Here is a 51,744-nt window from a genome sequence, read left to right as displayed (position 1 = left end):
CTCGCGGGTGTTCTCGCCGGGTGAGGGACGAAGGAGGCGAGAACGCCCGTGAGCATCGAGATCGCCAATGAGTCCGGCGTCGGGGTCGACGAGGCGTCGATCGTGTCGGCCGCCCGGTTCGCGCTGGACCGGATGGAGGTCAGCCCGCTCGCGGAGCTGTCCGTGCTGCTGGTGACCCTCGACGTGATGGAGGACCTGCACGAGCGCTGGATGGACCTTCCCGGCCCCACCGACGTCATGGCGTTTCCCATGGACGAACTGGAGTCCACGCGGCGGCCCGACGCGCCAGAGGCCTCGCCCGCGCTGCTGGGTGACATCGTGCTGTGCCCCGCGTTCGCCAAGGACCAGGCACGCACGGCCGGGCACTCGCTCATCGAGGAGCTGCACCTGCTGACCGTCCACGGCGTGCTCCACCTGCTCGGCTACGACCACGCCGAGCCGGCCGAGGAGCGCGAGATGTTCGCGCTGCAGAGGCGGATCCTGGCTGACTTCCGCGCCGCGGCACTCGCCGCGCAGCGGCAGGACGTCCAGCGCAGCAACGACGACCGTCTGCTCGGGGCGGCCGGGCTCGACCGGGGGCACGACCAGGAGGCGCCGTGACCGGCTCGGCCGTCCTGCTGGTCATCGCCACGCTGCTGGTGCTGCTCGGCGGTGTCTTCGCCGCCGCCGACGCCGCCGTGAGCACCGTCTCGCAGGCCCGCGTCGAGGGGCTCGTCCGCCTCGGCCGCGTCGGTGCCCGCCAGTTGCTCGCCGTGGTCGGTGAGCGCAGCAGACACATCAACCTGCTGTTGCTGCTGCGCATGAGCTGCGAGCTGACCGCGACCGTGCTGGTCACCATCGTCAGTGTGCGCTGGTTCCAGCCGGTGCCGCTCGCCGTGCTCGCCGCCGGGCTGATCATGGTGCTCGTCAGCTACGTCCTCGTCGGAGTCGGCCCGCGCACCATCGGCAGGCAGCACCCGTACCGCGTCGGCACGATGGTCGCCGGGCCCGTGCGCGTGCTCGGCACCATCCTCGGCCCGCTCAGCAAACTGCTCATCGTGCTGGGCAACGCGATCACGCCCGGCAAGGGCTTCCGCGAGGGCCCGTTCACCACCGAGACCGAGCTGCGCGAGCTGGTCGACCTCGCAGGCGAGCGCGGCGTCGTGGGCACCGACGAGCGCGAGATGATCCACTCGGTGTTCGAGCTGGGGGACACCGTCGCGCGCGAGGTGATGGTGCCGCGCACCGAGATCGTGTGGATCGAGCAGGGCAAGACCGTGCGCCAGGCGCTCGCGCTGTCCATGCGCACCGGGTTCACGCGGCTGCCGGTGATCGGCGAGTCCGTGGACGACATCCTCGGCGTCGTGAACCTCAAGGACCTGGTGCGGGCGTCGATGGCGGAGAGCGGCACGGCCCGTCAGGTGAGCGAGCTGATGAACCCCGCCAGCTTCGTGCCCGACTCCAAACGGCTCGACAGCCTGCTCAAGGAGATGCAGATGTCGCGCCACCACATGGCGATCGCCGTCGACGAGTACGGCGGCACGGCCGGCCTGCTCACGATCGAGGACATCCTGGAGGAGATCGTCGGCGAGATCACCGACGAGTCCGACACCGGCGAGCGCCCGCCCGTCGAGCACCTCGACGAGCGCGTGGTGCGCGTGTCGGCGCGCCTCGGCATCGACGACCTCGGCGAGCTGTTCCACGTCGACCTCACCGACCACGACGTGGAGACGGTCGGCGGCCTGCTCGCGCAGCGACTCGGCCGGGTCCCGTTGCCCGGCGCGGAGGCCGAGGTCGAGGGTCTGCGGCTGCGGGCAGAGGGCGGCAAGGACCGGCGCGGCAGGATGCGCATCACGACGGTGGTGGTGCGTCCCGCCGACGAGGAGTGGGCGCCGCCCCGGCAGAACGGAACCGACGAGCGCGATAGGAGCGTCGAACATGCCTGACCTTGACCCGGAGGACGAGAAGATCATCGTCCTCGCGCGCTCCACCCGAGCCCGCATCCAGGCGGAGGAGGGGGCCGCCGTGCGCGACACCGACGGCCGCACCTACGCCGCCGCCACGGTCGACCTGCCCTCGTTCAAGCTGACCGCGTTGCAGGCCGCCGTGGCCGCCGCCGTGTCCAGCGGTGCGGAGGGACTCGAGGCCGCCGCCGTGGTCACGAACCAGGTCATGGTCAAGGGCGCGTCCGTGCAGGCCGTGCACGACCTCACGCCGAGCGCGCCGATCCTGCGGGCCGATCCGTCCGGGGCCGTGCAGGAGATCCTTCGGTGACCGACGAGCACCGGTCCGGGTTCGCCTGCTTCGTCGGGCGGCCCAACGCGGGGAAGTCGACGCTCACCAACGCACTCGTCGGCACCAAGATCGCCATCACGTCGAGCAAGCCGCAGACCACGCGGCACGCGATCCGCGGCATCGTGCATCGCGACGACGCGCAGCTGATCATCGTCGACACCCCCGGCCTGCACCGCCCGCGCACGCTGCTCGGCCAGCGGCTCAACGACGTCGTGCGCTCGACGTGGTCCGAAGTGGACGTCGTGGGGTTCTGCGTGCCCGCCAACGAGAAGGTGGGCCCCGGCGACAAGTTCATCGCGGGTGAGCTCGCCAAGATCGCCCGGCACACACCGGTGATCGGCATCGTCACCAAGACCGATCTAGCTTCGCCGGACCAGGTCGCGCAGCAACTGCTGGCGCTGCAGGACGTCATGGAGTTCGCCGACCTCGTCCCGGTGTCCGCTGTGGATGGTTACCAGGTGGGCACCCTCGCCGACGTGCTCGTGCGGCGGCTGCCGGAAGGACCCCAGCTCTACCCCGGCGGCGACCTCACCGACGAGCCCGAGCAGACGCTGGTCGCCGAGCTGATCAGGGAGGCCGCGCTGGAGGGGGTGCGCGACGAGCTGCCGCACTCGATCGCGGTGGTCGTGGAGGAGATGCAGCCCCGCGAGGGCCGCGACGACCTCATCGACGTCTACGCGCACGTGTTCGTGGAGCGGCCGAGCCAGAAGGGGATCGTGCTGGGCCACCGGGGCAGCAGGCTCAAGCAGGTCGGCGCGGACGCGCGCAAGCACATCGAGGCCCTGCTGGGCACGAAGGTGTACCTCGACCTGCACGTCAAGGTGGCGAAGGACTGGCAGCGCGACCCGAAACAGCTGGGCCGCCTCGGCTTCTGAACCCGTTGTTCGTGGCCACCCAACCGCAGTGAAGGCCACCTTCACTGCGTTCAACGCAGTGAAGGTGGCCTTCACTGCGGTCGACGCAGGCAAGTGGCCTTCACTGCTGACGTGGGACCATGGGCACGTGAGTCTGTATCGGGACACCGGTGTGGTGCTGCGGTTGCACAAGCTCGGAGAGGCCGACCGCATCGTCACCATGCTCACCCGGCGGCACGGCAAGGTCCGCGCGGTCGCCAAGGGCGTACGGCGCACCACGTCCCGCTTCGGGGCCCGGCTGGAGCCGTTCAACCACGTCGACACGCAGTTCTACACGGGCCGCACGCTCGATGTGATCACGCAGGTCGAGACGGTCGACGCGTTCGCGCTGCCGATCGTCGGCGACTACCCGCGCTACACCTCGGCCGTCGCGATCACCGAGACCGCCGACCGGCTCAGCGCGGAGGAGGGCGAGCCTGCGCTGAAGCTGTACCTGCTGGTCACGGGCGCGCTGCGGGCGCTGGCCGACGGGCAGCGCGACGCGTCACTGGTGCTCGACGCGTTCTTCCTGCGCGCGATGGCGTTCGCGGGCTGGGAGCCCGCCATCACCGAGTGCGCCCGCTGCGGGGAGCCCGGCCCGCACACCGCGTTCAACGTCCAGGCGGGCGGCTCCCTGTGCGGTCGCTGCCGCACGCCGGGTTCGGTGCACCCCGCGCCCGAGGTGCTGGTGCTGCTCGCGGCGCTGCTGCACGGCAACTGGCCCGTCGCCGAGGAGACCACGGCCGGCGTGCGGCGCGACGCGAGTGGACTGGTCGCGGCGCACCTGCAGTGGCATCTGGAGCGGCAGCTGCGCTCCCTGCCCTTCGTCGAACGCCGTGCCCGCGAGGCCCCGATCACCGGCGCGTTAGGGTCGGACGCGATGTCCGGCGACACGGAGGTGACAGGTGCGGCGCAGGGGACGCGAGGAGGCGGCGTCACTGAGGGCGTCGCAGGGGGCGGTGCGGGCGCCTGACCCGCACCCTTCCGGCGAGCGTCCGCCGCGGATCCCGGCCGAGCTGGTGCCGAACCACGTCGCGCTGGTGATGGACGGCAACGGCCGGTGGGCCAACCAGCGCGGGCTGCCCCGCATCGAGGGGCACAAGCGCGGCGAGGCCGTCATGATCGACGTGGCGAGCGGTGCCGTCGAGCTCGGCGTCAAATGGCTGTCGGTGTACGCCTTCTCCACCGAGAACTGGAAGCGCAGCCCCGACGAGGTGCGTTTCCTCATGGGCTTCAACCGCGACACCATCCGCCGCCAGGTCGACTACCTCGGCTCGATCGGAGTGCGGATCCGCTGGGCGGGCCGTACGCCCAGGTTGTGGCGCAGCGTGATCAAGGAGCTGCAGGCGGCCGAGGAGAAGACCAGGCACAACACGCTGCTCAACATGACCATGTGCGTCAACTACGGCGGCAGGGCCGAGATCGGCGACGCCGCGCGGCGGATCGCGCAGCTCGCCGTGGAGGGCAAGATCAACCCCGACAAGGTGGACGAGCGCACGCTCGCGAAGTACCTGTACCAGCCGGAGATGCCCGACGTGGACCTGTTCCTGCGGCCCTCCGGGGAGCTGCGGACGTCGAACTTCATGCTGTGGCAGTCGGCCTACGCCGAGTTCGTCTTCCAGGACACCCTCTTCCCCGACTTCGACCGCCGCAAGCTCTGGGAGGCGTGCCTCGAGTACGCCAAGCGCGACCGCCGCTTCGGCGGGGCGGTCGACGCCGCGGCGAAGGAGGCTCACTCATGACATCGGAGGCCGCCGACACGGCGGAGCTGCTCACCGCCGCCAAGCGGGCGCTGGAGCGCTACCTCGAGGTCAAGGTCGACGACGACGGCACACTGACGTTCTCGCACTCCGACGTGCCGTGCGTGGTGCAGGCGATGCGGCTGGCCGACGGGCTCGCCGTACTCAGCATGACGTGCGTGGTGGGCTGGGACCTGCCCGACGACCCCGGCCTCGCCGTCGCGGTCGCCGAACGCGCGGGCCAGGGGCTTTTCGGCACGCTGGGGCTGGTGCACTCGGAACGCGGCATGGACCTCACGCTGCGTTACGCCTTCCCCGCGCAGGGGCTCGACGTCGCACCGCTCGGGACGTTGCTGATGCTCGTGGTGTCCACCGCGTCGCAGGTGCGCTCCGAGCTCCTCGGCACGGGAGCGTGAGTGGGTAGCCGCACGCAGGCGCGGAACGGCTTCGGGCGCCTGCGGATCACCTCCGTCGAGGTGCTCTGCGTGGTGCTGGTCGTGGCGATCCTCGGCCAGTCGTGGCTGCGGTCGGTGCTCGACGTGCCCGCGCTGCGGACCGGCGCGACGGTGTTCGTCGCGGTGTGTGTGCAGGCGCTGCCGTTCCTGGTGCTCGGCGTGCTCATCAGCGGCGCGATCGCGGCATTCGTCCCGGCTCGTGTGCTGCGGAGGGTGCTGCCACGCAGGGACAGCGCCGCGGTGGGCGTGGCCGGGCTCTCCGGTGTCGCGCTCGCCGGCTGCGAGTGCGCGTCCGTGCCGGTGGCGCGCAGGCTCATCGGACAGGGCGTCGCCCCGGCGGCGGCGCTGACGTTCCTGCTCGCCGCGCCCGCCGTGAACCCGGTGGTGGTCGTCTCCACGGCGGTGGCGTTCCCCGGCGAGCCCGGCATGGTGCTCGCGCGGTTCGTCGGCTCGCTGTTCACCGCGATGATCATGGGCTGGCTGTGGATCCGCTGGGGCAAGCTCGAGTGGATCGCCGAGCGCGCGCTGCGCAGGCTCCCTGAGGTCGAGGGCAGGGACCGGTGGAAGGTCTTCGCCGAGACGGCCCGGGCCGACCTGGTGGAGGCGGGCGGGTTCCTCGTGCTCGGTGCGCTGGTGTCGGCCGCGCTCGGCGTGCTGGTGCCGGGGGAGTGGTTCGGGGTGCTCGGCGACCAGCTGGTGCTGGGGATCCTGGTGATGGCGGTGCTGGCCGTGGTGCTGTCGCTGTGCAGTGAGGCGGACGCGTTCGTGGCGGCGTCGCTCTCGGCACTGCCGCTGCTGCCGAGACTGGTGTTCCTGGTGGTGGGGCCCGCCATCGACCTGAAGCTGTTCGCTCTGCAGGCAGGGACGTTCGGCAGGCCCTTCGCGCTGCGGTTCGCGCCGGTGACGTTCGTCGTGGCGATCCTGTGCGCGGTCGGGGCGGGGCTGCTCTTCCTCGGGGGTGCGCGATGAGGCGGGAGACGCAGAACATCCTTTTGCTGCTGCTCGGCGGGGCGCTGCTCAAGATCGCCATCACGGGCGACTACCTGCGCTACGTCAAGCCCGCGCACCAGCCGTGGCTGCTCGCCGGCGGCGCGGTGACCGTGGCGCTCGGGGCGGTCGCGATCGTGCGCGACGTGCTCGCCGCGCGCAGGCGGGCCGTCGAGGAGCCGGGACACGAGCACCACCACCCGGCGCGCTCGGCGTGGCTTCTGATGGTGCCGGTGCTCGCGGTGTTCCTGGTGGCGCCGCCGGCGCTCGGCTCGGACTCGGTGACGCGCACGCGTGGCGGCACGGCCGAGGGCTTCGCACCCGCCGGGCCTGGCGCGAGCTTCCCCCCGCTGCCGCAGGGAGACCCGCTGCCCCTGACCGTCACCGACTTCGTCAGCAGGGCCGGCTGGGACGAGGCGCGGTCGGTCGACGGGCGCACGGTGTCGCTCACGGGCTTCGTGGTGCACGACGAGCGAGAGACGTTGCTGGCGCGGCTGGTGATCGGCTGCTGCGCCGCGGACGCCTACCCGGTGCGGGTGCGCCTCGACGGCGGCCACGCGGCCGCCCTGCCTGCCGACACGTGGGTGCGGGTGACGGGGAAGGTGGTGCCGGGGCTGAACACGGCCGACAGCGGCTACATCCCCGCGCTGACGGTCGGAACCCTCCAGGAGGTCCCCGCCCCGAAGGACCCGTACGAGTACTGATCCAGGGGGCCGCCTACCGGCCCCCAAGGCCACCTTTGTTGCGTTCAACGCAACAAAGGTGGCCTTGGGGGCCAGTTAGGGTCACTCGAACGTGACTGGCCCCAAGGTCGGGTCAGGCGCCGTTGCGCTGGGCGCAGGTGGAGCAGGTGCCGACGATCTCGATGGTGTGGCTGATGTCGGAGAAGCCGTTGCCCGCGGCGATCTTCTCGGCCCACCGCTCGACCGCGGGGCCCTCGACCTCGACGGTGAACCCGCAGCGGCGGCACACGAGGTGATGGTGGTGGTGCTCGGAGCAGCGGCGGTAGAGCGCCTCGCCGGAGTCGGTGCGCAGCACGTCGATCTCGTCGGCCTCCGACAGCGACTGCAGCGTGCGGTACACCGTGGTCAGCCCGATGCCCTCGCCGCGCCTGCGCAGCTCGTCGTAGAGTTCCTGCGCCGAGCGGAAGTCGTCGATCTCGGCCAGCAGCTCGACCACCGCGGCACGCTGCTTCGTCGCCCTGCGCCCCGGCATCGGCGCGCGGCCGCGAGTCGCCGATGAGCTCATGCCTGACCCTCCTCCTGCACGTGGGCGACGGCGTCGACCACGATATGCGCCAGGTGATCGTCCACCAGCCGGTAGACGACCTCCCGGCCACGTCGTTCACCATTTACCACACCCGCGGCCTTGAGCACCCGTAGGTGCTGGCTGATCAGCGGCTGGGCGACGTGCAGAGCGTCGACGAGCTCGTGCACGCACCGGTCGGCGGCGCGCAGCTGCAGCACGATCGCGATCCGGACCGGTGCGGCGAGCGCGCGCAGCAGCTCACCGGCGTCGGCGAGCGTCGCCGCGGGCAGTGGCGGCGGGGCGGGCTGGTTCTCCCTCGACGGCGAGTGTTCGTGCGACTCGGCGCCGCCGGGAAGGCCCGAGGGAGCCGCGTTCGAACTCACCGTCGACATGTGCTCTCCAGCCTTGGTCGTCACGGGTGGCCAGCGGATGCATACCATCCTAGGCCGTGTCTTCCGGTCCTCTGCCGGGCGAGCGGGGACAGAGTGGTGCCTCGCGGGGCGGCGGAAGGCCCGCACTGGACCGTACTTGCGTCTCCGACACGTGACCTGATGCGCTGGCGCAGGTGACCCGGGCCTCATGATCGACTACTCCGATCGAGTGACTTGGGTGCCGGTCCGCCCGATTCGACCGGGTTCGTGGGCAAAGGTGAATCGCCGTCGCGTTGACCTGGCTGAGGGGAAGCATGAGTCGTTTCGTCACCAAGCTGGCTGTCCGTGGTGCCGTGGTGGCCGCGTTCGCGGCAGTGCCCGGTCTGGCACAGGCGCAGGACAGGGCCGTCGACGAGAACACGGGACCGGTCGCGTTCGCCAACGTCGCCGCCGTGCGGATCGGCGAGGACGGCGGGTCCGTGATCAGCGAGACACAGCGCTCGCCGCTGTTGCCCGGCACGTCCCGGCTCGCGCAGAGCCGCTCCGCGCTACCCGGATCCGACGGAGAGCGCGAGGCCGTGGGCCCGCACTACCTGCTGCATCTCGGCACGTTCGCCGACGGCGAGAGCCCCTTCCCCGACGGCGTCGCCAGCCGGGAGCACGACGTCACGGCGACGCTGAAGGACACCACCGTGCCCACCGCCACCGCCGAGGCCAACTACGCGTTGCGCGACCTCGCCTCCGGCACCACCGTCGTGGCGTTCGAGGACGCCAGGAGCACCGTCGAGTGCGCCGCGCCGGACGCGCTCACCGCCGAGACCACCACCGGCCGCCTGTGGGTGCTCGGCGAGGAGCGGGCGGCGCCCACGGGAGACGAGCCGCTGCGGATCGAGAACCTGCCCTTCGGCCCGCCGGTCGAGGTCGAGGGAGCCGACCCGGAGCAGGCGGTCTCCGACATCACGATCGACAAGGTGACGTCGTTCGACCAGCTCGTCCGCCAGGACCAGTGGCGCTCCGGCCCGGTCACCACCGCCGCGGGCTGGCGGCTGGAGATCGTCACGCACGTGCGCGACGCCGACGGCGCCGACCTTCGCGACGTGACCACCCGCTTTGTGCTGGGCGGCGTCAGCTGCTCGCTGCCGGAGGCCTTCACGCCGGTGACGTCGGACCCCGGTGAGGACCGCGCGGACCCCGTGGTGCCGGTGAAGATCCCCGCCGGGGCACAGGTGAACACGGGTGCGGGCGAGCCGTTCGGCTGGGCGCTCGTGGGCGGCGGGGTCGTGCTCGGCGCCGCCGCGCTGCTGCTGGCCAGAGGCCGCAGGCCCGCCACCGCCCGCGCGGAGGAGTAGCCGTGCCGCGAAGAGGCCTCGCCGCGGCGCTCGGGCTGCTCGCCGTCGCGGCCGTCGTGGCGGGCACGCTCGTGCTGACCAACGGTGGCGGGCCCGCCGCCGCACCGCCGCCGCCGGTGGTCACCACCACGCACAGCCCGCCGCCGTCGAGCACGACGACGCCCTCGAGCACCGAGCTGCGGCCCGAGGCGGTGCCCCTGCGCCATACCCCGGCGGCGCAGCGGCCCGGCACGGTGCGGCTGCCCGAGGGCGGCACGGCGACGCTCGTGCGCCGCGAGGTGACCCCTGACGGCACGCTGCCGATCCCGGACGGGCTTCAGGAGGCGACCTGGTGGGGTGCCGAGCTCGGTGCCGGGCGCGGCGTCGCCCTGCTGTCCGGGCACGTCAACTGGGCGGGCCGGACGGGGCCGTTCGAGCAGCTGTGGCGCTCGCACGCGGGCCAGGACGTGACGGTCGTGGACGCGGGCGGCGGCAAGTGGGTCTACCGCGTCACCGACGTGCTGACGCTGCACAAGGACGACCTGCCCGCGCACGCGCCCCGGCTCTTCGCGCAGGACGGCCCGCACCGGCTCGTGCTGGTCACGTGCGGTGGCGACTACGTGGGCGGCACCGACGGTTACGAGGACAACCGGATCGTCGTCGCGGAGCTCGTCACCCGTCCGTGAACGGTCCATCCCCGGGGACGTGCGGTGCGACACGCGGGCTACGCTGGTAGCTCACTGTCATAGCCGATTCCGCATGCCCCGGAGCGTTGAGTGCCCGCCAACACCATCGAGACCGTCGTCAATCTGTGCAAGCGTCGTGGCTTCGTCTTCCCCTCCGGGGAGATCTACGGCGGTACCCGGTCGGCGTGGGACTACGGACCGCTCGGTGTGGAGCTCAAGGAGAACATCAAGCGCCAGTGGTGGAAGACCATGGTGCAGAACCGGGACGACGTCGTCGGCCTGGACTCCTCGGTGATCCTGCCGCGCCAGGTCTGGGTGGCCTCTGGCCACGTGAACGCGTTCCACGACCCGCTCGTCGAGTGCCTGTCGTGCCACCGCCGGTTCCGGTCGGACCAGCTGGCCGAGGAGTACGCCGAGCGCACGGGCACGCCGGTGAACGAGGACGACCTCTCCGAGGTGCCGTGCCCCAACTGCGGCAACCGCGGCCAGTACACCGAGCCGCGTGAGTTCAACATGATGCTCAAGACCTTCCTCGGTCCGGTGGAGTCCGAGGAGGGCCTGCACTACCTGCGCCCGGAGACCGCGCAGGGCATCTTCGTGAACTTCCTGAACGTGCAGACCACCTCGCGCAAGAAGCCGCCGTTCGGCATCGGCCAGATCGGCAAGTCCTTCCGCAACGAGATCACGCCGGGCAACTTCATCTTCCGCACGCGCGAGTTCGAGCAGATGGAGATGGAGTTCTTCGTCGAGCCGGGCGAGGACGAGAAGTGGCACCAGTACTGGATCGACCTGCGCATGGACTGGTACGCCGACCTCGGCATCGCGCGGGAGAACCTGCGGACCTACGAGCACCCCAAGGAAAAGCTCTCCCACTACGCCAAGCGCACGGTGGACATCGAGTACCGGTTCCAGTTCTCGGCAGGCCAGGAGTGGGGTGAGCTTGAGGGCATCGCCAACCGCACCGACTTCGACCTCACCACGCACTCCAACCACTCCGGTGTGGATCTGTCCTATTTCGACCAGGCGTCCGGCCAGCGGTACCGCCCGTTCGTCATCGAGCCGGCGGCGGGTGTGGGCAGGCCGATGATGGCGTTCCTGCTCGACGCCTACACCGAGGACGAGGTGCCCAACGCCAAGGGCGGCGTGGACAAGCGGACCGTGCTCAAGCTCGACCCGCGCCTCGCGCCGTTCAAGGTCGCGGTGCTGCCGCTGTCGCGCAACGCCGACCTCACCCCGAAGGCCCGCGACATCGCCGCGATGCTGCGCAAGCACTGGAACGTCGACTTCGACGACGCTCAGTCGATCGGCAAGCGTTACCGCCGCCAGGAGGAGATCGGCACGCCGTTCTGCGTGACGGTCGACTTCGACTCGCTGGACGACCAGGCCGTCACCGTCCGCGAGCGGGACTCGATGGCGCAGGAGCGGATCGCGATCGACAAGCTGGAGTCCTACCTGGCCGCGCGTCTCATCGGCTGCTGAGGCGCCCATGACCTCCCATGTGCCGGCGGCGAGCTGGATCCGGAGGGCGGTCCTCGGTGTCGTGCTCGTGGCGCTGCTCGTGCTCGGCGGGACCGCGTTCCGGGTCTGGTACGTGGCGCGTGCCGACGACCGGCCCCAGGTCGACGCGATCGTCGTGCTCGGTGCGGCGCAGTACAACGGCGTGCCCTCGAAGATCTTCGAGGCCAGGCTGTCCCACGCCAAGGACCTGTACGACGAGGGCGTCGCCGGGCACATCGTCACCTCCGGCGGCAACCGCGAGGGCGACGCCTACACCGAGGCGGAGGCCGGGGCGAACTGGCTCGTGGAGAACGGTGTGCCGAGCGCGAGCACGATCGCGGTGGGGGAGGGCAGCGACACGCTGCGTTCCCTGCAGGCCGTGGCCGACGCGATCCACGCCAGGGGCTGGAGCACGGCGGTGATCGTGAGCGACCCGTGGCACTCGCTGCGCGCGGGCACGATGGCCGAGGACGTGGGGCTGGAGGCGTTCACGTCGCCGACCCACACGGGCCCCATCGTGCAGACCCGCGAGACGCAGGCCCGCTACATCTTCCGCGAGACCGGGGCGCTGCTGTACTACCGGTTGTCGAAGAACCCTGCGGACAACATCGGCGGCACCGGCCTGCGGTAACGCATAAAGTGGCGTTCGATGAACGCCGTCTACAGCGAGCACGACCGCGAGCGCAGGCACGCCGAGCCGCCGAAACGGGCCGCGCTGCCCGGCGCCCGCGGTGACGGGCGCAGCCCGTTCGCGCGCGACCGGGCCAGGGTGCTGCACTCGGCCGCCCTGCGCAGGCTCGCCGGGAAGACGCAGGTCGTCGGGCCGGGGGAGGGCGCCGAGGTCAGCGGTGTCCCGCGCACGCGGCTGACCCACTCGCTCGAGGTCGCCCAGATCGGCAGGGGCATCGCCGCCGAGCTGGGCGCCGATCCCGACCTGGTCGACACCGCGGGCCTCGCCCACGACATCGGGCACCCGCCGTTCGGGCACAACGGCGAGCAGGCGCTCGACGAGGCGGCCCTGGCGTGCGGCGGCTTCGAGGGCAACGCGCAGACCTTGCGCATCCTCACCCGGCTCGAGCCGAAGGTGCTCGGCGACGGTGACGAGGCCGCGGGGCTCAACCTCACGCGCGCGTGCCTCGACGCGGCCACGAAGTACCCCTGGCCGCGCGAGGAGGGCACGGCGAAGTTCGGCGTGTACGCCGACGACCTCGACGTCTTCCGCTGGATGCGCGAGGGCGTACCCGGCCGGAGCACGTGCCTCGAGGCGCAGATCATGGACTGGGCCGACGACGTGGCGTACTCGGTGCACGACGTGGAGGACGGCGTACTCGCGGGCCGCATCTCACTGAGCGTGCTCGCGGACGCCGAGGAGCGGACCGCCGTGGCCGAGCTCGCGGCCAGGCACTTCACGAGCAGTTCGGTGTCCATTGTGGAGCGTGCGGCGAAGGAGCTGCTGAACCTGCCGGTGGTGGCGGCGCTCGCGGCGAACGGCTACGACTCGTCGCTGTCCGCGCAGGTCGCGCTCAAGCGGCTCACCAGCGAACTGGTGGGCCGCTTCGCCTCCGCCGCCGTCACCGGGACCCGCGATGCCCACGGTGACGGGCCGCTGCGGCGCTACGAGGCGCGGCTGGCAGTGCCGGAACAGGTCGGCGCCGAGGTGGCGCTGCTCAAGGCGCTCGCGTTGCGCTACGTGATGAGCGACCGGCGCAGGCTGGCCATGCAGGAGGGCCAGCGGCAGCTGCTCGTGGAGCTGGTCGACGTGGTGGCCCGGCGCGCTCCCGAGTCGCTCGACCCGATCTTCCTGCCCGCGTGGGAGGCGGCCGGGGACGACGCGGCGAAGCTGCGCGTGGTGATCGACCAGCTCGCCTCGCTTACCGACGCGCAGGCCCACGCGTGGCACGCGTGGCACACGGGGCGGCACAGTTAGCTCACAGTAAGGGCGGTAACTTCGAAGGATGTCCGTCACCGGCCAGGAACGCGCACACCTCCGCTTCGCACTCGCGGTGCACCGTGCCGCCGCCGGAGCCGGGAACGCCTGCTACTCGCCGTACTCCGCCGCGAGCGCACTCGGGCTGGTGACCAGCGCGGCGCGCGGCGTCACCGCCGAGGAGGCCGCCGCGCTGCTCGCCGGGTCGGTCGAGGGCGCCGCGGAACAGGCCGGGATGCTGCGCGAGGCCGCGGAGCTGACGCCGAGGGCGGGGCAGGAGGAGCCCGTGCTCGAGGTGTCCAACACGCTGTGGGCGTGGGACGGGCTGGCGCTCAAGCGCGACTTCCTCACCGAGCTGGCGAGCTGGCCGTCGGGCGGGGTCGCGGGCGCGCCGTTCGTCGAGGACCCCGAGGCCGCCCGCGCCGCGATCAACGCCGACGTCGCGAAGGCGACCCGCGAGCTGATCCCCGAGCTGCTGCCGCAGGGCACGGTGGGAGAGGACACCGTCGCGACCCTCGTCAACGCTCTGTATCTGCGCGTGGCCTGGACCTACCCGTTCCGGGAGGCGGAGACCGCCGACTCGGACTTCCACGCGCCGTCGGGCACCCGCCGCGTGCCCATGATGCGCCAGTCCGAGCGGCTCTCCTACGCCGAGCGCCACGGCTGGCGACTCGTGTCGCTGCCCGCGGTCGGTGACGTGGAGGCCGTGGTGCTGCTGCCGGACGGCGAGCTCGCCGAGCAGGAGTCCACGATGGACGAGGACCTGCTCGCGGATCTGCTGTCCGCCAAGCGCGGGGCCATGGTGAACCTGTCGCTGCCGCGGCTGTCGCTGGACGTGCGCACCGGGCTCAAGCCCGTGCTGCGCTCGCTCGGCGTGCACACCATGTTCACGCCGGAGGCCGACTTCGGCGGGCTCACCGACGATCCGCGGCTGCTCGTGTCGGACGTGCTGCATCAGGCCGTGCTGAGGCTCGACGAGGCCGGACTCGAGGGAGCCGCCGCCACCGCGGTGGCGATGCGGCTGGTCTCGATGCCGGTCGGCGAGCCGGTGACGGTCACGGTGGACCGCCCGTTCCTTCTCCTCGTCCGGCGCAGCGGCACCGGGGCCGTCTACTTCCTGGCCCGGGTCGTCGAGCCGTGACGGCGGCCGCCGACATGCGGTCGCCGGCCGCCGAGGTCCCACGCGTCCGGTGGCCGTACCGGGGGCGGATCGCCGACATCGCGGTGCTGTCGGCGTACGTGCTGGCCGCGTTCCTCGTCTACCGTCCACTGTGGATGAACCTGGGCAGCGGGTACCTCAGCAGCAGCGTGCAGGACCAGAACATGTGGGAGTGGTTCTTCGCGGTCACGGCCCGCTCCGTGCTGCACCTGGAGAATCCGCTCTTCTCGGACTTCCAGAACTACCCGCTCGGCGTGAACCTCATGGCCAACACGGCCATGCTCGGCGTCGGCATCCCGCTCACACCCGTGACCGTACTGTTCGGGCCCACCACCACATGGGCGCTGACCCTGACCGGCGGCCTCGCCGCGACGGCCGGGGCCTGGTACTGGGTGCTCTCCCGGCACGTCGTCGACACCCGCGCCGGCGCGGCGATCGGAGCCGCGTTCTGCGCGTTCGCCCCGTCGATCATCTCCCACGCCAACGCGCACCCGAACTTCGTCGTGCTGTTCCTGCTGCCCTTCATCGTGCTGCGGCTGCTCAAGCTCGCCCGCGGGGAACGGCCCGTGCGCAACGGCGTGCTGCTCGGACTGCTCGTGACCTACCAGGTGTTCCTCGGCGAGGAGCCGCTGCTGATCGGGGCCACCACGATGGCGGTGTTCGCGATCGTCTACGCGCTGTCGCGGCCCGAGGAGGCCCTCGCCATGGCGAGGCCGCTTGGCGCCGGGATCCTCGTCGGCGCGGGAGTGACGTTCGCGCTCGTGGCGTTCCCGCTGTGGTGGCAGTTCGCGGGCCCGCAGAGCTACGGCAGCATCGAGCACGGCCTGCTGGGCAACGACGCGGCGGCCTTCACGTCGTTCGCCACCGAGTCGCTGGCCGGTGACGCGGAGACAGCCGAGAAGCTCTCGCTCAACCGCACCGAGGAGAACGCCTTCTTCGGCTGGCCGCTGGTGCTGCTGCTCACCGCGGTGACCATCGCGCTGTGGCGCGTGGCGGCCGCGAGGGCGCTCGCGGTGGCGATGTTCGCGCTCGCGTGGATCTCGATGGGTGTGCTGCTCGTCGTGGACGGCGAACCCACGTCGATCCCCGGCCCCTGGATGCTGCTGTTCGACCTGCCGCTGTACGAGTCGGTGCTGGAGTCGCGGTTCGCGCTGGGCGCCGTGGTCCCGGCGGGGATCCTGCTCGCCATGGCCACCGAGCGGGTGCTGCGGCTGAACCTCGCGCCCGACTGGGGCCATGCCGCGCGCATCGGCTGGTTCGGCGCGCTCGCGTTCGCGCTCGTGCCGATCGCCCCCACCGAGCTGCGCGTGCACGAGCGCGACCCGGTGCCGCAGTTCTTCGCCGACGGCACCTGGCGCCAGTACGTGGAGCCCGGCGGTTCGGTGGTCGTGGTGCCGCTGCCCGACACCGGTGACGCCGAGGCCCTGCACTGGCAGGTGAAGGCCGGTTTCGGCTTCCCGCTGGCCGAGGGCTACTTCGTCGGCCCCTCGGCCGACGGCCGCGGCACCTACGGCGCCGTGCGTCGCCCGGTGTCGGAGCTGCTCGAACAGGTCGCCGACACCGGCGTGGCGCCGGCCATCTCGCCGGCGGGCAAGCGGCAGGCGGCGGCGGACCTGCGGTACTGGGAAGCCGATGTCGTGGTGCTGCCCATGGCGGCCGACCAGGCCGACGCCCTGCGCACCACGGTCGACCGGTTGCTGGACCAGGACGCCCGCCCGGTCGGCGGCATGTGGGTGTGGGACGTCCGCGCTGTCACACCCGGCTGAGCTGTCTCGTCCAGCTGGTGACCCCGTCAGTCACCACAGGAGGAGACCGATGCCCCGCATTTCCGGAGTGCCTACCAAGGACGCCGGCCTGCTCGTCCGGTTGAGCTACCGCTTCGCCCGCAAACGTTTCGGCGCCGTGCCCGAGCCGATCACCGTCAGCGCCCACCACCGTCCGCTGCTGTGGACGTACGCGGTGCACGAGCTGATGGCGGAGAAGGCGTCGCGCTCGCTGCCGGTCACCGTGCGTGAGCTGGCCGTCTACCGCACGGCCGTGCGGCTCGGCTGCTCGTGGTGCGTCGACTTCGGCACGATGCTGCAGAAGCACAAGGGTCTCGACATCGACCGCCTCAAGGAGATCGACGACTACGCGACGTCACCCAAGTTCACCCACCAGGAGCGGCTCGCGCTCGCCTACGCCGACGCGATGACCGACAGCCCGGTGAGCGTCACCGACGAGCAGGTGGCGGAGCTGGAGCGGGAGTTCGGCCACAAGGGCGTCGTCGAGCTCACCTACCAGATCGGCCTCGAGAACATGCGGGCCAGGATCAACAGCGCCCTGGACATCACCGACCAGGGCTTCACCTCGGGCGACGCCTGCCGGGTCCCGGTGCCCGCCGATCAGCCCTCCTGACCGGCGACGCGTCCCGCCCGCTCCAGCTTGTCAGGGTTGGCCTGGTCGTAGATCGTGACGACCTTGCCGTCGCGGACCGAGAACGTCTGCACGTGCGCGTCGAGGTCGCGGTAGCCCTCGCCGGGCGCGGGCGGGACGTACACGCCGAGGTCGCCGTTGACCAGCACCGGCCGCGCGCTGTTGAACGCGCCGGGCTTGTAGACCTGCAGGAGGCCCTGGAGGAAGCGCATGATCTTCTCGGCGCCGACCATGATCCGGCGGGTGGTTCTGGCCTTGCCGTTGGAGTCGCCGATGAGCACCACGTCGGGGTGCAGCACCTCGGCCACGGCGTGCACGTCGCCGCTCATGACGGCCGTCAGGAAGCGCTCCAGGATCTCGCGCTGCTCGTCCAGGCTCTCGCGGGACGGCGGGTCGGCGTCGGCCAGCGCCCGCCGTCCGCGCGAGGCGTACTGACGAGCGGTGTCGGGCGAGACGCCGAGGATGTCCGCGATCTCGGAGAACGGCACCGAGAAGGCGTCGTGGAGCACGAACGCGACGCGCTGCTCGGGCCTGAGCTTGTCCAGCACCACCATCGCGGCCATGCGCACGCCGTCGTCGCGCACGACGGTCTCCAGCGGATCCTCGCTGGCCGGGGCGCCCAGCGGGGTGACGATCGGCTCGGGCAGCCACTCGCCGACGTACTGCTCCCTGCGCGCGGTGGCCGAGCGCAGCCGGTCGAGGCAGATGCGCCCCACGACCGTCGTGAGCCACGCCCGCAACTCGTGGATCTCGTCCTGTTTCTCCCGCGGTAGCGCGCTGAGCCGCAGCCACGCCTCCTGCACGGCGTCCTCGGAGTCGGCGAGCGAGCCGGTGAGCCGGTAGGCCACCGCGATCAGGTGGGAGCGGTGCGCGGAGAACTTCTCGGCGAGTGCGTTCCCGGTGACGGTCATAGGCCGAGTATGGCCGAAGACCTCCGTGTCGCGGAGGACACTAGAGTGGGTCCCGTGGCGGGAAGGATCCGGGAGAGCGACATCGCGCAGGTGCGCGAGCGCAGTCGGATCGACGACGTCGTCGGCGAGTACGTCGCGCTGCGCCGCGCGGGCGGCGGCGCGCTGAAGGGCCTCTGCCCCTTCCACGAGGAGAAGACGCCGTCGTTCAACGTGCGCCCCACACACGGCACGTTCCACTGCTTCGGCTGTGGTGAGGGCGGCGACGTCATCAAGTTCATCATGCAGATCGAGCACCTCGGCTTCGTCGAGTCGGTCGAGCGGCTCGCCGACCGAATCGGTCTGCGGCTGACGTACGAGGGCGGCGGGGGCAGCGTCAAGCGCGACCGCGGCACCCGCCTCCGCATGGTCGAGGCGCACAAGGCCGCGCAGGCGTACTACGCCGAGCAACTGGCCACGCCCGAGGCCCAGGCGGCGAGGGAGTTCCTCACCGAGCGCGGGTTCGACCAGGCCGCCGCGGCGAAGTTCGGCTGCGGCTTCGCGCCGGGCGGCTGGGACCGCCTGACCAAGCACCTGCTGAACAACGGCTTCGAGCTGGCCGAGCTCTACAAGGCGCAGATCTCGAAGGAGGGCAGGCAGGGCCCGATGGACCGGTTCCATCGCAGGCTCGTGTGGCCGATCAAGGATCGCGGCGGCGACATCGTCGGCTTCGGCGCGCGGCGCATCTTCGACGACGACCCGATCCAGGCCAAGTACCTCAACACCAGCGAGAGCCCGATCTACAAGAAGTCGCAGGTGCTGTTCGGCCTCGACCTCGCCAAGCGGGAGATCGCCAGGCGGCACCAGGTCGTGGTGGTCGAGGGCTACACCGACGTGATGGCCATGCACGAGGCCGGGGTGCCCACCGCCGTGGCGTCGTCGGGTACCGCGTTCGGCGAGGACCACATGCGGGTGCTGCGGCAGCTGATGATGGACGACGACGCCTTCCGTGGCGAGGTGATCTTCACCTTCGACGGCGACGAGGCGGGGCAGAAGGCGGCGCTCAAGGCGTTCGAGGGCGACCAGACCTTCGCCGGGCAGACCTACATCGCGGTGGCCCCCGATGGTATGGACCCGTGTGAGCTGCGGCTGGCCAAGGGCGACGCGGCCGTGCGCGACCTGGTGGCGCGCCGGATCCCGCTGTTCGAGTTCGCGATCCGCAGCCTGCTCGCCGAATACGACCTCGACTCCGTGGACGGCCAGGTGTCGGCCCTGCAGCGGACCGTTCCACTCGTGGCCCAGATCAAGGACCGCGCCAAGCGGGACGGCTACGCCACGAAGCTCGCGTGGTGGGTCGGCTGGCAGGACGAGGCCATGGTCGTGCGCCGTGTGCGCGAGAGCACCGGCGTGCCGGTGAAGCTCAACGGCCGCAGGCCGGCGGCCCGCAACGGGTCCGCGCCGGAGGCCGGTGGCAACGACATCGAGCGGCCCGATCCCCGCGACCCCGGGCTGCGCGCTCAGCGCGAGGTGCTCAAGGCGGCGCTGCAGGAGCCCGCGCTGGCCGGGCCCGCCTACGACACGCTGCCGGAGGACGCCTTCACCCACCCGGCGTACGTGGCCGTGCACCGCGCCGTGCTGGCGGCGGGCGGCACCGCTTCGGGGCTGACCGGTCCCGCGCTGATCGACGCCGCCTCTCAGCACGCTCCACAAGGGACGGTGAGCTCGCTGCTCTCCGAGCTCGCGGTGGAGCCGATGCAGGCGCGGGGAGAAGCCGACGTCCGGTACGTGTCGGTCATGCTGGCCGCCGTGCAGGAGAACCTCGTGGGCAGGCAGATCGGGGAGCTGAAGTCCAAGCTGCAGCGTCTGTCGCCGGTGGACGCCGCGGACGACTACCGCGCGCTGTTCGGTGACCTCGTGGCGCTCGAGCAGTACCGGAAGGCGCTGCGTGAGCAGGCCGTGGGCGGGCTGGACTGATGGGCCTGCTCAGCCGCCTCTTCGGCGAGCCGCTGCCGGAGCCGTTGCGAGTGTCGCTCGCCGAGGACGAGCACGTGCTCGCGGTCGCGCCCACCGGCGCCGGCGGGCACGTCGCCGTGACGGCGCTTGGGCTGTGGCTGCCCGAGGGCACCGGCGTGCGGCGGGTTGGCTGGCACCTGATCAGCAAGGCCGTCTGGAAGGGCGACGCGCTGACGGTGACGGAGGCCGACGAGGCGCGGACCGCGGGCCGGGCCGTGCTGCTGGCCGACCGCGAACCGGTGCGGCACGTCCTGCCGAAGCCGGGCAAGATCCCGCAGCTCGTGCGTCGGCGCGTCGAAGGCTCCATCCGCCAGCGCTACCGCAAGGAGCTGGACGGTGGCGGTGCGTGGTTCGTGGTGCGCAAGGTGCCCGGATCCGACACTTCCGTGCTCCAGGTGCGGCCCGATCCGGGTGCGGACACCGACGTGCTGGCGAGCATCGCGGAGGAGGCCGCCGCGAAGCTCGCGGGCGGAGCGCCTTAACAGTACGCTCGTACTGGGAGGCGATATGTGGGATCCGGCGAAGTACCTCGACTACGGCGACCTCCGCGCGCGGCCGTTCTTCGAGCTGGTGGCCCGCGTGGAAGCGGAGGCCCCGCGCAGGGTCGTCGACCTCGGCTGCGGCCCGGGCAACCTGACGGTGACGCTCGCGCGGCGCTGGCCGGACGCGGTGGTGGAGGCGATCGACAGCTCTCCGGAGATGGTCGCCGCGGCCCGTGAGGCCGGCGTGGCCGCCCGCGAGGGTGACGTGACCGAGTGGACGCCGAGGCCCGACACGGACGTCGTCGTGACCAACGCCGTGCTGCAGTGGGTTCCCGAGCACCGGCAGCTCCTGCGGCGGTGGGTCGGGGAGCTGCCGCCGGGCGCGTGGCTGGCGATGCAGGTGCCCGGCAACATGAGCGCCCCGTCGCACACGCTCACCAGGCGGCTCGCGGCGAGCCCGGAGTGGGCGGAGCGGCTGGAGGGCGTGGTGCTGCGCGAGGACGACGCCGTGGACACCCCGCAGCAGTACGCGGATCTGTTCGCCGATCTGGGCTGCGCGGTCGACGCGTGGGAAACGACCTACAACCAGCCGTTGACCGGCGAGAACGCGGTGCTGGAGTGGATCAGCGGGACCGCGCTGCGGCCGGTGAGGGCAGCGCTGCCGGACGCGGACTGGGAGACCTTCCGTGCGCAGCTGGCGCCGCTGCTGGAGGAGGCCTACCCGCCGCGTGTGGACGGGACGACGTGGTTCCCGTTCCGCCGGGTGTTCGCCGTCGCGCGGGTGCCCTAGGCGGAGCGCCGGCCGGTCCGGCGCTCCACGGGGTCAGGCCTGGCTGGCGTTGGGCTCCGTCGCGTACTGCCCGTTCGCGCCCTGCGGGGTGTGTGACCGGTGGCCGAAGGGCAGCTTGTCACCGACCTTCTCGCCGACCTTGGCCCTGGCGACGCCCGCGGCGCCCTGCACGGCGGGATGGTCGGCGATCTTGCGGTAGGTCCGCACGATCTGTTCGTATCGCGCACGCCCGGCACGGGCGCCCAGGACGTACCCCACGGCTGCGCCAAGCAGGAACGTCTTCATCTCTCGATGCCTCCTCGTCGCTGTCGACCTGGTGGTTCATTGTCCCGCAGCCAGGCGCGGAACGCTCGTGGCGTGTGGTGTGGGGGTGGTGCGAGGCGGTGATCGAGCATGGGCTAAAGTGTTAACCCGTTGGCCGGAGCGATCCAGCCGACGACAGCGATCCCCTGTAGCTCAATTGGCAGAGCATTCGGCTGTTAACCGAAGGGTTGTTGGTTCGAGTCCAACCGGGGGAGCTTCACCCCAGGTCAGCGGCCTGGGGTTCTTTGCTGTGAGGGCCAGGAACGGCCAACACGCCAGAAACCCGCCATTTTCAGGCTCCGGCTTCCTGTGTGAACATGCCTTCCAACGCATCCGCCGACGCCTTGTTGGCGACGCGCCGACGACGGTAGTGCTTGTCCGCCACGTCCTGCGTGTTGCCGAGCTGGTCCGCGATCGCGCTCAGTGGCAGGTCCGCCTCATCGAGCACGGTCGCCACCGTCTTGCGGAACACGTGGGAGCTGACCCAGCCGTACCCCACGGCCGCGAACGCTTCCTGAATGCGGTGAATCACATTGCTCGGGTCCAGCCACTCGCCGTTCGCCGAGGGGAACAGTGGGCCGCCGCCCGAGGCGAGCTTGCGCCGCCGCAGCATCGGTACCGACCACTCCGGAACCTGCAACGTCAGGCCTGCCCGCTTGCCCTTGCGCTTGGCGACCCGCACGAGACCGACACCCTTCACTCGCACGATGTGGTGATCCACGTGCACGAGCCGCTGAGCGGGGTCCACGTCATCGCCAGCCAGCGCCAGCAGCTCACCGAGCCGCACGCCGGTTGCGAGCATGGTGCGCACGATGTCCGGCAGATCGAGCCACACGTGAGCCCGAACGCCGAGCCTTCGCCCCTTGCTGTCGGTCTGCTTCCTCTCCGCCAGCGTCTCCAGCCTGGCAAGCAGGTCCGACAGCTGTGTCAGGTCGAGCGCCGCGACCTCCTTCTGCTCTCCCCGAGCCAGCCGACCGATGGAACGCGCCGGGTTGACTGTCATCGCCCCATGTCGTACCGCATAGCTGCACAACCCGGTGAGCACGGCCCGGACACTCTTGGCGTTGTCATAGCTGGTCGCGTCGTGGACCTTCTTCACCAGCCGGTCGCAGGTCGATACGGTGACCTCACGTGCTTGCAGTTCGCGGAGGTGGGGGAGTACCCAGTTGCGGAGCTGCCCCCGGTACAGGCGCACCGTGTTGGGCGAGCGATCGCCTAATGCCTCTTCCCGCAACAACTCCTTGACCCACAGGTCGGCCACTTTCGCCATACGCGTGTCGCCGGACAGCTCGTCCCTGCGTACCTCGGCGGACAGCTCGGCCATGGCCTTCTTCAACCGTGACTCGGCGGCTGCCTTGCTCGGGCCCGTTCGGCCGACCCGCTTCAACCGGCCATCAGCCATACGGAACCGGGCCGTGGCCTCCCACGTCTTCGTGGCGATCCGCTTCGTCTGGATCACCCCGTAGGTGCCGACCGGCGTCGGTGGTCGTGCCATCTCCGCTCCTGTCAAGCTGCGTGATCGTCCAGGGATTCAAACCAGGCGATCACGTCGTCTGGCTTGTATCGCACGTACTTGCCGACTCGTTTGCCCTCGGGGCCGTAGCCTTTGGTGCGCCAGTCGTACAGGGTCTTGACCGGCACGCCGAGGTACTCGGCGACGTCTTCGACCGTCCATAGTCGACTCACTGGTCTTCTCCTTCCTTACTTGGCAATGGCTTCTTCGACCTCCTCCTTCGCTACTTGTCGTCGCTCGCGAGCTTTCGCGGCGGCGGTGTTGGCAAGTGCTGCGTCGCCGATGGTCAGCCAGCCCACGCCGTCGAACAGCCAGTTCAAGGTGACCGTGGCGTCGTCGCCAGTCAGGTCGAGATCGGCCGGCGTGTGGCCGGGATGCTCGGGTGGTTCGCCGCGTTGGTATGCCTTTCGCACGGCTCGGAGCGCGGTGAGGGTGGTGGAGTAGCGGCGGCTTTTGGTGGAGAAGTGGCCGCCGAAGCCCAGCATGTGGGCCCATTTCTGGAGCTTGCCCCAGCTCTCGGCCCAGTCGTCGCGTTCGGCGTTGGTGTCGCGGTAGAAGGGCCGCTGGCCGAGCTGCCAGCAGGCGGTGAGCTGGCGGGCCTGGTGGGTGTCCTGTTCGCCGTAGAAGGCGGCTGACGCGGCGGTGAGGCGGCGGGAGACGTGCCCGGCCTGCTCGGTGGCCTTGGTGGCGTACTTGGCCAGATACGCGGCCACGGCGGTGGTGGTGAGTGTTCCGCGGTCGTCGCAGTCGGTGGGTGTGAGCCGGACAGGGCGGATGTCGACTTGTTGGCCCCAGCGGATGACCCAGCCGAGCCGGTTCTTGGGGTGTGGGGCGGTGGTGAACCGGGTGACGGTCGCAGCGTGTTCGAGGTAGCTGCGCAGCAACTCCGGTGTGATCGATGGGTCCGGCGGGATGATTCTATCGCGGTCGTCGGGGTCGTAGCCGTCCAAGCGCACCAGCGCGTGGAAATGCACCACCCCGCGTCGTTGGTACTCGGCGACCTTGGCGTAGGACAGCCGTACCTTGACGCCGCGTTCTGTGGCCGCTTGGCGGAGTTTGCGGTTGAGGGTGATGGTGGTGCGCCGCCACAGTTCCCCGGCGTGGAAATTCCACACCGCTTGGTGTTGGTAGTCGTAGCAGTCCCGGCAGATCGCCTCACCCAGCCGCGGATCGTCCTCAGCGTGCCGCTGGAGGCACATGACCTGCCGCCCGTGTTCGCAGACGGTGCCGAGCCTGCGGGTCCTGCAGGGGCGCACACGGCCATTGGAGCCCACCACCCGGGTGTGGACGGGGCCGAAGGCGGGTGCGGTGAGGGTGACGAAGAAGCAGGGATGCTCGGTCACGGTGTCGGGGACGCCCTTGCCGCCGACGAGCCCGGCCTTGACGAGTTGGTAGGTGTCGGCGCGGTAGGTCTCGGCGCAGGCGGGGCACACCGAAGCGCGGCGGTTCTTGCACGCCACGTACATGACCCCGTCGGGCATGCCGTCCGTAATCCGCTCGATTTCGGCGGGGCCGTGGTCGTTGTGCCAGGTGGCGGTCAGGCGCAGTCGCACGGGGTTCGAGCAGGCGGCGGCGGACGGGGCCCTATTTGGGCTGAACCCTGCCGTAGCTAGTTCGTGTGTGCGTGCGACCGCCTGGCGAGAGTGAGCTTTTGCAGCAGCGCGGGAGATCTACGACCGATCAAGGCACGCGGCTAATTGGGCGATCGTTGAAGCAGGGGCTGGACTATCAGGGCATCCTTCTGTTATCGGTAAAGAATGATCAATGCTGCGGCCGGTTCTTCAGAGATGGAGCAGAGTTCGCTCAGTACGCGTCGCACTAATGTGTACCGAATGTATCGATCGGACAACCTCCATGAGCTGCTTTCCTTAAAGATTCGCGAGAATGTAGAGGGCCGCTTCTCGATTCGCACCATAGAAGTTGGATCTTCACCAGCGTTACTAGTATCTGGCGAATCAGGTAGTGGCCCAGTTGAATGGACGGAGACCGTTAGATCTCTAACCGGAATCGATCTGGGCTTTACGACCACTGCGGCTTCGGCTGCACTTTTTATCGACGTTGATGGCGCCTACTATACCCTTGCGTTCGGCCAAGGCTGGCGATACATGCGCGAAGGCAAGGTCGATCGCCAGTTTGGCATTGATGTAGGCGTACGAATGCTTGACCCAGACGAGATCAAAGACGTCACAAGATGGGCTTTAAGTGCAAAGTCTCGTGTCGACCGGAATATGGTTCCGGGCGGACAAGGCTTATGGGCTTTCGGTCTGCGCGAGCACGCTGAACTTGTGCGAAGCTTAAGCGGTAAAGCTCACGATAACCTTCCTATTGATCTAACCTATGTGCGCCGCCGGGGCAAGTATCGGAATTTTCGACTGAGCGTGGAATGTGGGGAAGGTCTGCACATTCATTTGGGTATCACCGGGGACTCGCTGGTGTCCGACCTTCGTGAGCTGACACGAATCGTCGACGAGGTCGAGGTGAATCCTCAGCTCGAGCCATTACAATGGGTTCGCCGATTGGGGCCAAATCATGATATGCGAGAGCTTCTTGACTCGGAAGCCGTCGATCTTTTGGCGGATCCTGACGTCACCCGTGGAGAAGTAGGCATCGCGTATCCATCAAGGTATTACGATGGCCCAACGGTGCAAAGATACTCCGGAAACATTGGAGATTTCCGTATAGATACCGAGGAGCTATCGATAGAAAAAATCCGCATCGGAGTTCGCCAGCGCCCGAAGAATGAATATCTGCGAACCTTGCGGTCCAGTACTATTGAAGGTTTAGACGGGAGTGGCGCGAGTCTTGGCGGAGAAGTGTCGGCCCTGCATTGGATTGCCGCAGAGATTGTTGACCCCGACTATCATTATATCCTCCTGGACGGTGATTGGTATAGTCTTGGAGACCAATATTTGCGCCATGTTGATCGGGTCGTGAAATCTGCATTCAAGGAGCAACCGCCGTGGACCTTGCCCGCGTGGAATTCTACGCCACTCAACGAAAGACGAAAGATCTATGAAAAGGATTACAACGAGAATGTACCAAAGCTCGATGGACGATTCCTCTGCTTGGATCGCAAGCTAGTTAAGACAAGAGTTCATCCTCAGGGTTTCGAAGTTTGCGACTTGCTGGGCCCTAATGATGAGTTGATACATGTAAAGAAGGTGAGCAGTGATACTGGCTCTTCGGTCTTGAGTCATCTATTTGCGCAAGGCCTGGTCGCCATTGAAAGCCTGACGGATGCCGAAACTTGGAAAGAGTTTCGAGAGATTATCCGAGAGCGTGACCCGAGTCGTGCCAGACGGTTAGGTGCCCGCCCAGCCGGGTTGGTATATGCCATACATCGGTCAGACAAACCCCTTGAGCCCAGGACTCTCTTTACCTTTGCTCGATCGGCTTTAGTGTCTGCATCAGTTGCACTTAACACCTTCGGGATTCCACTGCAGATCGTAGTCATTCCCTGATGGTTTAAGTGTCAGAATCAGATCTCTTCAGTCGATTTCCTGGCTACCTTAATCTGCGATTCGGTTCGCTCAACGGCGGACTAGAGAACTGGTGCCGCGCCGGTGATGAACTGGGTGACCAGGTGGTCGGGCCCGTAGCGCTGCTTGATCTCGGCGATGCGCTCGTCGGCCCTGACGGTCTCGCCGTCCGGCGAGGTCGCAATGGTGACCTGCCTGGGCTGCCTCAGCGGGCGGACCTCCCCGTGCGCTGCTGAAGGCGCCGATCAAGCCGGGCAAGGGCTCGGCTCCGGTCGATCAGCGCCTCGATTTTGCCCGCGAGGTCCGCCGTGCGGGACTCGTCGGCTGTCGTGATCTCGGGCAGCAGCTCGGTGTAGTCGGCCACCAGCTTGCGGTACTTGTTCAGGAACTGTCGTTGCTCGCTGGTGGCCATTCCGGTCTTCACGCCGCGTCTCAACCGCGCATACCTGCTGTCGAGGTCGATGATCTGCTGGGCCAGCACGGCGGCGCTGGCGCCGAGGAGAGTCCGCGCGTCGTCGGCGGCGTCCAACCTCTCCCGGCGCCTGGCCTCCAGCTTCCCTGCCTTCCGCGCACCGAAGTAGAGCACTGCGGCACCGGCGACCACGGCGCCGATCGCCGCGGCGGCTATCAGGTAGCGGGGCAGCGACGGGCTGATCGTGCGTGCACCGTCGGGAACCACTTCCGCCTTGACGAGCTGGTCGTAGTTCACCGCCATGACCTTCAGCGCCTCGAGCGGTTCATCGCGGAACTGGTCGATGCCGCGAACGATCATCGACTCGATGACCATGCCAGTGCCGATGTCCTCGGTCGTGTGGGTGCACGGGTAGCGGTCGTATTCGTCGGCTTCCCTGCTGAGCGGCACCATCACGGTTCCGTTCGCGGCATTGCTGGTGCTGTGACAGGCCTCGCGCAGATCGGCACCCGGCTCGAGGAAGGCCACGGTGAGCCTGCGGTTGCCGATGATCCGCTCCGCGGCGGCCTCGTCGAGTTCGACACCGGGCGCGATGTACACCGAGGATCCGCGCAGTTCCTTCGCGACCGCCCCGTCGAACACTCCGCCCGTCCACAGCGCCCACCCCGCGAGCACGCTGCAGCCGAGTACGGCCATCCCGAACAATGTGCTGAAGAACCGGCCGAGTCGTCTCATCCGAGTCTGCCCTCGAGGTAGTTGCGCGGCCGGTAGTCGCTGCGGCCGAGCAGCCGAGCGGTTTCGTCGAGTTCGTTCTCGGCGTCGTCGAGCAAAGTGCGCACCTGCGCCGACGGCAGGTCGGACTCCAGTGCCTCGGTGGCCGCCCGCAGCTTGCCGATGCCGCGCGTCAGCGGGGGATCACTGCGCTCACCGCTCAACCCCGACACCTCGATTGCGAGCGCGGTGAGCCCCGCCAGGCGGGAGTAGTGGCGTGATTCGCTCACCGCCTGGGGCCGCCTCAACGACCGCGCCGAGAGGGCGAGGAAACCCGCCACGCATACCGCGAACAGCCACGGCAGCGCGGGCATCGTCACCTTCAACGGGTCGAACGGCAGGTAGGGGAGGGGCCGGTCGAACAGGCCGGCGTAGCGGACGTCGGTGACGCGGTTCAGCCACGCGTTCAGGACGTTGCGCTGAGGGTAGTCGTAGGTGGCGAGGCGAGTGCCGAACTGGGAGTAGAACATGGCGCTCACCAACTCGGCGAAGTCCGCCGCGCCGGGACCGTCGTACTCGATCCACGAGCCGTACATGACCACGATCGGCCGGTCGGGGAAAGCCCGCGCCAGTGCGGGGCCGTACCGGGGGACCGGTTGGCCGAACGGCTGCTGCGGCAACGCGACGTAGAGCGCGTCCGCATCCGGGAAGGCCGTAGCCGTCGCCGCCTCGGGCACGCCCTCCAGCGTCGCTCCCTCCGCGACGTGCAACCCGTTCGCGCGCAGATCGGCGGTGACGGCGTCGAGCTCGGCGGCGCTGGGTTGCCGCCAGCTGAAGGAGTCGTCGACGGTCGGCGACTCCCGCTCCTGGGCGTGGTGGATCATCGTCACCAGCAAGGCCGTGACATCGCCGGAAGCGAACTGGGCCCGCCACTCGGGAATCGCATCGGCAGTGGCCTGGTACACCCCGCCACTGACTTTGGTGCCGACGATGGTGATCGTCGCGCGTTCGACGTCGCGGACCCGGCCACGCTCGGCTTTGTCCAGCCCCGGCGGCGCCACGAGGATGCGGATGTCGCTGTCACCGATCGCCTCGCGCACGACCTGCTCGTCCCACCGCGCGATCGATCCCGGCAGCCGGACGACCGGCTCGGCGTCGACCATCGCGGTCATCGCCTCGACCGACGGCACGGTGGCCTCGCTCAACTCACCGGCCTCGCCCTCCACGACCGCGTCCGGCGACGACGGCGACCGCCCGTAGCTGACGTCGATCTCCTCGCGCTGGGACACCAGGAAAACGACCAGTAGCACCACGGCCGCGCCGAGCAACGACCAGCGCACCCACTCCTTCGTCCGACGCCCCACGCGCTCAACCACGGCGGGCCGCCCGCCAGAGCCGGTCGGCCCGCTCGGCACACCTGGCCGCCTCCTCGGCCGCGAGGACACCGCCCCGGTCGGCGGCAATCGACTCCGCGCGGGCCAGCAACTGCTCGGCCTCGGCGACCCGAGCGGCACACGCGTCCCGGCTCACGGTGGCGCTGTCGATCGCCGCCCGCGCGGTGGACCACGCGACACGGCGGCGCACGCCGCGAGCACGCAGCCGCGGCAGCAGCGTGCTCCCCACGCCCGCGGCGACCAGAACGACGCCGCCGACGAGCCAGACCGACCACGACGCGGACACGCAGCGCCACCCCCCAAGCGCATGAGCGCTCGGAACGAGCGCTGCCTCAGCTGCAGATTCTGCATGATCACGCGCACCCGAACTCCGGCCACCCGCCATGGCATACCTGCCTCCAGCGGGACGGGGCTCCGTCGGAGCCCGGCGACGACGTCTGGGGCCGTCCGTGATTCGACGGGGATGTCGGGCGTCGGTTTCGGAGCAGGTCGGTTGCCCGTGTGTTGCACGCACGAGCGTGGGCCGTCGGTGCGGACGGCATCGACGTGGCAGCAGGGTCGGCGAGCTGCGGCTGCGTGGTCCTGGGTGCACCCGCGGGTCATGTCGGTCCGCGACCGCACCGGCACCTCGCGGGGCGGGCGCCACAGCGAGGCGTGACACCGCCGAGCCGGACCGCGTCCGGCGTTCCGGCGCCAGGGCCCGGGCGCCAGATGCTGACGGTGATGCTGGACGACCTGCCGTGAGCACGAGAATCCGGCGGAGCGAGGTCGCCTGATGGGCGGCAGGGGCTGATTCGCTCAGTCCGTGTTAGCCCGCATCGCGATCCGCTTCTCGATCAGCCCCCGCGCGTCCAGTCCGCTGTCACGCAGAACGTTCTCGGTGTCCTGGCCCGGACGTGGTGCCTGCCGCGGCGCGCGGGTGGCGTGCCCATCGAGGCGTGGCGCCGTGCCCGGCTGCAGTACCCCGTGGCTCTCGACCAGGCTGCGCCGGTGGGCGAGGTGCGGGTGCTCGATCGCCTCCTTCAGGCTCAGCACGGGGGTGACACACGCATCGGTTCCCGCGAAGTGCTCGGCCCACGCGTCCCGCGTACGCAGGGAGAAGGCGCGGGCGAGAACCGAGCGCAGGTCCGGCCACCGATCGCGGTCGTACTGATCCCCGGGAGCCGCCTCGGCCCGGTCGATGTCGAGGAGCCGGAGGAGTTCCGCGTAGAACTTCGGCTCGATCGCGCCGACGGCGACGTGGCCGCCATCGGCGGTTTCGTAGACGGTGTAGAACGGAGCGGCTCCGTCGAGCAGGTTCGCGCCGCGCTGGTCTGCCCATCGTCCGGAGCCGAGCATGGAATGGATGGCGGCGAGCAGGTGGGACACTCCGTCCACGATGGCCGCGTCGACAACCTGGCCCCGACCGGTGGTGTCGGCCTCCAGCAGTGCTGCGAGCACACCGATCACGAGGTAGGTGGCTCCTCCGCCGAAGTCGCCGAGAAGGTTGAGCGGAACCTGGGGCGGGCCCCCTGCCGCGCCGATCGCCCCCAGCGCGCCGGTCAGCGCGATGTAGCCGATGTCGTGCCCGGCGGTATGCGCCAGCGGGCCGTCCTGGCCCCAGCCGGTCATCCGGCCGTAGACCAGCTGCGGATTGCGGCTCCGCACGTCCCCGGGGCCGACCCCAAGGCGTTCGGCGACGCCTGGGCGGAACCCCTCGATCAGGACGTCGGCACGCTCGACGATCGCGTGCACCGCGTCGACCCCTGCGGGCTTCTTGAGGTCGAGCACGACGGACTTCTTGCCCCGGTTGAGGATGTCGGCGGCGCGCGGCGGTGGTGCCTCGCCCGATGCCGTCGGTCGCTCGATCCGGATGACCTCGGCGCCAAGGTCTCCGAGCATCATCCCCGCGAACGGAGCGGGCCCGATCCCCGCCAGCTCGACGACGGTGCGCCCGCCGAGAGGGCCGCCGGCGGGGTTCACCTCGGCACCGCCCGGTGGGGAAGCGCCGAGACCTCGGGGTGGTCCCCGCCATTCGAGGAGCGGATGCCCTGGCTGAACTCGGCGTTGATCCGAACGAAGGCGGCGCGGTCGTCGGGGATCTCGTCGGCGAAGAAGATGGCCTGCTGGGGGCAGACCGCTTCACACGCACCGCAGTCGATGCAGCTGTCCGGGTCGATGTAGTGCATTCGGTCGCCCGGCTGGATGCAGTCGACCGGGCACTGCGCCAGGCAGCTGCGGTCGGTGATGTCGAGGCAGGCGTCGGTGATCACGTAGGTCATGGCAAGCGGTCTCCTGTCGCGGTTCCGATCCGCACGAGCCTGTCCAGTTCGTGGATCGTGGTGCGGTTTCGTCCGTGGGTTGCGCCGAGCGCGGTCTCGGCGCGGTCAATGCCGAGCCAGCCTGGCCAGGTCACGACCCGCAGGCCTGTGGTCGGCGCGGGATCGTGGTCGTCGTTGTCGTCGGGGGGAACGTCGGCGAGCAGCGTCTCGGCCGTCTCCTGCGCGCACGCCTTGTTGGCGCCGATCACGCCTGTCGGACCACGCTTGATCCATCCGGTCACATACAGCCCGGGCGCGACCCGCCCCTTCTCGTGCGGCACGGTGGCCGTCGCATCGTCGAACGGCAGGCCGGGAAGCGGCCGTCCGCGGAAGCCGATCGCGCTCACGGCCAGGTCGACGGGCAGGAGGGTGGGACCGGGAAGAGCGACGGCCTCGACTCGTCCGGCCCCACGGAACGCCGCAGGTGGGCTGTGGAAACGAATCGTCAGGCTGCGGCCTGCGCCCCGGGGCGCGCAGCTCCAGCGGCGGAAGATCGCCAACCGGGCCGCCAGCGCGCGATCGGCGACGCTCGGGCCGGGGTCGTCGGTGGGCAGGACGGCCGGGTCCACGCGCAGGTCGAGATCCGGCAGGGACTCGAACTCGGCCAGTTCCGCTGGGGTGAACCGGGTGTCGGCGGGGCCACGGCGCACCAACATGTGCACCTCATGGGTCGGCCGGGCGTCGAGATCCCGCAGGACGTGCTCGGGCACGTCGGTGTGGCTCAGACCGCGGCCACCACGTAACAGGATGCGGGCGATGTCGAGTGCGACGTTCCCGGCTCCGATCACGGCGACGCGGCGGCGCTCGGCGGGCCGGTACCGCGCGCCGGGCCGCCCGTTGTACCAGTCGACGAGGTCACCGGCCGGGACGTGACCGGGCAGGTCCTCACCCGGGATGGCCAGCCGCCTGGTGCCGGGAGCCCCCACGGCGACGACCACGGCGGCGTAGCGACCGCGCAGTGTGTCGAGCCGCACGTCCTTGCCGATCTCGACGTTGCCGAGGAAGCGCACCCTCGGATCGCTCAGCGTGCGGGACAGCACACGGGTCACGGACTTGATCTTGAGGTGGTCGGGGGCGACGCCGTAGCGCACGAGCCCGAACGGTGTCGGGCTGCGGTCGTATACGTCGACGAGCACATCGGGCCTGTCCAGCAGGGCCGCGGCCGTGAACACGCCGGACGGGCCGGCCCCGACCACGGCGATACGTGTCATCGCGGTTCTCCTTCTGGGGCGGGGTCGGCGGTCCAGCGATGCCGCGACGGGTCCAGCAGCGCCCTCAGCTCGGACTCAGGCGTCCACACGAAGGTCTCGAGAAGCAGGGCATCGAACCACGCGACGCGCCCCGTGCGGTTGTCCCTGACGCGGAGCCTGCGGTCGTTGCCGGCCTCGTCGACGGTGACCGTCACCGAGGCGAACTCGTTCTCTACCGTCTCGTCCATCTCAGATCAGGAAGGCGAGTGTGGGCAGCGGCTGGTCCGCGTTGACGAGGCGGACCTGCTTGCGCGACATCAGGATGCGGTCGTTGTCTTGGACGAGGGTGTGCTCGACCCGGCCAGCCCAGATGGTGATCCCTCTGGCGCGGGACTCGACGGCGACGAACGTCGCCTGCGTCCGGGTGCCGTCGGTGTCGTGGCCGACGATCTCGATGTTGGAGATCAGCCGCGCTACGGCGCTGCGAGGGTCCTGCGAGTGCCGCTTGCCGGTCTTGAGCTGCGCGACGCGCAGCGCGATCCGTGAGCGATGGTCGCAGATGATGGAGATGCGCTCGTCGGTGTCCGTGCTGTCCGCGACCGGCACCCAGTACAGCGCGTCGTCGGTCCAGAGCGCCTCCCACTCGTCGTAGCGGCCCTCGTCCGCGAGACGGGCTTCGCGGTAGAGGAACTGCTCGGCGTCGGCGAGCGTGATCGCGTTGGCTGGAGCGGTCATGCCGGGCACTCCTCCGTGAGCAGGGTCCGGATGTGGCGCCAGATGGCGCGCTGGGTGGTCTCGTCGGTGGCCGCTCCGGCGAGGTGGCCGTCGGCGTCGATGTGCTCGCGGTTCAGGCCCCTTCGCAGGACCAGCCACTCCGGCAGGCGCGCGGCGACACCGCGCTGGTTGCGCTCGTACATCTCGGAGTCGTCGGCGAGCAGGAATCCTGCCGGTCCGACCGAGCCGCTGACCTGGTGCAGCAGGCGCCGGTTGAGGTCAGGGGCGCCCGCGAACTGCAACGGCGTCACGTGCTGGACCGTGCGGTCCACCGCCAGGGGCTGGATCACGAAGAGCTGGATCTCCGCGATGAACAGGTTGGGGAAGATCATGATGTGGGGTGAGCCGTCCACCAGGATCTCGCGCGCGGTCGTGTCGCCGTGTCGTTCGCGCATCGCCCGGCAGTAGTCCGGCAGCCGCTGCTCGGTGGTGCCGAACCAGGCGAGCGGGACGTCGATGTGGCGGAACTGCGGGCGCAGGTCGTGCTCGGTGTGACCGCCGCCGAGATCACGCGCGGTCGCCGCGGACTTCTCGCTGTACACCTCGGCCACATGGCTCTCGCCTACCTCGAATATCGAGGAGTGGACGAACTGTGGGTGGTAGCCGTCGGTCTCGTTCTCGACCAGCATCTTCCAGTTGGCCCGCACCTCGTGCCGCAACCAGCCCGCGGTCAGCTCGACCCGGCCCAGCGGCGAGAGCCGGGCGACGCGGTCGAGCGCCTCACGGGCACTGCCGAGGTGCTCCAACAGCGTCGGTCCCTCCTCGGCGAAGCTGCCGAAGACGAAACCCTGGTAGGCATCCGTCCTCGGTACCCGGCCCAGGCCCAGACCGGACTTCGGGGTGTCCGGCCCGTAGCCCTGCCGGAACGGGTAGCCGAGCAGCGCTCCGTCGGGCCCGAAGGTCCAACCGTGGTACTGGCACCGCAGCGCACCGGTGTTGCCCCGCCTGGCCTCGCAGAGCTGGTTGCCACGGTGGCTGCACCGGTTGAGCAGCAGGTGCACGCCACCCTGCCGGTCACGGGACATGATGATCGACTGCGGGCCGATGCTCTTCACGACGTAGTCGCCGGGCTCGGGGATCTCGCTCTCGTGGCCGACGTAGACCCAGGTTCGGTACCAGATCCGTTCCATCTCGTCGGCGAAGACGGCGGGGTCGGTGTAAAGCGAGCCGTGCACTCGATCGTCCTCGATCAGTCGCTGGTAGCGGGAACCTGACGAGGGGGTTGGGGCAGTCAACGGCGACTCCTTCCGTTAGGGGCCGGGCCTGCCGGCACGACTCCACAATATTAACCGAACGATCGGTTCATAACAAGGCTGACTGGGTGAATGGGCTGCGGCCCCCGTCGAGTTCGGCCGTGCCGGCTCCGCTCGGTGGTGACGCCGTCCGGCATGTCGTCGCGAAATCGACCGCTCGGTCGAATGCTAAAGTTCGGTGGGGCCTGGGGTCGGACCCGCGTCCGCGGTCCCGGGGGCGGCTGCGGTCGGAGTGGAGGAGATGTGGCCCGGATCAGCAACTCCGTTCGGCAGCCGTTTCGCGTCGACGAGATCGTTGACATCGCCGTCGGTGTTTTCCTCGAGCGTGGCTACGACGCGACGTCGATGGGCGATCTCGCCAAGGCTGCGGGTATCACGAAGTCCAGCTTCTACTACCACGTGAGCTCGAAGGAGGAACTGTTCGAGCTCGGGGTCGGACGGGCGCTGGACGCGTTGTTCCTGGTGCTCAAGGAACACGAGTCGGTCGCCGGTCCGGCTGTGGGTCGGATCCGGCATGTCCTCCGCCGCCTTGTCGAGATCGTCACCAGGCAGCGTCCGGAGGTCGCGCTGCTGGTGCGCGCTCGCGGCAACACGCCGGTGGAGAAGCGTGCGCTGGCGCGCCGCAAGCAGTTCGACCTCGCCATGACGCTGATGGTCGAGCAAGCGATCGCCGAAGGCGGTCTGCGGATCCGGATGGAACCGGCGTTGTTCTCCCGGCTCGCGCTCGGTGCCGCCGTTTCGGTCGTCGAGTGGTACCGGCCCGGTGGCTCGGTCTCGGCTCGCGACCTCGTCGACGCGGTGGAAAGCCTTGTCTTCGACAGTCCGGTCGACGAGACGGCCGCCCCAGCCAACCCCTGATTCCTCCCGAGCGGTCTGACGCCGCTCTGGCTTCATTCCGTGTGCTGCCGTGCGCGGGGAGTCGCGATGACCGCTGACGTCATTGCGGTTTGTCGGCCTTTCCGTGCGGTGCACGGTCGCAATGCCTTGACCGCAGGGGGCCGCGTGTGCATTCTATTATCCGAACGATCGGTTGATTTTTGGACGCGCTCCGCGTCCGCGCATACTTGGCAAAGGGGCCCGACCGTGACCACCACCTACTGGTCAGCCGACATCGAGACCATGCCCCGCGAGCGCATCGAGCTACTCCAGTTCGACCTGCTGGCGGACACACTCCGACGCTGTACCAACGTTCCGCACTATCGCGAGGCACTCGCCAGGGTGGGTGCCGAGCCCGGTGACATCCGCGGTCTCGACGACCTGACGGCGCTACCGTGCCTGGACAAGTCCATGCTGCGATCACTCCAGCCCTGGGGGATCCAGGCCGTGCCGCTGGGCGAGGTCGCCCGGCTGAACGCGACGACGGGCACGACCGGGCTGCCGTGCAACATCGCCTTCAGCCGTTCCGACCTCCGCAACATCGGCGAACTCGGTGCCCGGAACCTGACCGCTATGGGAGTCCGTCCCGACGACGTGGCCTGGCAGTGCTACGGCTACGGGCTCTGGATCGGGGGTTCTTCCCTCGACCGGGCATTCGAGGAAATCGGCGTCACCACGTTCCCGGCCGGACCGGGCCGGACGTCGCTTGCCATCGAACGGTTGCGGGACCTCGGCGTCACCGTTCTCTCCTGCACGCCGACCTTCGCGCTGCTGCTGATCGAGCGTGCCCACGAGGCGGGCGTGGATCCGGGCACCGACTGGAAGCTGCGCGTCGGGATCTTCGGCGGCGAGACGATGAGCCCAGCCGCCATGTCCCGCCTCGCCGCGGCGATGCCCGCAGGCTTCCGGCCGCACAACACCTACGGCACCACCGAACTCGGTGGGCCCTTCGTGGCCGGGACCTGCGAGCACGCGGCCGAGCAGGGAGCCTTCCACGTCTGGGCGGACCACCATCTGATCGAGATCCTCGACCCGGAGACCGACGAGCGCATCACCGAACCCGGTGTGCGTGGGGAGCTGGTCGTGACCACCTTGCAACGGCAGGCATCCCCGATGTTGCGCTGGCGCACTCGTGACCTCACCTCCTGGGTCGAAGACTCCTTCGACTGCCCCTGTGGCCGTCGGGGCCATCCGAAGATCAGTTGGATCTCCGGGCGCAGCGACGATGTGCTCAAGGTTCGGGGTTCGCTGGTCATGCCCTCTCAGGTCGAGGACGTCGTGTGTGCCGCCGTCGGCACGGGCGTCGGATGGCAGCTGGTGGTCGACCGCGACCCGGACGGTCTGCGGGCCACCGAGGCGATCGTGGTGGTCGAGCTCGCCGACGGCGCCGATCCCGGCACACCGTTCGAGCTCGAGTCCCGCCTGCGGGACCGTCTGGGAATCCGGCTTCCCGTCGTGGCGGCCAGGGCAGGGGAGCTGCCCCGTTACGAGGGGAAAGCACGGCGTGTGCTCGGCCTCGCCGAGTTCGCCGACGTGGCCCCCGCCGTCGCCGGCCGGTTGCCCGGCACACCGATCTCCTCCGAACCGGCCGTCCGGTGACCGTCCGGCGCGAGCTGCGCGGCCAGGTCGGCCACGTCGTCCTCGACCGGCCTGCCGAACGCAACGCGGTCACGATCGGTCTTGCGAGGGAGCTGGCCGAGGCCGTCACCTCCCTCGCGGCCCGTGCTCGCGTCCTTGTCCTGAGCGGGGCGGGCCCCGACTTCTGCGCGGGCGGCGACGTCGGCGCACTCGCCACGCTGCACGCCAGGGGGCGGGACGCCACCGCCGAGCTGTTCGGCGCTTTCCGCGAGGCGTGCCGGGCGATCAGCTCGGTGCCGGTGCCGGTCGTCGCCGCGGTGCACGGTCACGCCGTGGCCGGTGGCTTCGAGCTGGTGCAGGCGTGCGACCTGGCCGTGGTCAGCGCGGACGCACGGATCGCCGACATCCACTGCCGGTACGGCCAGGTACCCGGCGGGGGGTCGACCCAGCGACTGCCGCGGATCGTCGGCCGCCAGCGAGCGATGGGCCTGATCCTCACCGGCGAGGTGATCGGCGGCAGGCAGGCCGTCGAGTGGGGCCTCGCCTACCGCGTGGCGGAGCCGGGAGAACTCGACCGGACCGTCGAGGAGGTCGTCGACCTCCTCCTGGCGAATCCCGCTCCGGCCATGGCACGCAGCAAGCAACTCGTGAACCAGGCACTCGCCCACTCACTTGACGCGGGACTGGACATGGAGACCGAGCACGTACTCGACCACCTGGAGGCCGAGGGGCATGCCGCCTTCGCCGCCTTCACCGACCGGAAGGCCAGGAGCCGATGACCTCCCTTATCGACAGCGGTGACGTCCTGCTCGACATCCGCGACGGCGTCGCCGACCTGCGCATGAACCGTCCTGACGCGGCCAACGGCATGACGGTGGGGCTGCTGCGCGCGCTGTACGACGCGCTCATGGCCTGCCACCGGCGGTCGGATCTCCGAGCGCTGGTGATCAGCGGAAACGGCCGCCACTTCAGCGGCGGCGGCGACGTCAAGGACTTCGCCTCGCACGGCGAAGCCCTTCCCGAGCACCTGCGCGAGGTGACCTCCTGGCTGCAGATCTCGGTCTCGGCGATGATCCGCCTCCCGGCGCCCGTTGTGGCCAGAGTCCAGGGATTCGCCGCGGGCGGGGGAGGCTTCGGTCTCGTGTGCGCGGCGGACTTCGTCGTCGCGGGGGAGAGCGCCCGGTTCCTACCGGCCGCGACGAACGTCGGCATGGCCCCGGACGCGGGCACGACCGTGACGCTGAGCCGCATCGTCGGCCTCCGGCAGGCCATGCGCATCATTCTCACCAACCCCCGGCTCACCGCGAAGGATGCTTACGAACTCGGTCTCGTCACCGAGGTCGTCCCCGACGGAGAGCTCGAACAGCGCGCCGAGGAGCTCGCCCGCACGCTGGCCGCTGGCGCCCCCCGTGCGATCGCGGCGACGAAGCGGCTGTTGTGGGACGGTGTGGGACGGTCGGTCGAGGACGCACTGCCCGATGAGGCCCGGACCGTCTCCGAGCTGTCCGGCAGTGCTGACGCACGCGAGGGTCTTGCCGCGGTGCTGGAGCACCGGGCCCCCGTGTTCACGGGCCGATGACCGCCTCGGCCACACGGCGGCGGGCCGTCGTGACGGGAGCAGCGCGCGGGATCGGCGCGGCTGTCGCGGCGCGGCTGGCGAAGGACGGCGTCGATGTCCTGGTCACCGATCTCGATGGTGCCGCCGCGGCGCGGACCGCGGCTGCGATCGGCGCCCGGTCGGCGCCGCTCGATGTCACCGACCCGGATGCCGTACAGGAACTGCTCGGGGCAGGGACGTACGACATCCTGGTCAACAACGCCGGGTGCGACGACTTCGGCTGGTTCACCGAGACCACCCCGCAACGGTGGCGGCACGTACTGGCTGTCAACGTGGAAGGGGTGCTCGCCTGCACCCGGGCGGTGCTTCCCGCGATGCAACAGGCCCGCTACGGCCGCATCGTCACGGTCACCTCGGAGGCGGGGCGAATCGGCTCCAAGGGCAATGCCGTCTACGCGGCGGCGAAAGCGGCCGTCATCGGATTCGGCAAGTCGATCGCCAGGGAGAACGCCCGCTACGGCATCACCGTCAACTGCGTAGCCCCCGGCCCGACCGAAACACCGATGGTGCAGGCGATCCGGGACAGCGGCCCGCACGGCGAGCGCATGCTCACCGCGATGATCGCTGGTACTCAGCTCGGCAGGCTCGGAACGGCGGAGGAAATCGCCGCCGGGGTTTGCTTCCTCGCCTCACCCGAGGCGTCCTATGTCACCGCCGAGACCCTCGGGGTCTCCGGCGGGATGGGCCTCGGCGGCTGACCGGTGTCGTCCACTGAACACTCGACTCCTCAAAGGAGCTGTCATGTCTGATGTTCCACGCACGATGGTGTTCGCAGAACCGCCGGCCTTCGCCTCTGTCGCCGACGAACGCCGCGACCGCAAGCAGCGGCTCGCGGTCGCGCTGAGGGCGTTCGCCAAGCACGGGTTCGACATGGGCGTCGCAGGCCACATCACGGCCAGGGACCCCGAGTTCTCCGACCGCTTCTGGGTGAACCCCTTCGGGATGCATTTCGGGCAGATCAGGGCAAGTGACCTGATCCTCGTGGACCACGACGGCGTCGTGGTCGAGGGCGAGGGGATCCTCAACACCGCGGCGTTTCGGATTCACTCGGAGATCCACGCCGCCCGGCCCGATGTCGTCGCCGCGGCGCACGCTCACAGCGTCTACGGCACGACATGGTCCGCGCTCGACCGGCCCCTGCTTCCCCTGACCAACGAGGGATGCATGTTCTTCGAGGACCACGTGCTCCACACCGATCACACGGGGGTCACGCTCGAGGAGCTCAAGGCCAAGACCATCGCACAGAACCTCGGCCCGCATCGCGCGGCCGTGCTGCGCAACCACGGGATCGTCACGGTCGGCCGGACCGTCGACGAGGCCGCGTGGTGGTTCATCGCCTTCGAGCACAGCGCCCACGTGCAGCTGCTCGCCGAAGCGGCAGGCGACCCGGTCCCCGCCGACCCCGAGGACGCCCGCGCGGTGCGCGACACGATGGGCACGCCGCGGGCGGCGTGGTTCAGCTTCCAACCGCTCTACCAGCAGATCGTGCACGAGCAGCCGGACGTCCTGCAGTAACAGAACCAGCAAAACCAGCAGAACCAGTAGAGAGCCCACCCGCCCCGCGCGTTCGAGAGGATCAACGATGACCCACGCGCCTGACCGACCTCCCGTCGACACCGTGAGCACCTCCGCCGCCCCCGTTCCCGAGCCGCGCCAGATCCGCCGCGCGGCGTGGGCGAGTCTCGTCGGCACCACGATCGAGTGGTACGACTTCTTGATCTACGCAGCGGCTGCCGGTCTGGTCTTCGGACAACTGTTCTTCCCGGAGTTGGCGACCTCCTCAGCCGTGCTCGCCTCGTTCGCGACGATCGGAGTCAGTTTCTTCGCACGTCCGCTGGGCGGCATCATCGCGGGCCATCTGGGTGATCGGATCGGTCGCAAGGCCATGCTCGTGGCGACCCTCATCCTGATGGGCGCATCGACGACGGCGATCGGCCTGCTGCCCGGGTACGCCACGATCGGCGCCGCTGCGCCGATCCTGCTCGTGGTGTTCCGATTCCTGCAGGGCCTGTCCGCGGGTGGCGAGTGGGGCGGGGCGGCGCTGCTCGCCGTCGAGTACGCGCCACCGGGCAGGCGCGGGTTCTACGGGTCGTTCCCGCAGCTCGGTGCTTCTTTCGGGCTGGTGCTGGCCAACGTCGCCCTGCTGGTCGCGGCGGCGGCGACCACCCCCGAGCAGTTCGTGGCGTGGGGCTGGCGCATCCCGTTCCTGGGGAGCATCGTCCTCATCGCCATCGGCTTCGTCGTGCGCTCCGGCGTCGAGGAGAGCCCGGTGTTCCAGCAGGTCCGCCGCAGCAACGCGCGGCGGCGCGCTCCGCTGGCGGTGCTGCTCCGCGAACACTGGCGCGCACTGCTCGTGGCCGTCGGGCTCTTCGTCGGTGTGAACCTCTGCGGCTACATCATGATCGCCTTCATCGGCACCTACGGGACGACCGCACTGGGGATGAGCCGACGCCAAATGCTGCTCGTCGGCACGGTGGGAGCGCTCTCCTGGGCATTGTGGACAGTTGTCGGGGCGCGCTGGTCGGACCGGCTCGGGCGTCGGCGGACCTACCTCTTCGGCACGCTTGCGATGGGGGCCTGGACCTTCCCGATGTTTCTGCTGCTCGACACCGGTTCGCTGGGCTGGATGCTGGTGTCGGTGTTCGGACTCGCCATCGGCCTCGGCCTGACCTACGGTCCGCAGGCGGCGGCCTACGCCGAGCTGTTCCCACCGGAGATCCGCTACAGCGGCTCATCGCTGGCCTACGCGATCGGTGCGGTGGTTGGCGGAGGGTTCGCGCCACTCGTGGCGGCCTGGCTGCTGGAGCGCACCGGCACGTCGCTGTCGGTGAGCGTGTACATGCTGCTCGGCTGCGTGGTCACCCTCGTCGCCGTGTTCGGCTGGAGGGAACGCTCCAGGGCCGAGCGGGAGGCGTTCGTGTCCACGGTCGCGCATCCGGGAACGAGGGCCGACGCCGAATGAGCACGGTCACCGTCGTCGGAGCCGGAGCTGTCGGAGTCGTGCTGGCGGCCGCTATGTCCGACGCAGGACACGACGTCGTCGCCTGCAGCCGGACCTCGGCCCCGCTCGCCGTCGAACGTGACGGCGTGGTGCGGGCTCCCGCCGTCCGGGTCCGTACGGACCCGGCGACGGTGACCGGCTCGGACTGGGTGCTGCTCTGCACCAAGGCACAGGACACCACCTCCGCGGCCCCGTGGCTGTCCCGGGCGTGCCACCAGGGAACCACTCTGCTGGTCTGCCAGAACGGAATCGACCACGTCGAACGGGTGGGTGGACTCGCCGGTCCCGCCGACGTACTGCCGGCCCTCGTTTACGTCGCCGCCGAACGGACCGGGCCCAACCGCGCACGGCACCGCCGCGGGGCGCACCTGGTGGTACCCGCCTGCCCGGCAGGGGAACGGGCCGCGGCCCTTGCCCCCGAGGGGATCGATGTCCGGCTCGAACTCGACTTCCGCACCGCCGCGTGGCGCAAACTGCTGACGAACGTCGCGGCGAACGCGGTGACGGCACTGACCGGCCGGCGAATGGAAGTCCTGCGCGAGCCGCAGGTCCGTCAGCTCGCCAGTACATTGCTCACCGAGACGGTCGAGGTCGGCCGCGCCGAGGGCGCGGCACTCGGCCACGACGACGTCCGGGCGACGCTCGACTTCTACGACCGGTTCGCCCCGGAGGACGGCACGTCGATGCTCTACGACCGACTCGCAGGGCGGCCGACCGAGCACGCGCTGTTCAACGGGACGGTGTGCGCGCTCGGACTCCGGCACGGGGTGCCCACGCCGGTCAACGACGCCGTTCACGCGCTCCTGCAGGCGACCGAGAATGCTCGGCGCATCCCACAACCGCAGGTCCGCCCGGCCGCGACAACCGCGAGGACGACATGATGAACGCAGAGGTATGGATCGTCGACGCCGTGCGCACCCGCTCCGGCCGTGGCCGACCCGACGGTGCTCTCGCGAAGGTCCATCCGATCGACCTGCTCGCCGGGACACTCGCCGCGCTGGTCGAGCGCACCGGCGTCGATCCCGGCCGCATCGACGACGTCGTCGTCGGATGCGTCCAGCAGGTCGGAGATCAATCCGGGAACATCGCGCGCAACGCGGTGCTGGCCGCGGGGTTCCCCGAATCGGTGCCGGGCACCACGGTGAACCGGCAGTGCGGGTCGAGCCAGCAGGCTGTCGACTTCGCCGCGTACACCATCGCCGCTGGTGCGCAGGGCCTCGTCGTCGCCGCCGGAGTCGAGTCTATGAGCAGGATTACCCTTGGCAGCTCGCGACCCGCGGATCTCGGAGCCCGGCTGCGCGACCGCTACCGGGACGGCCTTGTCCATCAGGGAGTCTCCGCGGAGCTGCTGGCCGCGCGTTGGAAGCTGGAGCGCGCGGAACTGGACGCCTTCAGTGCGGCGTCCCACCACAAGGCCAGCGCCGCGTGGGCGGCCGGTGCGTTCTGGAACGAGGTGATCGAGGTGCCGGGCATTCACCTCGGCACGGACGAGACCCTCCGGCCCGGGACGACCACGGAGCGGCTCGCCGAACTGCCGCCCGCTTTCCATGACGACGCCGCCGCTGCCCGGTTTCCGGAGATCGAATGGCGGATCACCGCGGGCAACTCGTCGCCGATCAGCGATGGCGCGTCCGCGGTTCTGCTCGCCGCACCGGACCGTGCCCGAGCGCTCGGACTGGCTCCGCGAGCGCGCATCCGTGCCGCCTCGGTGGTCGGCGACGATCCCCTTCTCATGCTGACCGGCCCGGTCCCCGCCACCCGCGCGGTGCTGGATCGGGCCGGACTCGACCTGCGAGACATTGACGTCTACGAGGTCAACGAGGCGTTCGCGCCGGTACCGCTGGTGTGGGCGAGCGAGCTGGGTGCCGACACCGAGCGGATCAACGTGCACGGAGGGGCGATCGCGCTCGGCCATCCCCTCGGTGCCTCCGGAACTCGCCTGCTCACGACACTGCTCGGAGTCCTTGATGCCCGAGAGGGGCGCTACGGTCTCCAGACCATGTGCGAAGCAGGGGGAATGGCCAACGCCACGATCGTCGAGCGACTCGCCTGAGACCAAGGCCGGGCCAGGACGGGTCCTGCGATCCGTTGCTGTTCCTTTGTGGTAACCGTGGACAATCAGGTGCCTCGGCCGCGATGAACACGATGTCGCCGGTGTAGAGCAGGCGCCAGCCTGCGCTGGACATACCCGTCGCGGGAACCACCGCCACACGCCTATCGTGGCCGCGACGATCAACCCCCGGCAGTGGTCGAGGGCGAGTGGGGCGGCCCGAGGAGCCTGAGGCCTTCCTGTTCCGCCAAGGCGGCCGCCGCGGCCCGTGAGCCGACGTGCAGCTTGCCGAGGATGCGTTCGACGTGGTGGGCGACTGTCCGCTCGCTGAGGTGGAACCGCCGGGCGATGGCGAGGTTGGAGTGACCGTCGCAGATCTTGTCGAGGATCTCCAGCTGGCGGTGGCTCAACCCGTGCGGCGCCGCGACCCGGTTTGTCGACACGGTCACGCCCGCGCGCACCTGCCTGACCCGGACGTGGTGCCATGCCCCGGTGCGGTCCAGCCAGTGATACGACCGGTCCGGGGCGTGCGTGCCGTCGGCGGCGACGACGGCACGCAGCGCTTCCAGCAGGGCCGTTCCCTCCTCGGGTGCTCGCCCGTCCACGGGCTGGGCGCTCCCGTCGCGGCGGATGAGCGTCACGTTCTCCGCGTCCGGGAGCAGAGCCGCCGGTGAGCCTGGGAACGGTGGCATCTCCTGGCACGCGGCGAGGAGCGTGTGGCAGCGGTGCAACAGGCGCATCGCCGCGGCGGAGGGCAGGCAGCGGGCTTCAGTGCTCATGTGGAGATCGCCGACGTACCGTCCCCGTCTGGTGACCAGCCGCAGCGAGACGCCGCCGCGATATCCCTCCGGCAGCAGGAACTCGCGAGCCGTGCGCGTGGTCGCGTAGTCGAACTCCAGGTCCTGCCAGGAGCGCAGGGGCCGCGCGCGGTCGGCGGCGATGGCCCGGTAGGCGGGATCGCTGTGGAAGGCGTTCGAGACGACGTGGTCGACGATCTGGGGCGAGTAGCCGCGCACCGCCGCGACGCGGTGCCGGCCGGCCTGCCGGTCCCATCGGGTGATGATCCCGGCAGGCGCCTCACCGAGTGTGGTGAGCAGCTGGAGCAGCCTCGGCGCCGGGTCCGCCCCCGCCCGCGTCTCGGCGGCGATCTCCGCGAGCTCCAGCCCGAACTCCTCGCTTCGCGTCTCGTCGGTCGATGCACTCACGGCTACCTCCCCGGGGATGTCGAAGTCTCCCCCGGGTTGCGCCCCCGCGACAAGACGGGCCACGCATCAAGCGGCCGCGTGCACGCCGGGTCGCCGCCCGTTCCAGGGCCGCGCCCGTTCGAGCTGACCGGCGAGGGCCAGCAGCGTCGACTCCTCGCAAAGGTCGGCCGCGAGCTGGACGCCGATCGGCAGGCCGCCGGAGGTCGCACCGAGCGGGAGGCTGATCGCCGGCGCGCCGGTGAGGTTGAACAGCGGGGTGAACGACACGACGTCGAAGATCCTCCGGGTCCATTCCTCGTGGCCCAGCGCGCTGTCGTCGGCGTCGAGATACCCGAGCGGAAGGGGTGGCGTGTTCGTCGTGGGGGTCAGCAGGACGTCGTAGCGAGTGTGGAACTCGCCGAGTACCCTGCTGATCCCGTTGACGATCGAGAACGCCTCGCCCACCTGCAGCACGCTCAACCTCCGCCCGTACTCGTATCCGGCGAGCACGCTGGCCTCGAGCGTGTCGGGGCCGGGTGCGAGCCCGGACAACGCGCTCGTGGCGTGCACGGACTCGGCGACGAAGCCCGCCCACAGGCGGCAGTTGGCGGTCAGGAACTCCTCCCAGTCGAAGCGAGGGCCCGCCGCCTCGACCCGGTGTCCCAGCTCCTCCAGCGTCCTGGCGACCCCCTCGACCACCGCGACGACCTCCGGATCCACCTCCGTGCCCGCCCACGACTCGGTCTGCACGGCGATGGTGAGCGGGGTGGGATCGCGCTCGAGCTCGGCGGCGAACGGCCGGACCGGATCCGGCAGCCGGTACTTCTCCCCAGGCACCCACCCGGCGACCTCGTCCAGCAACGCCGCGCTGTCCCGCACGGTCCTGGTCACGACGAACTCCGCCGCGCACCCGTACAGTGCCTCCTGGAAGTCCGGCGCGAGCGGGACCCGGCCGCGTGTGGGCTTGAGCCCCACGAGGCCGTTGAAGGCGGCGGGGATGCGAATCGATCCGCCGCCGTCGTTCGCGTGGGCGACAGGCACCGCGCCTGCGGCGACGAGGGCGCCGGATCCACCGCTCGACCCACCCGCGGACCGGGTCACGTCCCACGGGTTGCGGGTCGGGCCGTGCACGACGGGCTCGGTGTTCGCGTTGTAGCCCATCTCCGGTGTCGTGGTCAGTACCGTGGTGGCCAGGCCTGCCCGCCGGAACCGGGACATGAGCTCGGTGTCGTGCGGAAAGGTCACGCCCTTCTCGCCGGTCAGGCGGCTGCCCATCCGGGTCGGCAGCCCGGCGGCGTGGCACACGAGGTCCTTCAGGCCGAAAGGCACGCCACCGAACACGCCCGCCGCATCGTAGGCGAGAGGTTCCGGCCACGGCCCTTCGGCGACGCCACCGATCCGCGGCCGGACCTTCTCGATGGCCGCGCTCGCCGCCGCGTGCATCTCCTGGGCGGACACGTCGCCGGACCTGATGAGCTCGGCGAGCCCGGTCGCGTCGTGCGCTGCATAGTCCTCGATGTTCATGGGCAGACTCCTCGACAGCACGAGTGGATGTTCGCGTGTCCTAGAGCCAAACGCTCGCCCAGCTTTCCGGGCAATGGGCAGAACTGCCCCATTTACAGCTCGCCCCGCTCGACATGCCCCAACCCGCCGCACCCTCACGGGCAAGAAGCGCCCGACTGGGACGCAACTGAGGCAAGAATCGGGTTAACACTTCCTGGGCGGCGCAAGGAGTACTCGAAAGGTTTCCCTTCCGGGCGCCTTGGTGCTCCACGTTGACGTATTCGTGCCGTCGAAGCATTCAGCATCAATCCCGGACATGGAAGAAGACACGGATCTGCTGCAACCGATGCTCGATGAGTACGAGGAATTGTACGGACGGGGCGCACGGACCACCGATTGTCCAGCAACCCGACTCGACCGAACACGCGGCACACACCAGGGTCTCCGAATTCGGCGCGCGGCGCAAAGCCCGCGGAGTGAGCGTTCCAGGATTCCGGACCATCGCTGGCCGGCCGGGTCCCTTGCCGTCACATTGCGGCGACCGGATCGGTAGCGGGGAAGTGGCAGGCGACCGGGTGGCCCGTACCCCGCTCGAGCAGCTCGGGTTCCTCGGTGCGGCATCGGTCCTGTGCTTTCCAGCACCGGGTGTGGAAGCGACAGCCCGGTGGCGGGTTCAGCGGCGACGGCACGTCCCCGGTCAACACGATCTCGCCGTTCTCGGCGTCGTCGCGCCAGTCCTCCACGCTCGGTGCCGCCGAGAGCAGCGCCCGCGTGTACGGGTGCTCGGCATGCTCGTAGATCTGCTCGGTGTCACCGGACTCGACGATGGATCCGAGATGCATCACCGCGACCCGGTCCGCGAAGTGCCGCACCACGCCGAGATCGTGAGTGATGAAGAGATAGGCCACGCCGAGGTCGCGCTGCAGCTCCCTCAGCAGTGTGAGCACCTGCGCCTGGATGGACACGTCGAGCGCCGACACCGCCTCGTCGCACACGATCAGCCGCGGACGTACCGCGAGCGCCCGCGCGATGGAGATCCGCTGTCGCTGGCCGCCGGAGAACTGGTGCGGGTAGCGCTCAGCGTGACCGGGGTTGAGCCCGACGCGTTCCAGCAACCGGGCCACCTCGGCGTCCCACCCGTCCGGCTCGACGATACCGGGGTGGATGCGCCACGCCTCGCTGATCAGCTCCCGCACCGTCATCTTCGGGTTGAGCGAGGCGTACGGGTCCTGGAACACCAGCTGCACCTGCCGCCGCAGGTTCTTCAGCTCACGGCCCTTGAGTCCGGTCACGTTCCGGCCGTCGAAGCGCACCTCGCCGGAGAACGGTCGCAGCAGGCTCACGACCGCTCGGGCCACCGTCGACTTGCCGCACCCCGACTCGCCGACGAGGCAGACCGTCTCACCCGCGCTCACCGACAGGCTCACGCCTGCGACGGCGCGGACGTCGTTCCGCCTGCCCAGCAGGCCGTGCCGCGACCGGTATCCGGCGACGAGATCGACAAGCTCAAGCACCGGCGTGGTCGACTGCTGCTCCACGGGCGAGCACCTCCTCCGCGTAGTGACACGCACTGGACCTGCCGGGTGCGAACTCGCGCAGGCCCGGCTCCTCGGTCCGGCACCGCTCGCGGGCGAACGGGCACCGGGGGTGGAACGCGCAACCGGTGGGCAGCGCGGTGATGTCCGGCGGGTACCCGTCGATGGGCCGGATCTCCCGGTTGCTGTCACGAGCGGACGGGCTCGCGTCCAGCAGACCCAGCGTGTAAGGGTGGGCAGGCGCTGTATAGACATCGGCCACGGTGCCCGACTCGACCGCCTGGCCCGCGTACATGACGACCACCGACCGTGCCGTCCTGGCGACCACGCCGAGATCGTGGCTGATGATGACCATCGCGAGACCTTCGCGCTGCCGGTGCCGCAGCAGCCGCAGGATCTGCGCCTGCACGGTGACGTCCAGCGCGGTGGTGGGCTCGTCCGCGATCAGCAGCCGCGGCTGCAGCGCGAGCGCCATCGCGATCATCACGCGCTGACGCATGCCACCGGAGAACTCGTGCGGGTACGCGCCGACCCGCCGTGCGGCGTCCGGGATGCCGACCTCGGTCATGGCCTCCACCGCGCGCCTTCGTGCCTCGTCGCGGCGAAGGCCGCGGCGGCGCCGGAACATCTCGGCGATCTGGTAGCCCACGGTCAGTGAGGGGTTCAGCGCGCTCAGCGGATCCTGAAAGATCATCGAGAGCTGCTCGCCCCTGAGCGCGCGCAGTTCCCGCTCGCTCATCGCGCTGACGTCCTCGCCGGCCCAGCGGATCTCACCGGACTCGACGCGGGCCTGTGCCGGCAGGAGCCCGAGCACGGCCAGCGAGCTGAGGCTCTTGCCGCTGCCCGACTCGCCGACGATCGCGAGCGTCTCGCCCTCGCTGAGGCTGAACGACACCCCGCGGACCGCCCGTACGTCGCCGAACGCGACCACGAGGTCCGTCACTTCCAGCAGAGCGCTCATCGGACCACCGCCACCTTCGTGTTGTCGGAACCGTCCCTGGCCGAGTCTCCGAGGACGCCGACGCAGATCACCACGAGCGTCAGCGCGATCCCGGGAACGGCGGCGATCCACCACGCCGAGGCCAGGTAGTCGCGCCCGGCCGCGATCGTGGAGCCCCACGACGCCTGGTCGATCGGCACGCCGAGACCGAGGAAGCTCAGCGCGGCCTCGGCCACCATCGTCAGTCCCACCTGGACGGTCGCGGCGACCAGCAGCGGCTGCACGCACGACGGGTAGATGTAGCGGGCCATGATGCGCACGCTGCCGGCGCCCATCACCCTGGCGGAGTCCACGAACTCACGGTTGCGCGTGGACAGTGCGGAGCCGCGCACCACCCTCGCGAAGATCACCCAGCGGGTGACCGCGAGCGCGATGATGACGTTGGTGAGGCTCGGCCCGAGCGCGCCCGCGAGCAGGATCGCCAGCAGGATGCTGGGGAACGCCAGCTGCATGTCGCCGACGCGCGAGATGACCGTGTTCAGCCAGCCGCCGTAGTACCCGGCGAGCAGGCCGAGCACCAGGCCGATGAGCCCGCCGACCACCACGACGGTGACGGCGACCAGTAGTGAGATCCGCGACCCCGCGATCACCTGGGCGAACACGTCCCTGCCGAGCTGGTCGGTGCCCAGCAGCGCGAACGAGCCGTCCGAAAGGGTGCTGCCGGGCGGCAGGAGCCGGTCGGAGACGCCCGTGGCCACGCTGTCGTAGGGGGCGAGCATGGGGCCGAACACGGCGACGAGCACGAACAGTGCCAGCACGCCGGTGGCGGCCTTCGCGGCCTTCGACTTCATACGGTCTCCAGCGTGATCCGGGGGTCGAGGTAGAAGTAGAGGACGTCGACCGCGAGGTTGAGTCCGATGTAGAAGATCGCGATCAGGAGGATCGCGGCCTCGGCCACGGCGTAGTCGCGGTTGACGATCGACTCGATCATCAGCGAGCCGATGCCGGGCCACGCGAAGACCTGCTCGATGATCACCGCGTCGGCGATGAAGTTGCCGAGCACCAGCCCCAGCACCGTGACCACGGGGGTCAGCGTGTTGCGCAGGACGTGGACGTTGAACACCACCCGTTCGGAAAGGCCTTTCGAGCGCGCGGTGCGGACGTAGTCCTTGCCGAGTTCCTCGAGGGTCCCGTTGCGCACGAGCCTGGCGAGCCAGCCGAGGAACGGCAGCGCGAGCGTGAACGCGGGCAGCACCAGTGCCAGTGGCGTGCCGTCGGCTGTGGCGGGCAGGATGTCCAGCATCCGCGAGAAGATCAGCACCAGCATGATGCCGACCCAGAACGAGGGCAGCGCCTGGCCGGTGAGGGACAGGTAGGAGACGAGGCGGTCGACGGCCTTGCCGGTGTTGCGGGCCGCGTGCACCCCGAGCGGGAAGCCGATGAGCAGGGTCAGCGCGAGCGCGTAGCCGGCCAGGGTCAGTGTGGCGGGCAGGCGCTCGAGCACGTTCGCGAAGGCGTCGCCGCCGAGCCGCCACGACTCGCCGAAGTCCAGGCGGAGGACCTCGCCAAGATGGCGGAAGTACTGCGCCAGCAACGGGTCGCCGAGTCCGAGCTCCTGACGCTTGGCCTCCAGCTCTTCGGCCGTCGCCTGGCTGCCGAGAATGAGCGACGCCGGGTCGCCGGGAATGACCCGCAGCACCAGGAAGACGATCGTGATGGCACCGAAGACCAGGAACACCGACTGGGCCAGCCGGCGTGCGATGTAGATGATCACGTCATTGTGCTCTTTCCTGTCCGGCTCGAGTCGCGCACGACGAGCTCGGTCGGCAGTCGCCGCTTCTCCGTCGCGTCGTGGTCGTCCCGGCCCTTCATCCGCTGCAGCAGCAGGTCGACGGCGGTGGTGCCGATGTCGGCGGCGGGCAGCCGGACGGTCGTCAGCGGGGGATTGAGGTAGGCGGCGAAGGGGTGGTCGCCGAATCCGCCGACCAGCACGTCCTCGGGGACGCGAAGGCCGGCCTCGGTGAGCGCCCGGTACACCCCGAGCGCGAAGTAGTCGTTGCCGACCATGATCGCGTCGGGGAGGTCACCGCCGCGCACGATGTCCTGCGCCAGGCGGTAGGCGTCCTCGGGCTCCCAGGGCAGGGTCAGTGACTCCCTCCGCCGGGTGGGCACCGAGCGCACGGGGTCGGTCCCGGCCTCGATGCCCGCTTCGGTCAGCGCCCTGCGGAAGCCGGTGGTGCGGTCGGCGACGGGCGAGATCGGCAGGTCCTCCTCCAGCAGGCACAGGGTGCGCGCGCCGCCGTCGACGAGGTGCCGGGTGGCCTCGTACGCACCGTGCTCGTAGTCGACTCCGATGAAGTCGAGGTCAAGGGCGGGGAAGTCACGGTTGAGGCACACGAGCGGCACACCCGATTCGTTGAGCCGGTCCCAGTGCTCGCCGTCTCCCTGTACCGGCACCACGAGCGCGCCGTCCACGCCCCACCGCAGCAACGTCTCCGCCGCGGCCCGGTCACCGTCGGGACTCTCCTCGGTGACCAGCAGCATGAGCGAGTAGCCGTGCACGCGGCCGCGTTGCTCGATCGTGCTGATGAGCCTGGCGTAGAAGGGGTTCGACGGGTTGGTGATGACCAGGCCGAGCGTCATCGCCGACCCGAGTACGAGCGAGCGGGCCATGGAGTTGGGCACGTACCCGAGCCGTTCGGCTTCGGCCTTGATCCGGGCGCGGGTGTCCTCGCCGACACTGTCCTTACCGGTCAGTGCCCGCGACACCGTGTTGACCGACACCCCGAGCGATTTCGCGATGTCCTTCAGGGTCACCCGCCGTGACTCCATCCTTGCCCCTCCCTCAGGACGCCAGCGTCACGCCACGCAGATCGGGCTGGTTGCTGGCCGCCGGTTCGAACCCCTCGACGGTGCTGCGCAGACCGTAGGTGCTGATGAGCGCGGCGGGGAACATACCGACCGCGTCGTCCCAGACGA

Annotated in this window: 54 protein-coding genes and 1 tRNA gene (1 of these 55 running past the window's edge); 31 read left to right on the top strand and 24 right to left on the bottom strand. The window is 69.9% G+C overall.

The window, feature by feature from the left end; translation table 11 throughout:
• Positions 1–48 precede the first annotated feature (48 nt).
• The 9 genes from ybeY (at position 49) to DI005_RS09470 (ending at position 7,052) form a co-directional block, all read left to right on the top strand.
• Positions 49–600, top strand: coding sequence for an rRNA maturation RNase YbeY (gene ybeY / locus DI005_RS09510; protein ID WP_112268181.1), 552 nt, complete (start codon positions 49–51; stop codon positions 598–600).
• Positions 597–1,925: a hemolysin family protein gene (locus DI005_RS09505; RefSeq protein ID WP_113641885.1), complete on the top strand. Its 1,329-nt coding sequence runs from the start codon at positions 597–599 to the stop codon at positions 1,923–1,925. Before ybeY ends, DI005_RS09505 begins: the two co-directional genes overlap by 4 nt.
• Positions 1,918–2,253, top strand: a complete 336-nt coding sequence (locus DI005_RS09500) for a cytidine deaminase (RefSeq protein WP_112268177.1) — start codon at positions 1,918–1,920, stop codon at positions 2,251–2,253. Before DI005_RS09505 ends, DI005_RS09500 begins: the two co-directional genes overlap by 8 nt.
• Positions 2,250–3,149, top strand: a complete 900-nt coding sequence (era, locus tag DI005_RS09495; protein WP_113641884.1) for a GTPase Era — start codon at positions 2,250–2,252, stop codon at positions 3,147–3,149. The genes DI005_RS09500 and era overlap by 4 nt, the downstream gene beginning before the upstream one ends.
• Positions 3,150–3,276: 127 nt before the next feature.
• Positions 3,277–4,140: a DNA repair protein RecO gene (gene recO / locus DI005_RS09490; RefSeq protein ID WP_112268332.1), complete on the top strand. Its 864-nt coding sequence runs from the start codon at positions 3,277–3,279 to the stop codon at positions 4,138–4,140.
• A complete protein-coding gene (locus DI005_RS09485) occupies positions 4,073–4,909 on the top strand; it encodes an isoprenyl transferase (protein WP_199542686.1) in 837 nt (278 codons plus the stop codon). Before recO ends, DI005_RS09485 begins: the two co-directional genes overlap by 68 nt.
• The gene (locus tag DI005_RS09480) at positions 4,906–5,322 is read left to right on the top strand and encodes a hypothetical protein (protein ID WP_112268173.1); all 417 of its coding nucleotides are present in this window, start codon (positions 4,906–4,908) and stop codon (positions 5,320–5,322) included. Before DI005_RS09485 ends, DI005_RS09480 begins: the two co-directional genes overlap by 4 nt.
• A complete protein-coding gene (locus DI005_RS09475) occupies positions 5,323–6,330 on the top strand; it encodes a permease (protein WP_112268171.1) in 1,008 nt (335 codons plus the stop codon).
• Positions 6,327–7,052 carry a TIGR03943 family protein gene (locus DI005_RS09470; RefSeq protein ID WP_112268169.1) on the top strand — a complete coding sequence of 242 codons (726 nt, stop codon included), beginning with the start codon at positions 6,327–6,329 and terminating at the stop codon, positions 7,050–7,052. Before DI005_RS09475 ends, DI005_RS09470 begins: the two co-directional genes overlap by 4 nt.
• Before the next feature lie 112 nt (positions 7,053–7,164).
• Here the strand turns inward: DI005_RS09470 and DI005_RS09465 are convergent, their stop codons facing one another.
• Positions 7,165–7,596 (bottom strand): Fur family transcriptional regulator, encoded by a 432-nt coding sequence (locus tag DI005_RS09465; RefSeq protein WP_112268167.1) that lies wholly within the window; start codon positions 7,594–7,596, stop codon positions 7,165–7,167.
• Positions 7,593–7,988: a metalloregulator ArsR/SmtB family transcription factor gene (locus DI005_RS09460; protein WP_112268165.1), complete on the bottom strand. Its 396-nt coding sequence runs from the start codon at positions 7,986–7,988 to the stop codon at positions 7,593–7,595. Before DI005_RS09460 ends, DI005_RS09465 begins: the two co-directional genes overlap by 4 nt.
• A gap of 293 nt (positions 7,989–8,281) precedes the next feature.
• Here DI005_RS09460 and DI005_RS09455 point away from each other — a divergent pair, with 293 nt between their 5' ends.
• From DI005_RS09455 to DI005_RS09420, 8 genes are all read left to right on the top strand, one after another.
• Entirely contained in the window at positions 8,282–9,316 is a 1,035-nt protein-coding gene (locus DI005_RS09455; protein ID WP_113641883.1) for a hypothetical protein, read from the top strand.
• A 2-nt stretch (positions 9,317–9,318) separates the two neighbouring features.
• The gene (locus DI005_RS09450; RefSeq protein ID WP_112268162.1) at positions 9,319–9,981 is read left to right on the top strand and encodes a class F sortase; all 663 of its coding nucleotides are present in this window, start codon (positions 9,319–9,321) and stop codon (positions 9,979–9,981) included.
• A gap of 90 nt (positions 9,982–10,071) precedes the next feature.
• Entirely contained in the window at positions 10,072–11,460 is a 1,389-nt protein-coding gene (locus DI005_RS09445; RefSeq protein WP_112268161.1) for a glycine--tRNA ligase, read from the top strand.
• Between the two features lie 7 nt (positions 11,461–11,467).
• Positions 11,468–12,109, top strand: coding sequence for a YdcF family protein (locus DI005_RS09440; protein ID WP_113641882.1), 642 nt, complete (start codon positions 11,468–11,470; stop codon positions 12,107–12,109).
• An 18-nt stretch (positions 12,110–12,127) separates the two neighbouring features.
• Positions 12,128–13,405 (top strand): deoxyguanosinetriphosphate triphosphohydrolase, encoded by a 1,278-nt coding sequence (locus DI005_RS09435; protein WP_112268159.1) that lies wholly within the window; start codon positions 12,128–12,130, stop codon positions 13,403–13,405.
• A gap of 28 nt (positions 13,406–13,433) precedes the next feature.
• A complete protein-coding gene (locus DI005_RS09430) occupies positions 13,434–14,546 on the top strand; it encodes a serpin family protein (protein ID WP_113641881.1) in 1,113 nt (370 codons plus the stop codon).
• A gap of 14 nt (positions 14,547–14,560) precedes the next feature.
• Entirely contained in the window at positions 14,561–16,330 is a 1,770-nt protein-coding gene (locus DI005_RS09425; RefSeq protein ID WP_113641889.1) for a glycosyl transferase, read from the top strand.
• A 49-nt stretch (positions 16,331–16,379) separates the two neighbouring features.
• On the top strand, positions 16,380–16,961 hold the full coding sequence (locus tag DI005_RS09420) for a carboxymuconolactone decarboxylase family protein (protein WP_112268157.1): 582 nt from the start codon (positions 16,380–16,382) through the stop codon (positions 16,959–16,961).
• Here DI005_RS09420 and DI005_RS09415 read toward each other — a convergent pair.
• Positions 16,949–17,890, bottom strand: a complete 942-nt coding sequence (locus DI005_RS09415) for a sigma-70 family RNA polymerase sigma factor (protein WP_112268156.1) — start codon at positions 17,888–17,890, stop codon at positions 16,949–16,951. The genes DI005_RS09420 and DI005_RS09415 overlap by 13 nt on opposite strands.
• Positions 17,891–17,899: 9 nt before the next feature.
• Here DI005_RS09415 and dnaG point away from each other — a divergent pair, with 9 nt between their 5' ends.
• From dnaG to DI005_RS09400, 3 genes are read left to right on the top strand one after another with little or no spacing between them, the layout of a single operon-like run.
• Positions 17,900–19,840, top strand: coding sequence for a DNA primase (dnaG, locus tag DI005_RS09410; RefSeq protein ID WP_112268155.1), 1,941 nt, complete (start codon positions 17,900–17,902; stop codon positions 19,838–19,840).
• Positions 19,840–20,361, top strand: coding sequence for a hypothetical protein (locus tag DI005_RS09405; protein WP_113641880.1), 522 nt, complete (start codon positions 19,840–19,842; stop codon positions 20,359–20,361). The genes dnaG and DI005_RS09405 overlap by 1 nt, the downstream gene beginning before the upstream one ends.
• Positions 20,362–20,386: 25 nt before the next feature.
• Entirely contained in the window at positions 20,387–21,151 is a 765-nt protein-coding gene (locus DI005_RS09400) for a trans-aconitate 2-methyltransferase (RefSeq protein WP_113641879.1), read from the top strand.
• Positions 21,152–21,184: 33 nt separating this feature from the next.
• Here the strand turns inward: DI005_RS09400 and DI005_RS09395 are convergent, their stop codons facing one another.
• Entirely contained in the window at positions 21,185–21,436 is a 252-nt protein-coding gene (locus DI005_RS09395) for a hypothetical protein (protein ID WP_112268150.1), read from the bottom strand.
• Positions 21,437–21,596: 160 nt separating this feature from the next.
• Between DI005_RS09395 and DI005_RS09390 the strand changes: the two genes are divergently transcribed.
• Positions 21,597–21,669, top strand: a tRNA-Asn gene (locus DI005_RS09390).
• 77 nt (positions 21,670–21,746) lie between these two features.
• Here DI005_RS09390 and DI005_RS09385 read toward each other — a convergent pair.
• From DI005_RS09385 to DI005_RS09375, 3 genes are all read right to left on the bottom strand, one after another.
• Entirely contained in the window at positions 21,747–22,778 is a 1,032-nt protein-coding gene (locus DI005_RS09385) for a tyrosine-type recombinase/integrase (protein ID WP_158559799.1), read from the bottom strand.
• 182 nt (positions 22,779–22,960) lie between these two features.
• Positions 22,961–23,140, bottom strand: a complete 180-nt coding sequence (locus tag DI005_RS09380; RefSeq protein ID WP_113641877.1) for an AlpA family transcriptional regulator — start codon at positions 23,138–23,140, stop codon at positions 22,961–22,963.
• A 15-nt stretch (positions 23,141–23,155) separates the two neighbouring features.
• On the bottom strand, positions 23,156–24,637 hold the full coding sequence (locus tag DI005_RS09375; RefSeq protein WP_113641876.1) for a replication initiator: 1,482 nt from the start codon (positions 24,635–24,637) through the stop codon (positions 23,156–23,158).
• Between the two features lie 162 nt (positions 24,638–24,799).
• On the opposite strand from DI005_RS09375, the gene DI005_RS09370 reads away from it, so the two are divergent.
• Positions 24,800–26,428, top strand: coding sequence for a DUF6119 family protein (locus tag DI005_RS09370; protein ID WP_158559798.1), 1,629 nt, complete (start codon positions 24,800–24,802; stop codon positions 26,426–26,428).
• Positions 26,429–26,651: 223 nt separating this feature from the next.
• Here DI005_RS09370 and DI005_RS09360 read toward each other — a convergent pair whose 3' ends face one another.
• The 9 genes from DI005_RS09360 to DI005_RS09320 all read right to left on the bottom strand — a co-directional run bounded on the left by DI005_RS09360 (position 26,652) and on the right by DI005_RS09320 (position 34,462).
• Entirely contained in the window at positions 26,652–27,593 is a 942-nt protein-coding gene (locus DI005_RS09360; protein WP_113641874.1) for a hypothetical protein, read from the bottom strand.
• Positions 27,590–28,933, bottom strand: coding sequence for a hypothetical protein (locus DI005_RS09355; RefSeq protein ID WP_113641888.1), 1,344 nt, complete (start codon positions 28,931–28,933; stop codon positions 27,590–27,592). The genes DI005_RS09360 and DI005_RS09355 overlap by 4 nt, the downstream gene beginning before the upstream one ends.
• A 4-nt stretch (positions 28,934–28,937) precedes the next feature.
• On the bottom strand, positions 28,938–29,249 hold the full coding sequence (locus tag DI005_RS09350) for a DUF6403 family protein (RefSeq protein WP_112268011.1): 312 nt from the start codon (positions 29,247–29,249) through the stop codon (positions 28,938–28,940).
• Positions 29,250–29,761: 512 nt separating this feature from the next.
• A complete protein-coding gene (locus tag DI005_RS09345; RefSeq protein ID WP_113641873.1) occupies positions 29,762–30,925 on the bottom strand; it encodes a CaiB/BaiF CoA-transferase family protein in 1,164 nt (387 codons plus the stop codon).
• Positions 30,922–31,224, bottom strand: coding sequence for a ferredoxin family protein (locus DI005_RS09340; protein ID WP_112268009.1), 303 nt, complete (start codon positions 31,222–31,224; stop codon positions 30,922–30,924). The genes DI005_RS09345 and DI005_RS09340 overlap by 4 nt, the downstream gene beginning before the upstream one ends.
• Complete coding sequence (locus tag DI005_RS09335) at positions 31,221–32,474, bottom strand: FAD-dependent oxidoreductase (protein ID WP_113641872.1); 1,254 nt, start codon at positions 32,472–32,474, stop codon at positions 31,221–31,223. Before DI005_RS09335 ends, DI005_RS09340 begins: the two co-directional genes overlap by 4 nt.
• Positions 32,471–32,701 (bottom strand): hypothetical protein, encoded by a 231-nt coding sequence (locus tag DI005_RS09330; protein ID WP_112268006.1) that lies wholly within the window; start codon positions 32,699–32,701, stop codon positions 32,471–32,473. Before DI005_RS09330 ends, DI005_RS09335 begins: the two co-directional genes overlap by 4 nt.
• 1 nt (position 32,702) lies before the next feature.
• The gene (locus DI005_RS09325) at positions 32,703–33,188 is read right to left on the bottom strand and encodes an aromatic-ring-hydroxylating dioxygenase subunit beta (protein WP_112268004.1); all 486 of its coding nucleotides are present in this window, start codon (positions 33,186–33,188) and stop codon (positions 32,703–32,705) included.
• Complete coding sequence (locus tag DI005_RS09320) at positions 33,185–34,462, bottom strand: Rieske 2Fe-2S domain-containing protein (protein WP_112268002.1); 1,278 nt, start codon at positions 34,460–34,462, stop codon at positions 33,185–33,187. Before DI005_RS09320 ends, DI005_RS09325 begins: the two co-directional genes overlap by 4 nt.
• A 261-nt stretch (positions 34,463–34,723) precedes the next feature.
• Between DI005_RS09320 and DI005_RS09315 the strand changes: the two genes are divergently transcribed.
• The 9 genes from DI005_RS09315 (at position 34,724) to DI005_RS09275 (ending at position 43,606) form a co-directional block, all read left to right on the top strand.
• Complete coding sequence (locus DI005_RS09315; RefSeq protein ID WP_112268000.1) at positions 34,724–35,338, top strand: TetR/AcrR family transcriptional regulator; 615 nt, start codon at positions 34,724–34,726, stop codon at positions 35,336–35,338.
• A gap of 225 nt (positions 35,339–35,563) precedes the next feature.
• Positions 35,564–36,955: a phenylacetate--CoA ligase family protein gene (locus DI005_RS09310; protein ID WP_158559797.1), complete on the top strand. Its 1,392-nt coding sequence runs from the start codon at positions 35,564–35,566 to the stop codon at positions 36,953–36,955.
• Positions 36,952–37,713, top strand: a complete 762-nt coding sequence (locus DI005_RS09305; RefSeq protein WP_113641870.1) for an enoyl-CoA hydratase/isomerase family protein — start codon at positions 36,952–36,954, stop codon at positions 37,711–37,713. The genes DI005_RS09310 and DI005_RS09305 overlap by 4 nt, the downstream gene beginning before the upstream one ends.
• Positions 37,710–38,513, top strand: a complete 804-nt coding sequence (locus DI005_RS09300; RefSeq protein WP_112267994.1) for an enoyl-CoA hydratase/isomerase family protein — start codon at positions 37,710–37,712, stop codon at positions 38,511–38,513. The genes DI005_RS09305 and DI005_RS09300 overlap by 4 nt, the downstream gene beginning before the upstream one ends.
• A gap of 29 nt (positions 38,514–38,542) precedes the next feature.
• Entirely contained in the window at positions 38,543–39,250 is a 708-nt protein-coding gene (locus tag DI005_RS09295; protein ID WP_233520065.1) for an SDR family NAD(P)-dependent oxidoreductase, read from the top strand.
• A 43-nt stretch (positions 39,251–39,293) separates the two neighbouring features.
• Complete coding sequence (locus DI005_RS09290) at positions 39,294–40,067, top strand: class II aldolase/adducin family protein (RefSeq protein WP_228714145.1); 774 nt, start codon at positions 39,294–39,296, stop codon at positions 40,065–40,067.
• Between the two features lie 67 nt (positions 40,068–40,134).
• Positions 40,135–41,514, top strand: a complete 1,380-nt coding sequence (locus tag DI005_RS09285; protein ID WP_112267988.1) for an MFS transporter — start codon at positions 40,135–40,137, stop codon at positions 41,512–41,514.
• Positions 41,511–42,434: a 2-dehydropantoate 2-reductase gene (locus tag DI005_RS09280; protein ID WP_113641869.1), complete on the top strand. Its 924-nt coding sequence runs from the start codon at positions 41,511–41,513 to the stop codon at positions 42,432–42,434. The genes DI005_RS09285 and DI005_RS09280 overlap by 4 nt, the downstream gene beginning before the upstream one ends.
• On the top strand, positions 42,434–43,606 hold the full coding sequence (locus tag DI005_RS09275) for an acetyl-CoA C-acyltransferase (RefSeq protein WP_113641868.1): 1,173 nt from the start codon (positions 42,434–42,436) through the stop codon (positions 43,604–43,606). Before DI005_RS09280 ends, DI005_RS09275 begins: the two co-directional genes overlap by 1 nt.
• A 179-nt stretch (positions 43,607–43,785) precedes the next feature.
• On the opposite strand, the gene DI005_RS09270 is transcribed toward DI005_RS09275, so the two are convergent.
• The 8 genes from DI005_RS09270 to DI005_RS09235 form a co-directional block, all read right to left on the bottom strand.
• Positions 43,786–44,808 carry a helix-turn-helix transcriptional regulator gene (locus DI005_RS09270; protein ID WP_113641867.1) on the bottom strand — a complete coding sequence of 341 codons (1,023 nt, stop codon included), beginning with the start codon at positions 44,806–44,808 and terminating at the stop codon, positions 43,786–43,788.
• Between the two features lie 66 nt (positions 44,809–44,874).
• Positions 44,875–46,311, bottom strand: coding sequence for an amidase (locus tag DI005_RS09265; protein WP_113641866.1), 1,437 nt, complete (start codon positions 46,309–46,311; stop codon positions 44,875–44,877).
• A gap of 506 nt (positions 46,312–46,817) precedes the next feature.
• Positions 46,818–47,828 carry an ABC transporter ATP-binding protein gene (locus DI005_RS09260; RefSeq protein ID WP_112267965.1) on the bottom strand — a complete coding sequence of 337 codons (1,011 nt, stop codon included), beginning with the start codon at positions 47,826–47,828 and terminating at the stop codon, positions 46,818–46,820.
• The gene (locus DI005_RS09255; protein ID WP_113641865.1) at positions 47,797–48,786 is read right to left on the bottom strand and encodes an ABC transporter ATP-binding protein; all 990 of its coding nucleotides are present in this window, start codon (positions 48,784–48,786) and stop codon (positions 47,797–47,799) included. The genes DI005_RS09260 and DI005_RS09255 overlap by 32 nt, the downstream gene beginning before the upstream one ends.
• On the bottom strand, positions 48,783–49,616 hold the full coding sequence (locus DI005_RS09250) for an ABC transporter permease (protein ID WP_113641864.1): 834 nt from the start codon (positions 49,614–49,616) through the stop codon (positions 48,783–48,785). Before DI005_RS09250 ends, DI005_RS09255 begins: the two co-directional genes overlap by 4 nt.
• Positions 49,613–50,539: an ABC transporter permease gene (locus DI005_RS09245; protein WP_112267959.1), complete on the bottom strand. Its 927-nt coding sequence runs from the start codon at positions 50,537–50,539 to the stop codon at positions 49,613–49,615. Before DI005_RS09245 ends, DI005_RS09250 begins: the two co-directional genes overlap by 4 nt.
• Positions 50,536–51,597 carry a LacI family DNA-binding transcriptional regulator gene (locus DI005_RS09240; protein WP_112267957.1) on the bottom strand — a complete coding sequence of 354 codons (1,062 nt, stop codon included), beginning with the start codon at positions 51,595–51,597 and terminating at the stop codon, positions 50,536–50,538. Before DI005_RS09240 ends, DI005_RS09245 begins: the two co-directional genes overlap by 4 nt.
• Positions 51,598–51,610: 13 nt before the next feature.
• A protein-coding gene (locus tag DI005_RS09235; RefSeq protein WP_113641863.1) for an ABC transporter substrate-binding protein crosses the window boundary here: on the bottom strand, positions 51,611–51,744 show its end. The gene runs 1,384 nt beyond the window's last position; 134 of the gene's 1,518 nt are visible here — the last part of the coding sequence; its start codon lies off the right edge, out of view; it ends in the stop codon at positions 51,611–51,613.

It is taken from the genome of Prauserella sp. PE36 (genome assembly GCF_003311655.1).
Lineage (GTDB): Bacteria > Actinomycetota > Actinomycetes > Mycobacteriales > Pseudonocardiaceae > Prauserella_A > Prauserella_A endophytica.
This window is presented reverse-complemented; position numbering and strand designations above follow the sequence as displayed.

Coding starts and splice junctions, on each gene's coding strand:
- DI005_RS09500 (WP_112268177.1), top strand. CDS start 1,918: ATGCCTGACCTTGACCCGGAGGACGAGAAGATCATCGTCCTCGCGCGC.
- DI005_RS09480 (WP_112268173.1), top strand. CDS start 4,906: ATGACATCGGAGGCCGCCGACACGGCGGAGCTGCTCACCGCCGCCAAG.
- DI005_RS09470 (WP_112268169.1), top strand. CDS start 6,327: ATGAGGCGGGAGACGCAGAACATCCTTTTGCTGCTGCTCGGCGGGGCG.
- DI005_RS09465 (WP_112268167.1), bottom strand. CDS start 7,596: ATGAGCTCATCGGCGACTCGCGGCCGCGCGCCGATGCCGGGGCGCAGG.
- DI005_RS09460 (WP_112268165.1), bottom strand. CDS start 7,988: ATGTCGACGGTGAGTTCGAACGCGGCTCCCTCGGGCCTTCCCGGCGGC.
- DI005_RS09455 (WP_113641883.1), top strand. CDS start 8,282: ATGAGTCGTTTCGTCACCAAGCTGGCTGTCCGTGGTGCCGTGGTGGCC.
- DI005_RS09440 (WP_113641882.1), top strand. CDS start 11,468: ATGACCTCCCATGTGCCGGCGGCGAGCTGGATCCGGAGGGCGGTCCTC.
- DI005_RS09435 (WP_112268159.1), top strand. CDS start 12,128: ATGAACGCCGTCTACAGCGAGCACGACCGCGAGCGCAGGCACGCCGAG.
- DI005_RS09430 (WP_113641881.1), top strand. CDS start 13,434: ATGTCCGTCACCGGCCAGGAACGCGCACACCTCCGCTTCGCACTCGCG.
- DI005_RS09425 (WP_113641889.1), top strand. CDS start 14,561: ATGCGGTCGCCGGCCGCCGAGGTCCCACGCGTCCGGTGGCCGTACCGG.
- DI005_RS09420 (WP_112268157.1), top strand. CDS start 16,380: ATGCCCCGCATTTCCGGAGTGCCTACCAAGGACGCCGGCCTGCTCGTC.
- DI005_RS09415 (WP_112268156.1), bottom strand. CDS start 17,890: ATGACCGTCACCGGGAACGCACTCGCCGAGAAGTTCTCCGCGCACCGC.
- dnaG (WP_112268155.1), top strand. CDS start 17,900: ATGGCCGAAGACCTCCGTGTCGCGGAGGACACTAGAGTGGGTCCCGTG.
- DI005_RS09405 (WP_113641880.1), top strand. CDS start 19,840: ATGGGCCTGCTCAGCCGCCTCTTCGGCGAGCCGCTGCCGGAGCCGTTG.
- DI005_RS09400 (WP_113641879.1), top strand. CDS start 20,387: ATGTGGGATCCGGCGAAGTACCTCGACTACGGCGACCTCCGCGCGCGG.
- DI005_RS09395 (WP_112268150.1), bottom strand. CDS start 21,436: ATGAAGACGTTCCTGCTTGGCGCAGCCGTGGGGTACGTCCTGGGCGCC.
- DI005_RS09385 (WP_158559799.1), bottom strand. CDS start 22,778: ATGGCCGAGCTGTCCGCCGAGGTACGCAGGGACGAGCTGTCCGGCGAC.
- DI005_RS09370 (WP_158559798.1), top strand. CDS start 24,800: ATGTATCGATCGGACAACCTCCATGAGCTGCTTTCCTTAAAGATTCGC.
- DI005_RS09360 (WP_113641874.1), bottom strand. CDS start 27,593: ATGAGACGACTCGGCCGGTTCTTCAGCACATTGTTCGGGATGGCCGTA.
- DI005_RS09340 (WP_112268009.1), bottom strand. CDS start 31,224: ATGACCTACGTGATCACCGACGCCTGCCTCGACATCACCGACCGCAGC.
- DI005_RS09335 (WP_113641872.1), bottom strand. CDS start 32,474: ATGACACGTATCGCCGTGGTCGGGGCCGGCCCGTCCGGCGTGTTCACG.
- DI005_RS09330 (WP_112268006.1), bottom strand. CDS start 32,701: ATGGACGAGACGGTAGAGAACGAGTTCGCCTCGGTGACGGTCACCGTC.
- DI005_RS09325 (WP_112268004.1), bottom strand. CDS start 33,188: ATGACCGCTCCAGCCAACGCGATCACGCTCGCCGACGCCGAGCAGTTC.
- DI005_RS09300 (WP_112267994.1), top strand. CDS start 37,710: ATGACCTCCCTTATCGACAGCGGTGACGTCCTGCTCGACATCCGCGAC.
- DI005_RS09290 (WP_228714145.1), top strand. CDS start 39,294: ATGTCTGATGTTCCACGCACGATGGTGTTCGCAGAACCGCCGGCCTTC.
- DI005_RS09285 (WP_112267988.1), top strand. CDS start 40,135: ATGACCCACGCGCCTGACCGACCTCCCGTCGACACCGTGAGCACCTCC.
- DI005_RS09280 (WP_113641869.1), top strand. CDS start 41,511: ATGAGCACGGTCACCGTCGTCGGAGCCGGAGCTGTCGGAGTCGTGCTG.
- DI005_RS09275 (WP_113641868.1), top strand. CDS start 42,434: ATGAACGCAGAGGTATGGATCGTCGACGCCGTGCGCACCCGCTCCGGC.
- DI005_RS09265 (WP_113641866.1), bottom strand. CDS start 46,311: ATGAACATCGAGGACTATGCAGCGCACGACGCGACCGGGCTCGCCGAG.
- DI005_RS09255 (WP_113641865.1), bottom strand. CDS start 48,786: ATGAGCGCTCTGCTGGAAGTGACGGACCTCGTGGTCGCGTTCGGCGAC.
- DI005_RS09250 (WP_113641864.1), bottom strand. CDS start 49,616: ATGAAGTCGAAGGCCGCGAAGGCCGCCACCGGCGTGCTGGCACTGTTC.
- DI005_RS09240 (WP_112267957.1), bottom strand. CDS start 51,597: ATGGAGTCACGGCGGGTGACCCTGAAGGACATCGCGAAATCGCTCGGG.